Source organism: Enterococcus sp. 3C7_DIV0644 (assembly GCF_002141235.1).
Classification (GTDB): domain Bacteria; phylum Bacillota; class Bacilli; order Lactobacillales; family Enterococcaceae; genus Enterococcus_D; species Enterococcus_D entomosocium.
In genome coordinates this window covers 2,204,084-2,261,754 of record NZ_NGLK01000001.1, presented here as the reverse complement: position 1 = coordinate 2,261,754, position 57,671 = coordinate 2,204,084, and the positions used below count along the sequence as shown (strand labels likewise).

At 43.8% G+C, this 57,671-nt stretch carries 49 protein-coding genes (2 of these 49 running past the window's edge); 5 read left to right on the top strand and 44 right to left on the bottom strand.

What is annotated here, in order from left to right:
• From A5877_RS10725 to A5877_RS10575, 32 genes are all read right to left on the bottom strand, one after another.
• Positions 1 to 1,279, bottom strand: partial view of a helix-turn-helix domain-containing protein gene (locus A5877_RS10725; RefSeq protein WP_005232351.1) — the 5' portion only. It extends 182 nt beyond the left edge of the window; the window shows 1,279 of its 1,461 coding nt (coding positions 1–1,279); it begins with the start codon at positions 1,277 to 1,279; its stop codon lies beyond the left edge, outside the window.
• On the bottom strand, positions 1,257 to 1,748 hold the full coding sequence (locus A5877_RS10720; protein WP_016611451.1) for a hypothetical protein: 492 nt from the start codon (positions 1,746 to 1,748) through the stop codon (positions 1,257 to 1,259). Before A5877_RS10720 ends, A5877_RS10725 begins: the two co-directional genes overlap by 23 nt.
• A 44-nt stretch (positions 1,749 to 1,792) precedes the next feature.
• The gene (locus A5877_RS10715) at positions 1,793 to 2,593 is read right to left on the bottom strand and encodes a class A sortase (protein WP_016611452.1); all 801 of its coding nucleotides are present in this window, start codon (positions 2,591 to 2,593) and stop codon (positions 1,793 to 1,795) included.
• Positions 2,583 to 3,665: a DUF916 and DUF3324 domain-containing protein gene (locus tag A5877_RS10710; RefSeq protein WP_086316818.1), complete on the bottom strand. Its 1,083-nt coding sequence runs from the start codon at positions 3,663 to 3,665 to the stop codon at positions 2,583 to 2,585. The genes A5877_RS10715 and A5877_RS10710 overlap by 11 nt, the downstream gene beginning before the upstream one ends.
• A gap of 67 nt (positions 3,666 to 3,732) precedes the next feature.
• Positions 3,733 to 4,473, bottom strand: coding sequence for a WxL domain-containing protein (locus tag A5877_RS10705; protein WP_005232357.1), 741 nt, complete (start codon positions 4,471 to 4,473; stop codon positions 3,733 to 3,735).
• An 11-nt stretch (positions 4,474 to 4,484) separates the two neighbouring features.
• The gene (locus A5877_RS10700) at positions 4,485 to 5,285 is read right to left on the bottom strand and encodes a WxL domain-containing protein (protein WP_086316817.1); all 801 of its coding nucleotides are present in this window, start codon (positions 5,283 to 5,285) and stop codon (positions 4,485 to 4,487) included.
• Between the two features lie 45 nt (positions 5,286 to 5,330).
• Positions 5,331 to 6,008 carry a WxL domain-containing protein gene (locus A5877_RS10695; RefSeq protein WP_005227183.1) on the bottom strand — a complete coding sequence of 226 codons (678 nt, stop codon included), beginning with the start codon at positions 6,006 to 6,008 and terminating at the stop codon, positions 5,331 to 5,333.
• Positions 5,977 to 6,345, bottom strand: coding sequence for an LPXTG cell wall anchor domain-containing protein (locus A5877_RS10690; protein ID WP_086316816.1), 369 nt, complete (start codon positions 6,343 to 6,345; stop codon positions 5,977 to 5,979). Before A5877_RS10690 ends, A5877_RS10695 begins: the two co-directional genes overlap by 32 nt.
• A gap of 14 nt (positions 6,346 to 6,359) precedes the next feature.
• On the bottom strand, positions 6,360 to 11,243 hold the full coding sequence (locus tag A5877_RS10685; RefSeq protein ID WP_254907471.1) for a hypothetical protein: 4,884 nt from the start codon (positions 11,241 to 11,243) through the stop codon (positions 6,360 to 6,362).
• Between the two features lie 636 nt (positions 11,244 to 11,879).
• The gene (locus tag A5877_RS10680; RefSeq protein ID WP_005227180.1) at positions 11,880 to 12,839 is read right to left on the bottom strand and encodes a LacI family DNA-binding transcriptional regulator; all 960 of its coding nucleotides are present in this window, start codon (positions 12,837 to 12,839) and stop codon (positions 11,880 to 11,882) included.
• A 13-nt stretch (positions 12,840 to 12,852) separates the two neighbouring features.
• Positions 12,853 to 16,143 carry an amylo-alpha-1,6-glucosidase gene (locus A5877_RS10675; protein ID WP_086316815.1) on the bottom strand — a complete coding sequence of 1,097 codons (3,291 nt, stop codon included), beginning with the start codon at positions 16,141 to 16,143 and terminating at the stop codon, positions 12,853 to 12,855.
• A gap of 15 nt (positions 16,144 to 16,158) precedes the next feature.
• The gene (locus tag A5877_RS10670) at positions 16,159 to 18,309 is read right to left on the bottom strand and encodes a glycoside hydrolase family 3 N-terminal domain-containing protein (protein WP_086316814.1); all 2,151 of its coding nucleotides are present in this window, start codon (positions 18,307 to 18,309) and stop codon (positions 16,159 to 16,161) included.
• Positions 18,310 to 18,315: 6 nt separating this feature from the next.
• Entirely contained in the window at positions 18,316 to 19,095 is a 780-nt protein-coding gene (locus A5877_RS10665; RefSeq protein ID WP_005232373.1) for an endonuclease/exonuclease/phosphatase family protein, read from the bottom strand.
• Complete coding sequence (locus A5877_RS10660; RefSeq protein ID WP_086316813.1) at positions 19,092 to 20,006, bottom strand: acetylxylan esterase; 915 nt, start codon at positions 20,004 to 20,006, stop codon at positions 19,092 to 19,094. The genes A5877_RS10665 and A5877_RS10660 overlap by 4 nt, the downstream gene beginning before the upstream one ends.
• Complete coding sequence (locus A5877_RS10655) at positions 19,999 to 20,601, bottom strand: DUF624 domain-containing protein (RefSeq protein ID WP_086316812.1); 603 nt, start codon at positions 20,599 to 20,601, stop codon at positions 19,999 to 20,001. Before A5877_RS10655 ends, A5877_RS10660 begins: the two co-directional genes overlap by 8 nt.
• A 13-nt stretch (positions 20,602 to 20,614) precedes the next feature.
• On the bottom strand, positions 20,615 to 20,758 hold the full coding sequence (locus tag A5877_RS17200) for a hypothetical protein (protein WP_172634707.1): 144 nt from the start codon (positions 20,756 to 20,758) through the stop codon (positions 20,615 to 20,617).
• A gap of 359 nt (positions 20,759 to 21,117) precedes the next feature.
• Positions 21,118 to 22,719: a hypothetical protein gene (locus tag A5877_RS10650; RefSeq protein ID WP_061053659.1), complete on the bottom strand. Its 1,602-nt coding sequence runs from the start codon at positions 22,717 to 22,719 to the stop codon at positions 21,118 to 21,120.
• Positions 22,720 to 22,733: 14 nt separating this feature from the next.
• Positions 22,734 to 23,615, bottom strand: a complete 882-nt coding sequence (locus tag A5877_RS10645; RefSeq protein ID WP_005227173.1) for a carbohydrate ABC transporter permease — start codon at positions 23,613 to 23,615, stop codon at positions 22,734 to 22,736.
• An 11-nt stretch (positions 23,616 to 23,626) separates the two neighbouring features.
• Positions 23,627 to 24,538: a sugar ABC transporter permease gene (locus A5877_RS10640; RefSeq protein ID WP_005232388.1), complete on the bottom strand. Its 912-nt coding sequence runs from the start codon at positions 24,536 to 24,538 to the stop codon at positions 23,627 to 23,629.
• 352 nt (positions 24,539 to 24,890) lie between these two features.
• Entirely contained in the window at positions 24,891 to 25,892 is a 1,002-nt protein-coding gene (gene ruvB, locus A5877_RS10635; RefSeq protein WP_005232402.1) for a Holliday junction branch migration DNA helicase RuvB, read from the bottom strand.
• Between the two features lie 14 nt (positions 25,893 to 25,906).
• Positions 25,907 to 26,497 (bottom strand): Holliday junction branch migration protein RuvA, encoded by a 591-nt coding sequence (gene ruvA, locus A5877_RS10630; RefSeq protein WP_005232405.1) that lies wholly within the window; start codon positions 26,495 to 26,497, stop codon positions 25,907 to 25,909.
• Positions 26,498 to 26,678: 181 nt separating this feature from the next.
• Entirely contained in the window at positions 26,679 to 27,110 is a 432-nt protein-coding gene (msrB, locus tag A5877_RS10625) for a peptide-methionine (R)-S-oxide reductase MsrB (RefSeq protein ID WP_008376288.1), read from the bottom strand.
• 88 nt (positions 27,111 to 27,198) lie between these two features.
• Positions 27,199 to 27,597, bottom strand: a complete 399-nt coding sequence (locus tag A5877_RS10620; RefSeq protein ID WP_086316811.1) for a GFA family protein — start codon at positions 27,595 to 27,597, stop codon at positions 27,199 to 27,201.
• Positions 27,598 to 27,599: 2 nt separating this feature from the next.
• Entirely contained in the window at positions 27,600 to 28,160 is a 561-nt protein-coding gene (locus A5877_RS10615) for a nucleoside triphosphate pyrophosphatase (protein ID WP_086316810.1), read from the bottom strand.
• Entirely contained in the window at positions 28,157 to 30,265 is a 2,109-nt protein-coding gene (gene mutL, locus A5877_RS10610) for a DNA mismatch repair endonuclease MutL (protein ID WP_016619622.1), read from the bottom strand. The genes A5877_RS10615 and mutL overlap by 4 nt, the downstream gene beginning before the upstream one ends.
• A 15-nt stretch (positions 30,266 to 30,280) precedes the next feature.
• Positions 30,281 to 32,833, bottom strand: coding sequence for a DNA mismatch repair protein MutS (gene mutS / locus A5877_RS10605; protein ID WP_008376296.1), 2,553 nt, complete (start codon positions 32,831 to 32,833; stop codon positions 30,281 to 30,283).
• Positions 32,817 to 33,206, bottom strand: a complete 390-nt coding sequence (locus A5877_RS10600; RefSeq protein WP_010748643.1) for a YlbF family regulator — start codon at positions 33,204 to 33,206, stop codon at positions 32,817 to 32,819. The genes mutS and A5877_RS10600 overlap by 17 nt, the downstream gene beginning before the upstream one ends.
• A 7-nt stretch (positions 33,207 to 33,213) precedes the next feature.
• Complete coding sequence (locus A5877_RS10595) at positions 33,214 to 34,011, bottom strand: TIGR00282 family metallophosphoesterase (RefSeq protein ID WP_010748642.1); 798 nt, start codon at positions 34,009 to 34,011, stop codon at positions 33,214 to 33,216.
• Between the two features lie 149 nt (positions 34,012 to 34,160).
• Positions 34,161 to 35,396 carry a peptidase T gene (gene pepT, locus A5877_RS10590; protein WP_086316809.1) on the bottom strand — a complete coding sequence of 412 codons (1,236 nt, stop codon included), beginning with the start codon at positions 35,394 to 35,396 and terminating at the stop codon, positions 34,161 to 34,163.
• A 37-nt stretch (positions 35,397 to 35,433) separates the two neighbouring features.
• Complete coding sequence (locus A5877_RS10585) at positions 35,434 to 35,856, bottom strand: methylglyoxal synthase (protein ID WP_008376307.1); 423 nt, start codon at positions 35,854 to 35,856, stop codon at positions 35,434 to 35,436.
• A 118-nt stretch (positions 35,857 to 35,974) separates the two neighbouring features.
• The gene (locus A5877_RS10580) at positions 35,975 to 36,751 is read right to left on the bottom strand and encodes a Cof-type HAD-IIB family hydrolase (protein WP_086316808.1); all 777 of its coding nucleotides are present in this window, start codon (positions 36,749 to 36,751) and stop codon (positions 35,975 to 35,977) included.
• A gap of 219 nt (positions 36,752 to 36,970) precedes the next feature.
• Positions 36,971 to 37,768: a formate/nitrite transporter family protein gene (locus tag A5877_RS10575; RefSeq protein ID WP_005227159.1), complete on the bottom strand. Its 798-nt coding sequence runs from the start codon at positions 37,766 to 37,768 to the stop codon at positions 36,971 to 36,973.
• Positions 37,769 to 38,136: 368 nt separating this feature from the next.
• Between A5877_RS10575 and rpsD the strand changes: the two genes are divergently transcribed.
• The gene (gene rpsD, locus A5877_RS10570) at positions 38,137 to 38,748 is read left to right on the top strand and encodes a 30S ribosomal protein S4 (protein WP_005227158.1); all 612 of its coding nucleotides are present in this window, start codon (positions 38,137 to 38,139) and stop codon (positions 38,746 to 38,748) included.
• A 149-nt stretch (positions 38,749 to 38,897) separates the two neighbouring features.
• Here rpsD and spx read toward each other — a convergent pair whose 3' ends face one another.
• The 10 genes from spx to A5877_RS10520 all read right to left on the bottom strand — a co-directional run bounded on the left by spx (position 38,898) and on the right by A5877_RS10520 (position 51,096).
• A complete protein-coding gene (spx, locus tag A5877_RS10565; RefSeq protein ID WP_008376310.1) occupies positions 38,898 to 39,347 on the bottom strand; it encodes a transcriptional regulator Spx in 450 nt (149 codons plus the stop codon).
• A gap of 50 nt (positions 39,348 to 39,397) precedes the next feature.
• The gene (locus tag A5877_RS10560; RefSeq protein WP_005227156.1) at positions 39,398 to 39,799 is read right to left on the bottom strand and encodes an Asp23/Gls24 family envelope stress response protein; all 402 of its coding nucleotides are present in this window, start codon (positions 39,797 to 39,799) and stop codon (positions 39,398 to 39,400) included.
• A 286-nt stretch (positions 39,800 to 40,085) separates the two neighbouring features.
• Positions 40,086 to 41,507, bottom strand: a complete 1,422-nt coding sequence (locus tag A5877_RS10555) for a peptidoglycan DD-metalloendopeptidase family protein (protein WP_280517192.1) — start codon at positions 41,505 to 41,507, stop codon at positions 40,086 to 40,088.
• A gap of 222 nt (positions 41,508 to 41,729) precedes the next feature.
• The gene (locus A5877_RS10550; protein ID WP_086316807.1) at positions 41,730 to 44,024 is read right to left on the bottom strand and encodes a glycoside hydrolase family 65 protein; all 2,295 of its coding nucleotides are present in this window, start codon (positions 44,022 to 44,024) and stop codon (positions 41,730 to 41,732) included.
• Between the two features lie 13 nt (positions 44,025 to 44,037).
• Entirely contained in the window at positions 44,038 to 45,051 is a 1,014-nt protein-coding gene (locus tag A5877_RS10545) for a LacI family DNA-binding transcriptional regulator (RefSeq protein WP_086299007.1), read from the bottom strand.
• A gap of 220 nt (positions 45,052 to 45,271) precedes the next feature.
• The gene (locus A5877_RS10540; protein ID WP_086316806.1) at positions 45,272 to 45,919 is read right to left on the bottom strand and encodes a DUF624 domain-containing protein; all 648 of its coding nucleotides are present in this window, start codon (positions 45,917 to 45,919) and stop codon (positions 45,272 to 45,274) included.
• 62 nt (positions 45,920 to 45,981) lie between these two features.
• A complete protein-coding gene (locus A5877_RS10535) occupies positions 45,982 to 47,547 on the bottom strand; it encodes an extracellular solute-binding protein (protein ID WP_086316805.1) in 1,566 nt (521 codons plus the stop codon).
• Positions 47,548 to 47,558: 11 nt separating this feature from the next.
• Positions 47,559 to 48,446 carry a carbohydrate ABC transporter permease gene (locus A5877_RS10530; RefSeq protein ID WP_086299004.1) on the bottom strand — a complete coding sequence of 296 codons (888 nt, stop codon included), beginning with the start codon at positions 48,444 to 48,446 and terminating at the stop codon, positions 47,559 to 47,561.
• 9 nt (positions 48,447 to 48,455) lie between these two features.
• Positions 48,456 to 49,415 carry a sugar ABC transporter permease gene (locus A5877_RS10525; protein ID WP_016611473.1) on the bottom strand — a complete coding sequence of 320 codons (960 nt, stop codon included), beginning with the start codon at positions 49,413 to 49,415 and terminating at the stop codon, positions 48,456 to 48,458.
• 319 nt (positions 49,416 to 49,734) lie between these two features.
• Entirely contained in the window at positions 49,735 to 51,096 is a 1,362-nt protein-coding gene (locus A5877_RS10520; RefSeq protein ID WP_086316804.1) for a citrate/2-methylcitrate synthase, read from the bottom strand.
• A gap of 235 nt (positions 51,097 to 51,331) precedes the next feature.
• Between A5877_RS10520 and acnA the strand changes: the two genes are divergently transcribed.
• The 4 genes from acnA (at position 51,332) to A5877_RS10500 (ending at position 56,875) form a co-directional block, all read left to right on the top strand.
• Positions 51,332 to 54,028 (top strand): aconitate hydratase AcnA, encoded by a 2,697-nt coding sequence (gene acnA / locus A5877_RS10515; protein WP_086316803.1) that lies wholly within the window; start codon positions 51,332 to 51,334, stop codon positions 54,026 to 54,028.
• Complete coding sequence (icd, locus tag A5877_RS10510) at positions 54,021 to 55,271, top strand: NADP-dependent isocitrate dehydrogenase (protein WP_086316802.1); 1,251 nt, start codon at positions 54,021 to 54,023, stop codon at positions 55,269 to 55,271. Before acnA ends, icd begins: the two co-directional genes overlap by 8 nt.
• Before the next feature lie 104 nt (positions 55,272 to 55,375).
• Positions 55,376 to 56,230, top strand: coding sequence for a helix-turn-helix domain-containing protein (locus A5877_RS10505; RefSeq protein ID WP_086316801.1), 855 nt, complete (start codon positions 55,376 to 55,378; stop codon positions 56,228 to 56,230).
• Between the two features lie 105 nt (positions 56,231 to 56,335).
• Positions 56,336 to 56,875, top strand: coding sequence for a biotin transporter BioY (locus tag A5877_RS10500; RefSeq protein WP_061053646.1), 540 nt, complete (start codon positions 56,336 to 56,338; stop codon positions 56,873 to 56,875).
• 91 nt (positions 56,876 to 56,966) lie between these two features.
• Here A5877_RS10500 and A5877_RS10495 read toward each other — a convergent pair whose 3' ends face one another.
• Entirely contained in the window at positions 56,967 to 57,533 is a 567-nt protein-coding gene (locus A5877_RS10495; protein ID WP_086316800.1) for a nucleotidyltransferase family protein, read from the bottom strand.
• A gap of 30 nt (positions 57,534 to 57,563) precedes the next feature.
• Positions 57,564 to 57,671, bottom strand: the 3' end of a protein-coding gene (locus tag A5877_RS10490) for a 3-oxoacyl-ACP reductase (RefSeq protein ID WP_086316799.1). The gene runs 642 nt beyond the window's last position; the window shows 108 of its 750 coding nt (coding positions 643–750); its start codon lies beyond the right edge, outside the window — the gene reads right to left on this strand; the stop codon is at positions 57,564 to 57,566.

Here is a 57,671-nt window from a genome sequence, read left to right as displayed (position 1 = left end):
GCACATTCAAATCGAGAATTTTTTCAATATTCTTTTTGATCATCTGGTTGTAGGAATCACCAAACGAAAAATCAACACAGACATATAAAGGAACCAAAATCTCTTTTAGTGGAATCGTAGAAACTAATAAAATTAGGTATCTAAAAAACAAAAACTCTTTATTGTTCCATAAGATCGGTCGATTACGACTTTCTTCCAGATAGTTGCGGCAAAACGCAGCATATTCAGGATACGTCTCAAGAAAATATGTGACATCCATGTATTGGTATTCATAACGAGAACTAAAAGAAAACGACAAGAGCTGGTAATGAATCGTAGTCGTTTCGGCATGAAGCAGTGCCAACGTGTCCGTGGCTAGCGAAAACTGCTGTTGGACCGCCTGAATAAAATGCTCGTTTAATTGTTGGATATAGGTTTGTTCTTGGTCGATGTAGCTATTATTGTCGATCAGCCAACCCTCAACGATCAAAAAGCGCAAAATATCTCGTGCTTCACGTTCTAGGACTTCTTGATCGTTGATCGTCAAGATCTCCTGCAACCAACGCTTCAAATCTTCAATGATCACTAAATGTTTTGGCAAGACTAAATCGTTTTCCACACTGTTTTGCATGAAATGTCCTTTAGACATCCGCGCCAAAACAATACCTAGATAATGTTTCTTGCGAATCCGCATGCGGGCAGACTGTTCTGGATTCAGCCAAGTACTTTCATTGAATCGATCAAAGGTTTTTTCTTTGTCCAAGATACCTTTTGGGAAAGGGGAATGGTTCAAATAATATTCCTTCATAAAAAAGAGAAAAATAAACTCCCGAATCTCACTTTCTTCACCCACCAGCTGAAACTCTTTCGTCACTTCAATGTCGTATTCTTTCAAGATCAGTTTAAACTGTTTAAATTCTTTATAGACGGGATTATGACTTAGATAGTGATTGGTAGCAAATTCGTATAAAGAAGACAATTGCTCAAAAAAGCATTCTTTCAACATAGAAAATTTTAACGCTTGATCTAGATAATAGGTCAGTAGTGTGTCTGAAGTTGCCAGCCCGGAGGCATTCAGTTTAATGACCGTCCCATCGGTCACGATCTCAAATTCCTCATTCAATCCTAGTTCATAAAAATCAAGATTCAATTCTTGAACGGTCTTATTGATCAGAAATTCCGACATGGTCAATTGGTCCATCAATGTTTCCTTCGTTTCAGAAAGAGCGACTGCGTTTTCCAAATATTGCAGCATCATCAATTTTCGTTTGTCCGCCTTATTCAAAAATGTCACAAACATGCGTTTTCAAGCCTCCGTTATTTTTTTGGCCATAAAGAACGTTTCCTGAAAATAGATAGCATAAGCTGGCAAGATACGAAGGTTTGTCATCCCCGTCACCATCCGTATTATTTCCCGGCAGTGCTAAATCGACAGCCAAACGATCCGACGCAAAAACATCTTCTAACATGACTCGTTGTGCTAAGTGCTTCTGTTTTTCCAAAAAACTGCTCTCTGGAAATGCGGATTGTTCCTGTTCTTTTTTCGGAACAGGTTCCGGTTCAGGAGCCGGCGATTCTTTGGATTCTTCCTTTTCTGCAGGCGGTTCATCTGCTTTTTCCGTACTTCCTTCTGGCGGATCCGTTGGGACGATTTCTTCTGAGGGGTCTAGCGGATTATAGATAGTCGCAAAAACAACTTGTTCTGTGACAAGATCGATCATTCCAATAATCATGCAGGCACCAATGACAAAACCAAATCTGCGTTTCATTTCTTCACCCTCCTTATCAACAGAGCTTCTTTTTGATGCTCTTTCTACGGCGCTGAACGTTTCAACAGTTTGTGAACGCCAAGCAGACATCCACTAATTATAAATAAAATAACAAATAAAAGAAACCAATTTTTTTCAGATTGTTGTTTCCATAACATTTCTTGTTTTTGAGCCAACACTCTTGCGCCTTGTGACGTACTGCCCATGGTCGCTGTGTTTTGCGACTGCCCGGCAGTTGCTTGCTCAACAGGAATCGCTGTCAGCACGTAGCGTTCTTCTGTTCGAGTAGGTGTGGGACAAGTAATCAATGTCAACTTTGGTGTCTGGTCATCTGTTAGAACCGACAAGTCGGATTCATCTACGACTTTTTTATCGATAATAATATACTGCTGGCGTTCCTCGAGGTAGGTTACGGACACTTCCATCCCCACCTGTGCTTCTAGCAATTGACCAAATAACAAACTTTGTCTACCGAGATGATGCCCTAAAACGACAAAATTGTTATTTTTTAACAAACGTTCCGGAAACATCACGACACCGCCTTTCAGCAGCTGCTGATTGGTTATCCCCACCAATAGCGGCTGCTGGAACTCGATCGCTTCAATTGCAACAAAGCCGTACCCGGTGATCGTTGCCGACTGCGGAGCCAATACATCCCCTAGAGCCGGCATTTGAATCGTTTCTTCTTCTGGAATCGTTGTCGGCAGCTGGGTCGCTATCGTCAATTCGCTTGTGCGTAATTGCCAACTGACGATGCTTTCTTTTAAAAAAGGAAGTGCCAACAAGAGGATACCTGCGATGATCAAGCCATCGATCAAGTATTTCTCAAGGTGCTCACGCTTCATCCGTTTCATTTTTTTTCTTTCGTCGGTACCATAAAAGCAGCAGTAAGGCGAGCAGCAGCAAGAGACCGCCGATCAAGAAGTAAAGCCACGTGTAATCTGTTTCGATCGTCACATCTTTCTTATTAAGATCACGAGCAACATCGCCAGTCACTGTGAATTCTTTCTCAAAGGTCCACTTATAAAGATAGCTTTCTTCTTCGTCTTCTTCATTTTCAACTTTGTATTGTCCTTCTTCACTTTTCCCACCATAGGCAACGGAAGTCAACACGTAGGTCCCGGCTTCTAAACGTTGTCCTTCTAATGAGATTGGGTACGAGAAGTTGGAATTAGGTGCCATTTGCATCCGGGAAGTATCCGAAGAATACAAAACATCGCTATCGCCTTTTTTCTTCACTTCATTGATCAGGCGTAATGAATTCAAGTACGATGCTTCAGGATTTTGAAGGGTGACATTGATGGTGTTACGAGAATTGACTTGTCCCGGTCCAACATCTAGTAGTTTCAGATCCGGCGCAACTTCTGCTGTATTTTGACGCAATAAAATCGCAACGACATAGGCATACTCGTTCTTGATGGCTAAGCCTTGGTCTTCTTCACTGTCAGCCGTAGCATTTTCCTCTGTCGTTTCTTTTAAGGTCAAGCCACCTGCGATGACTCCTTCAAAGGATTCCGAAGGCATAGTGATCTTTAAAGGCAAGGTGATTTGGGATTGTTTCGGGATCGTGATCTCTTCCTCCACTTCAATCAAATCAGCCATATCATAAGGCAAGGTTTCGTCCGCTTCGATGTCGTTTTCGCCATATTCCACGACCCCGTTTAGATTCGTAGTAGCAGAAGCGATCACTGGCGCGATGACGACCTCTTGATCGGTGTCATTGCGCAATTGGACTTCTACAGTTTGAACCGCTCCTGGCTCCATTTTCAAGTCAAAATAAGTCTTTTCTTTATCGATTTGATTCTCTGGAATCACTGGATTGACGGCAAAGTTAAATTCAGAAGCGGTTCCTATGGTTGGTACAAAAAAGAAAATACTTGCGAATAGGAGCGCCAAAAGCTGTTTGATTTTTTTCATGATGGATGTCCCTTCTTTCTATGTATTCTCCTTGAACCCTTTCGAGGTTCAAGGAGAAAGCTGGTACTTATGGGTTGGTTGGTGTGTCTGTTAGTAACCAAGTAAATGTGGTGTTGTATTGGCTGGCATATTTCGTCGTTGAGCCTGGAACTTCCAACTCAATGCTATCCATGGCTGCAGCTAAACTATCGCCCCAGCTCATTAAATAGGTCCCTGCCCCTTCGCCATCTTGGGCACTCATCACTAAGGATTGGGCACCATTTGGATTCAATGTGATCGTTGCGCTCACATTTGATGGTTTTGGTGACAATGAAGGAGTTACCACAGTTCCCTTCGTCAAACGAATTTGCGCAGCAGTCAATTCTTGATCTTCCGCTGTTTTGAACTGACCATTTTGGCGAACATTCAATGTCCAACCGCTCTCTGTTCCCCGATTGTCTGTCACTTGGACAAAATTCGGTCCTTCTTGATTATCACCAACTGAATCCACATATTTTTGAGTTTCCGCATGGTAGATCTCTGTTTTTGAGGTGATTTTTTGTGTGCCAAAGTAAAGGCTTGAAGCAAAATCAATCGATAGCGGTCCGTTCGTTCCCGGATTTGGTCCATCTGGGTCCGTTGGATCCACTGGTTTGATTGGATTTTCTGGATCTGGATCCGTTGGGCTGATTGGATTAGTTGGATCCGTATTTGGTTCAAAGGTGATTTGTCCATTTGAGTTGTATTCTGCACTGTCCGCTGCTTGTGCCAGCACTGGTGCTGCTAGGCTTAAGCCTAATACTGAGAGAAATGCTAGTGTTTTTTTCATGTCTATACTCCTTATCCTTCCGTTCCTGGTGTATCTGATAATACCCAAGTCAATGTAGTCGTGTAGCTAACGGCATCTTTTGGGGTGCTGCCTGGTACAGAAAGTGCGACTGCTTTGGTAATATCGGCTTGTACTTCTTGATCATCTTTGTCTATTTCAGTGATCGACTCAACGCTTCCCCAAGCATTGACCCATGTCCCAGCACCTGTTTGATTTGCTGCGGTCATCACCACTGATTCAGCACCGGCTGCATCCAACGTGATCGTTGCTTCTGCCACTGGAGCAGTGACGCCAATCGCATTTGATTTAACGGCAGGGCTTGTTAGGGTGATGACAGAACCAGTCAATTCTTGATTCAACGTCGATTCATTTTTAAATTGTCCATTTTGCTTCACAGACAACCGCCAACCGGCATTACTACCGCGATTATCAGTTACTTGGACATAATTGGCAGTTTTTAATGTAGAAGCTGTGCCATCGTCATTCAAGTACCCTTGTGCTCGTGCATAATAAACTTCGTTTTTATTGGAGATTTTATTGACACCAAAATCTAAGCTAGAGGCATAATCGATCGATAACGGGCCATTTGTTCCAGGATTTGGTCCATCGGGATCGGTTGGATCAACAGGATTGACCGGGTTTTCTGGATCTGGGTTTTCTGGATTGACTGGGTTCGTCGGATCGGCATTTGGAATAAAATCAACCGCCCCATTTGAGGTGTAAGAAGCCGCTTCGGCTGCTGAAACCTCGGTTGCTGCACTCGCTGCTGCCAATACGGCAAGACTTAAAAAGACCCATGCTGTTTTTTTCATTTCTATTTGACACTCCTTTATCTTTTTTACTGAAAATCAGTGATTTTAATTGCTTTCAGGGACATTCTTTAAATTCCAAGTCAATGTCGTCCGATACTCTTTGGCTAATTTTACGGAACTGCCTGGTACGTTTAATTTTACTGCCGTTGACCCTTCCGTTGCATCGTTCCCAAACTTGTAAATCCAAGTTCCCATTCCTTTTCCGACAGGTGCATTGACCAAGGTGATTTCACTATCGGGTACAAAGGTATGACTTGCAGTAACTGTTGGTGCATACTGCATATCGGTGACTGAAGTTGCTGCACCTGAGGCGATCGATAATGAAGCGCCGACTAGCTCTTCGTCATCAGCCGTTTTGAATTGTCCGTTTTGCACAACACTCAATGACCAACCTTCTTGCGTTCCTCGTTTATCTGTTACTTGCACATAGTTTGGTCCAGCAGCGCCAGCTGTGAACTCTTGCAGCTGTGCGTAATAATCTTTTGTTTCAGAAGTAATCAGTTGGTTGCCAAATTGAAAACTTGAAGCAAAATCAATCGATAATGGTCCAGCTGTTCCAGGATTTGGTCCATCTGGATCGGTTGGATCGACGGGATCCACTGGTTTTTCTGGATCGGTCGGATCAACTGGATTGGTTGGATTCGGGTCCGCTTCAAAAGTGATTGCTCCATTTGAAGTGTATTCAGCGGCATTAACGGTTGTTGGTAACAGAGCAGTGCTCATCAATAGAATGCCTGCCGTCAAGAAAAGTTTTTTCATTTTTTGTTCTCCTTTTGATTAAAATGATTCCTGCTGCCAACAAAACGACAAGACCACTGCTTTGATAGCTATTGAAGTGATCTGATCCTGTTGCCGGCAGAATATTGTTGCCTTTTTGATTAATTTGTTTGTTCCCTGGCTGTTCTTTTACGGGCTCTTCTGGCTCCTCAACTGGTTCTTCATAGACGCCGAAAAAGGAAGTAATGCCATTGCTGTCATAAGCACCTGCTTCGGCTGCTGAAACGAGCTGAGGAAATATTAATAGACAGCCAGCAATAATACCGATCATGATTTTTTTCATTTGTTTTCCTGCCTTTATGGGTTGCCAGGTGCCGAAACCAGCTGCCAGCTCAAGGTTCCTTGATAGTCCCCAACTTTTTGCTGTTCGACTGGAACGGTAAGCTTGATTCCTTCATTCTGACTTTCGCCCCAGTGCTGATTCACGACGTATGTGCCATTTTCTGTCAATTCCGTTTCCTCGATAATCATTTCCCCACTGGTTATCATCTGTTCTTGACCGTTTGTCACAAAGCGGAAGACATCGGTTAATTGATCTGTCCCATCCGTTAATGGCTGTTGCTCTTTGACCGTCAAGCGCCATGGACTCCGTTCGGACCCTCTCGTATCTTTCACCGCTAGCTCGCCTGTGATCGTTGGCCAATAATCTTGTGTTTCTGTGGCAACTTTCTGCTGCCCAAAATCAAAGTCTGTTGGCACACTGCTTAAAATAAGCTCGCCGGCAACTGCGACATTGACGACTTTTTCTGCCCGTTGACTGCCTGCTTCATAATGGTAGGCCGTTGATACATTTTTCAACAGCTCATCTTCCGTTGCTTGCTGGATCGCGGCAAAAGCTTGCGGATCGACAGTCGGTGGTATATTTGCCCGATTATCTGCAAAAATCGTGGTTGCTTGGGTATAGTCTGCCAAAGCGGCTTCATCTGTCAGCGCCGTTGCTTCTGGTAAGGTCAAACGGACATCTTTTGCATAGACGGCAAATTGCCGATCAGCAGAAATGACACTTTCATTTTTGACCACCACCAGATTAACGGTGGTTTCCGCCTGATTCTGATCGTTTTCCCCTACTGAAAAAGTGATCGCTTGTTTGCGGTAGACCGCTGTTTCTAACGGTTCTTGAATCGCAGCTAAGACCTCATCTGTCAGCGTATCCTTAAAGAAAGGACGCCCGCTGGCTTCGAGATAAGTCACGGCTTGTTCTTTGCTCAGCGATTGTGCCTCTTGTTCTGTAATGATCACATTGCGGGCTTGGACTTCCGCCTTATTTGAGTAGCGGACACTGATATCGTAACTATACTCCCCATCAGGACTCGTCCAATCAACTGGTTCTGAATCTGGTTGTTCTGTCAACTGCTGATCCGTGCTATCCAGCTTGCTGGATTTGATTTGACCGGCATAGACCCATGAACCGGACGTTTGGGTTTCTGGTGTAAACGTCAATGTTGGCAATTCCGTTACCGTGTAGGGAATCAATAAACGCCCTTTTTGCACCTGTGTCCCCGCCTGCTCAGTTCCCCATGCTTGCAAGGTCAGCGGCGTATTGTTCTCTTTGACTGCCGTTACATTGTGACTAATGGCGCCAATCCCGTTAGCGACTCCCGGTGTTTCGACTTCGTAGTTAATGATCGAACCTGGTATCGCAATACCGTACCCGTTGGCTGCATTGGTCACATCGTTGTCCCCGATGAAGGTTTTCCCAGTCGCTTTTTCGATCCCGCTGAAGTTGATTGGCGTGATCGCTGCAGCATTAGCAGCAGTTGGATTTATAGTCAGTACTTGATAGGCACTAACCGCTCCAAACCACGTCCCTTGACTGTTGACTCGAGAACCTGCATCATTGGTCGTCGTTTTCAGCCACGTTAAATGATCTTTGTCCGTATCTGGTGTTGCGAAATCTGAAAGATTGATTCGCCCCGTTCCCGGCGGTGACTCAATCGTCCCTTTGTCTTCCACCGTTAACTTCGCGCCTGAAATCAAATTCGTTGCAGAAGAAATACCGATACCGGCATCCTTGGAAAGATGGATGTCACCGAACTGATGATAGGTCGTTGCGTGATTCGCAGCAGTGGCTGAACGGCCATTTTTGATGTCTCCCCCATTGGCCATTAGCTTGATGCCGTTTGTCACATTCAATTCGGTAAAGTTGACGATTCCCAGACCCGTCACAGCGATTGGATCAGTTTGATAAGAAGCTGTCCCATCGACATTTTCACCAAAGCTCATCTTCACTTGATTGCTGCTGTTGGCTACGATCGTGTTCGTAAAGTTGTCTGACGCATTTCCGCCTGAAATCCCATTGATACTTTTGGCTCCTTGAACCCGCATCTCGACATCTCTTAAAATTCGATTTGAAGAAATGTTTGAATAATTTGTTGTATACAAGTTACCGATACTTGATCCTTCAGCTTGTATATTAATATTGATTTTACCGCTTCTTGTGTTGGCGGCCGTTGAACCACCATCGCCATAGATCGTTGCACCATTCAGTGCATCTGACCCCGGCTTTGTGTATATGTTCAATGTAATCGTATTGGTACTATCAGTCCCAACGATGTTGGTACTGTTAAACGGATTTCCACCTGAGATATTCGTTCCTGAAGGAAGCTTAAATTCCCCTTCATAATCCCTTAGGTCGATTGTTAATTGTGCATCCCCTAGCAGCGAACCTGCATTCGTGATTCCCCCAGAAAAAGCACTTGGACCTGTCCGAGGTGTTCCAGAAAAATCTCCGCCGTAAATTCGATTATCAGAATTTCCATTGATCGTGTGTCCCGAAAAATATCCATATGATGCACCCATTGAGGCATTGATGATACCATCATGAACAGTGACTGAAACGTCCCCTGTAATTTTGGCATCCCCCCAACCGCCGCCACTAAGAAACCAGTCGACTTGACCGTAATTTACTTCAGCATGTGAATTACCGAATACACGTTTACCGGTATATCCTGCACCTTCCAAAGTATCAACGATCCCGCCATTCAAGATGTTTGCCGTGTTTCCCTCGATGATTCCTGAAAAACCACCACCATAGGTCCAACGAGCGACTACATTGTTTAAGACTGTTTTTGTATCCCCATAAATATAAAGGTTGGTTGCTTGCACACCATTGGTACCGCCTCCGCCTACGATATCAAACGTTCCGACACCATTTGCTCGTGAATTCAAGCTATTTGAATAGGCGATACCATCTTTATAAGATCGTCCCCCATAACTGTAGACGAATCCAGGTCCGCCGACCGTGCGAGAATCATTTAATACGCCGACTTCGACAGTTGTGCTGCCGTCAATAAAGCCACCATACCCAGCTGCCCGCGTATACGATAAGTTGTCTCCTCCATAGCTGACACAGCCTTCTAGGATTTTCGTCGTAATATCACCGTATACTTTAAAGCGAGCAGTGGTTTCAGCGTAAGCCCGGCGATCAGTTGGTGTCATCGCGTCATACACACTATCGGATCCAGTTTGCAGACTGGTAACACTTACGTCCATTCCTGCTCCGCCATCGACACGATTGAACGACCCTTGATTGTAGTCACCTGCTTTAATCGTATTTTCAATACTCCCAGTAATCGTTCCATTGGTTCGATTGGCACCAATAAAATAGGCTGCTCCTGTAGAATAGGCGCTAGTGTCTACTTGGTTCGTAATCGCTGTTTGCTCTCGTGTCTGTCCAATATTTCCTTCTCTGGAACCACCATAATAATTCAATCCTGTACCGGTCCAACCACCCACTCCTGTGAGAGTATTGTGGACTGTTCCACCAATGTTCCCGTATTGAACACCGCCATAATAGGTTCCTAAACGGAAATTGGTGTTCGTTGTTTGAAAGACTGTTGCGACATTACCGGTAACATTGGCTGTATTTGAAGTAGTGGTTCCGACACCGCCCCCATAATAATTGGTCAGTGTGCCATTTAGTCGATTGATCGTGACACTGGTATTCCCATCAATCGTACCGATATTGGCACCTCCTGCAATCGTACTGATGCCGCCCACCGTATTATTTACGACAACCGCTGTATTCCCAGTCAATGTACCACCGCTTTGATTCCCACCATAGATGTTCCAAGTTCCAGAGCCTGTCGCATTTACAGTGATCGTCGGATTTCCAGTAAGGTCGCCATTGTTGCTTCCTCCATAAATAGAAAGGCCATTGCCGGTGGAACCACCGTTCAAGGAAAGACTATGCCCATTCATGTACATTCTCGTCCCCGTATAGTTGAGGTTTCGAATCACTACATCAGAACCGAAGTAGATGTCCGTACCAAAAGGAACGGTTCGACTACCCGAAGTCAACGTTGTTGCATCTGTGATGGGATCATCACTATGCCCTGTGATGATTAAGCGGCTTATTTTTCCTTGTAGTGCATAAAAAGTCATATTTGTATTATCCACTGTATCTGGAATCGTTTTTGAAGTCAGATTTGTTGGCAAAGACGGTAAAGCTGAGCCAGAGCCAACATACAAAGCAAATTCTTGGCCATTGCCGTTTTGATACATATCGAACAACGCTTGACGAATCCCTTCAGCACTATTGGTGTATTCTGCATATGCTGAATCATCTCCAGCTGGACTTGGTACAGCGATCACTTTCGTTTTATCGGCTTCTGCAATGATCTCTTTAATCGATTGTTCTGCCAACGAGATGTCCGCCGCTCTTGCCTTAACAGTCGGTTTAAAAACAGCAGTCAAGGTTTGATTCTCCGTGAGAATCAATTCGGTCAGCGCTTGACTTGTATAGACCGTACCGTCTAACGCCCATCCTTCAAAATTCCTATCATCTTCAAAAGCCGGCAGTTCACTTTCTTTTAATGCTTCCCCTTTATTTTTGCTGATCTGGATGCGAGTTTTTCCAGTAGCAAATACATGCTCCTTGTCTGTCAGAAAGGTCACCTGTACTTCTTCTACAGCTTCCGATGAAACTTCTGTTTCAGCTGAAGCTGTGTCAGTGGCTCCTGTAGACGAATCTGTCGAAGCAGGTTCGCTAGATGCTTGCACGTCAGTTTCGTTCGTCTCTTCCAGACTGTCGATCGATGAAACGACAGGGTCAGAAGAAGACATACTTTGTTCTTCACTTGTTTTTGTAACACTTTCGGCTTGTGCCACTACCATTGCATATGAAAAACACGGACCTGATGTTAGTAGAAAAACAAGTAAAGTTGTTAAAAACCGTTTCACTTTATCCCTCCTATCTTAAAAAAATAAACGTATCGCGCAGTGCACGCCCTGTGTTACAACTCTTAGTTTAGCGAGTTGACGAAAGAGAATTATAATTCTTTTTTTCTTCCATTCAAAATTATGATTATAATTGTTTTTTCATAATTCCAATTTTTGTAACTTCCACATCTTACAGCTATTAACTACTCATCAATTAAAAAAAAGCTCAAATTATCAAGATGAATTACCGACTCTTTTCAAAAAAATGCTTTTCTCTTTCATAAATCATACAAAAAACGAGGGATAAATCAACACCATAAATTAAATTAAGATGAGAAAAATAAATAGAAAGTTAAAATATTTGACAAAAACTAATGTTCCAAAGGTCTTTTATATAAGCCAAAAATAGTAAGTTAAAAGAACGCTTCCCGTCTTCTCTCCGTAGTTAATGATAATGTTATAATCAAAAAATGAATAAAAAACGTTATTTAAAAATTCCAGCACACATAAAATAACAAAATAAAAAATATTATTTTTTTTATAAATCACTGATTTAGATAAAAAAAGGAGTGTTATCGTTTGAAATAACGCAAAAAAAGCCTCAAACAGCGTACCTTGTTCGAGGCTTTTTCAACTATTTTTCCTTTAATTGATCAATTAAATAAATGATCCACCATCCACAAAAGTGGTATAAATATGCTCGTCCGCCACTGGTTCCCCTTGGATCGATTGTACGATTTTCTCAGCTGCAACCATCCCCCATCGATGTTTCGAATAGGAGATCGTCGCTAAGCGCGGCTGCACAAAAGCGCCTAATTCCGTGTTATCAAACCCGATGATGCGGATCTCTTTTCCGATGCGATAGTCGGTCTCGCGGACATATTTGTAGACACCGATCGCCATTTCATCATTGAAGGCAAAGATATCAATGGGAAACTGGGGATCATTTGCTAAGAGCTGTTTTGCCGCTCGATAACCAGAAGGTTCCGTGAAGTCACCAGGAATGACTTCATAAGGAATACCAAAGCGCGTCAATTCTTTCGTACTGGCTTCCAAGCGCTCCCGACTGTCGTAGCCTTTTTCTGGCCCTGCTAAGAGGAAGACTTTTTGGCTTTGTCCAGCGATCAAGCGATCGATCGCCAGCGCCGCCCCTCCTTTATTGTCTAACAAGACTTGATGGATATTTTCATGAGACAAGACACGGTCTAACACGACGATTTGATGCCCTCGTTGGGCGTATTGCTCGATTTCCTTTGCTGGAAACGTCCAATCCAAAATGATGGCACCGTCCACCATCCGCTCAGGAATAAACAAGTGTGATTTCTTGCCGCTGCAGACGATCATTTCATAGCCGAAAAGTTCCAGCCCTTTCTTGATGCCATCTAGCAATTCCCCATAAAAACTTCCGGCATAATCGGCGAGATAAACACCGATGATGTTGGTTTGTCTGCGTTTCAGTGTGCGAGCAGCCATGTTCGGAACATAGTTCAATTCGTTTGCGATCGCTTGAATCCGCGCACGGGTTTCCTCGGTCACTTTTGGACTGCCATTCAATGCATACGAAACGGTGGATATGGAGACACCCGCTTTTTGGGCAATATCTTTGATTCCTACCATGGCTTCTCCTTTCTTAACGATAGATATCGATCGTATTGGTTCGGTTTTCGTTTAATTTGGCGCAAAGCGCTGCTTTCTTCAGGACAAACGCACCTTGGCGGTAGCGATTTTCCGCAAACTCAGTGGACATTTCTTCGCCGTTGATCAATATTTTCGGCGTACTTGACGAATGATAGACGATTTCGACCGGCCGATCATAGAGTCGATACGTCAGTGTCAATCCTGCTAATTCCGCTGGCAAGACGGGATCAAGTTCAACGTGATCAACAAAGGTCCGAATGCCTAACACATTGCTGATCAACTGATTCATATAGATCCCCGGTCCACTAGAATAGATGCGCCAGCCGCCTTTGACGCCGACTGTTGCCTCCTTAAGTTTACCAAAATTTTCTTGGGCTTCAACCCTTGTTTTGAAATCGCCATCAGAACTACTGAAATACGCATTTGCTTGACGGATTTCCGCATTTTCGACCCGTTGAGCGATTTGGATCGGATTAATGACCCCAAGTGCTTGCCAAGTCTCTTCTTCTCGACCTAATTTCGCCATGGCCTCTGTAAAGCGGATGTGGGCGTGAACGTACTGCAAACCGATTTCTCGTCCAAAATTGGCTGCTTGTTCTGCCCGCTTGAAGTTGGTGCTGACACCCCCCTCATAAGTCGCTGGACGATTCATCAAGCGCACCCCATCTGGAAATTGCAAATGCTCCTTGATGATCGCCACATGATGCTCGGCTTGTTCGGGAGATAACAGCTCACCGATCATGCTTTGCTGCATCGGCAGCAAGCGGTATTGGATACCGGTTTTCTTGTCAGTCGGATGGACCATCAGTTCCACGTGCTCGCTATCTTCCATATAGACAAATCCTGGCAAAGTCCCATCAGCTAACATGTATTTTTCAAAGTCACGTTTGATTCCCGCAGACAGTTCCGTTAAATGTTTGGCATACTCTGGGTCAACTGACTGCAACTGGCTGGCTAATTTTTTCAATACTTCATAGGTCAAGGCAACGGTCCAACTGCTGGCCATTTGTTTCTTCAACTTGCTGTTATTCGGCTGCAAGGTGTCATCCCAATCGCCATCACCATAACAAGACAGGTACGTTCCTTCCAAGAAGTTCGCTTCGATATACGCCACTTCTTTTTTCAAATGATCAAACAAAGAAGCTTTGGTCTTGGTTTTCAAGAAGGTCGCGCGATCCGTATAAGGCAGTTCTTTTTCCAAAATCGCGAAGTCTTTGGTTTTTTCGAGATAGTCACTAACGACTTTCATTGGCCAGACGATCACATCTCCGTGGCTCTCATCAGCTTTTTGTTTCTCATAGCGATCAAACATAAACCATTGTGGCCAGTTGCCGTCATCTGCAAATTGATTTTCAAACAAATGCTCGATGATGGATGCCACCATCTCAGGACGATTAAGGGCTAAGAAATACTCAGTCGGTCCTTGGGAAACGTCTCGAGTCCCCCAAGCAGCACCACCGTACTGTTCAAGGCCATGAGGAGACAAGTAATGAACAAGCATATTGTGGGTGTACCAACGTGCCAAGTGATTGAAGGATACGACGTCCGCCTGCGAATGTTTCAATTCAAACTGATTCAACAAATCATCGACAAAGGCCGTATAGGCAGTGTCTTCTTGCTGGCGATCTAACGTTTCGGAAACAAAGGGTTCACCAGTCAGTGTGCCTTGGATCACGAAGGAAACCGTCGCCTGTTCTGCAAAGGTCAATACGGTCGTGCTATCGTCGGCTGCCACATTGAAAATCGTTTCATCGGTCAGTTCAAAAGGTTGAGCCGCATGGAGATAATACGTCAATTCTGGATAAGTTTCCGCAATCGGTGAATCCGCTGTTCCTTTGATGGTGAGCAATTGTTGATCTTGCGAAATGGTAGCAGTCGGTACAGCTTCATCGATCCCCATCACAAATTGATTAGTGATGGCCCAGGTGTAGGCACGACCTTGTTCACTAGTGATGGTCGTTGCAATCGTGCGTCCATTTGCTTTCGTGAAAGTCGTTACTTGAATGACATCATCTGCTGTTTTGTAGTACCACGTCGCCGAATTCAAGCCCATTTCAAAGACAGATGGCATCGTTAAAATCCGCCATTGATCGCCGTCTTTCAAATAGATCCGCTGACCGGAACGTTTGAAAAGATTCAATGAGTTGCGGCTATTGCTCAACAATTTGTTCATGTTCGTATTGCCTAATACGATTTGGGAGTTAAACATCCCCGTCATGTAAACGGTCGTGCTCAAAATGGGTTGATCGACGATCAGATCTTGTCCGCTCATCAAAATATGTCCATGGGAGCGTTCCATCTGTCCTTCCTTTTCCTTCAACACGACATGGTGATAGTCAGGGGTAAAAAAGGAATACAGCTGTTCGTCAACGATTTCCACTGCTTCTTGCTGAGGAAATCGCTCGTTGATTTCTTCTGTGGTAAATGTCAGCCCTGTGAGCGGTTGATCAAAGTTTTTTCGTGGCTGCGCCGTTGCTTGCAACGAGTCGAAGGACAAGGCTTGATACGTTTCTTTCAACGTTTCAAGTGCAAACTGCGGTTCATTGACTGCCGTCGCTTGATTGGCTTTGACCGCTGCGTAAAAAACGATTTCCGTCGGTGTCTCACTTACCGACAACCATTGCGTTTGCAGTGCCGTATAAGCAAATTCGTATTGATATACTTCATTGGCTAATGTTTCTTGGCTAAGTGCAGCTGGTTGATTCGTTGCTTTATAGCTGCGACCGAAAAATTGATAGCCATCCGTCGAGAAGCCTTTTAAGGCTTGGAAGCTGCCTTGTTCCACCAGTGGAAATTGACCATTTTGTGGTTGATTTTGACGCGAAGAAAGCACGATGTGATCCTTATCATGGCTAACATGATGGTCGATATATTGCGAAACATAGGCTTCATTGGATTGAACAGCCCCTTTGGCGGCATTGCCAAGATCTTGTCCGTAAACCAGTTCCGCTTCCCCAGAACCACTCAATTGAACCCGCCAGAACCAGCAATCTTGGGCCAATTGGAAATCAACTTGGTAATCGATGGACTGGTACGTCCCAGTCCAAGTCAGCTGTTTGTCTGAGTAAGCAAAGGCACTGTCAGCATTTGAGCCGATCAAGGGAATAAAGTGCCATCCCCCCGCCTCACGCAGTCGTAGATAGATTTGATTCAAACTACCATCTAGCGCATTTCCGTTCAACTGATTGATCATCACACCGTGACTTTGAATCTCATATAAATCACCGTTTGGTAAAAACGTCACGGTCGTATTTTCATTATTCATCACTATTTTTTTCGTCATAGAAACCTTCCTATCTTACCTAACTAATTGCAGGGTTGTTTGTTGGGTGTCTCGGCTGTTCCCACCAATCATGATGTGGAATTTCCCTGGATCACTGCTTGCTTGTTGGTTGCTGTGAACATAGCGCAGCAGTTCTTCCGTGATCTCAAATTGAACGGTGGCTGATTCGCCAGCTTCTAGCCAAATTTTCTTAAAGCCTTTCAGTTCTTTCACTGGGCGAACCACTTCACCGACTAAATCGCGAATGTAGCATTGGACCGTTTCCCAGACCGCTGCTGTTCCTTGGTTCGTAACAGTGATGGATGCCGTGACTGTTTGATCTTTGGTCATGGTCGGCTGATCCAACGTCACCGTAGAATACGCAACTGGGCTATAGCTCAAGCCGAAGCCAAATGGATATTTGGCATAATTGGAGACATCCAAATATTTTGAGACATATTTTTCATCCGGTGCACTTTCATATGGACGACCGGTATTGTCAACGTTGTAATACACAGGGACTTGTCCAACGGTTTCCGGGAATGACATACTCAAGCGGCCGCTTGGATTGTATTCTCCCCACAAGATCTGAGCAAGTGCGTTTCCGCCTTCGGTTCCAGGGAACCAAGCCTCGACGATCGCTTTGGCTGCATCAACCCCTTGCAAGTCAAGAGGACGACCGTTATAAAGGGTTACGATCAATTGCTCGTTGTATTCTTTCAAGGTTTCAACCAAGGACAATTGGGCTTGCGGCAAGCGAATGTCGCTGCGACTGGCAGCTTCACCGCTCATCCATTCTTGCTCTCCTAGCGCTAAGACAACTTTATCCGCTTCTTTCACTAATTCGATCGCTTCTTGGATCGCTGCTTCAGACGGCGCAAAATAATCAAAGGGCTCTTGACCGATCAACAGATCCGCACCCAAGGATTGAGCACCCGCCACTAACGTCACCACTTCTTCTTGTTTCCCTTGCCAAGACCAAGCACCTAATAGATCACGGGAGTGAGCACCCGGGCCCACAATCGCCACTTTTTCGGTTTTCTGCAACGGCAGGACACCTTCATTTTTCAACAACACCATTGATTTCTTTGCGATATCTCTGGCGATCTCTCGGTGTTCTTGAGACAGAACAGTGGCTGCTTCAGCGGCTTCATCAGCACCGCGGTATGGATTTTCAAATAGACCTAGTTCATTTTTCAAGGTCAAGATTCTTAGCACGGCTTCATCGACTAAGGCTTCCTCAACAGTGCCTTCTGCGATCAGCTCTTTCAAGTTATCAGTGTAGCAAGTCGTCATCATCTCGATATCGACCCCAGCTTTGATGGCTAATTCAGCGGCGTGTTTTTCATCTTCCGCTGCGCCATGGGCGATCACTTCTTTGATTGCTGCCCAGTCAGAGATCACAACGCCTTCAAACCCGAATTCTTCTCGCAAAACATCGCGGAAAAGCCAGCGATTGGCTGTTGCTGGAATACCGTCCACCGTATTGAAGGAGGTCATCACCAGTTTGGCACCGGCATCAAGGGCCGCTTTATAGCCCGGTAAATAACTTTCTCGCAGTTGGCGTTCTGACATATTGACCGTGTTGTAATCGCGACCGCCGATAGCCGCACCGTAAGCCGCAAAATGTTTGACACACGCAGCCACGCGGTTGAAATCTGTTCGCAGATCATCCCCTTGATAGCCTTTGACAAAGGCTTCAGCGAAGCGACTGTTCAAGTATGGATCTTCCCCCGTCGATTCCATGACACGGCCCCAACGTGGGTCTCTTACTAAGTCCACCATCGGTGAAAAGGTCACATGCAAGCCAGAAACAGCTGCTTCTTTGGCAGATACTTCCGCCATCTTCTCCGCTGCTGCCAAATCCCATGAACTACCTAATCCTAATGGAATCGGAAAAATCGTCCGAAAGCCGTGAATGATGTCCGCCATCAATATCGTTGGGATATTCAAGCGGTTATTTTCGATATACTCTTTTTGGACGCGGATCGCTTCTTTTGCACCAGAAACACCTAGCGTTGTTCCCGCATTGTTGATGTTCTCTTGTGTCAGTCCTAAGTCGCCCATTGGGCCGGTTTTCTCTTCTGCTTTATCTGAATAAAAAGCCGCTGCCAGTTGCAGCAACTGATCGATTTTTTCATCTAAGGTCATTTCTGAAAGTAGTTCGGTTAATTTCTGCTGTTCCATTTTTATTCATCCTTTGCTTTCTTCAAATTGGACTTCTGCTTCTAAAGGAAAATGATCGGAGGGAAAACGACGATCACAAGAATCCGTTAGACAGGCGGTTTTGACCACCGTGAAGCCTTTCGTATAGATATAATCAATTTCTTCTAGTTCTTGCCATGGTAACGTATAAATAAAATTTTGATAGGAGCCTTTTGGCCCGTGATGGGGCTTCTGTCCATGTTCTTTGGCATTTTGAAAATGTTGCTCTAAGTACCGATGCACCCGCTCGGTTGGCTCCGCATTCAAGTCGCCCATCAGCAATACAGGATAGCGTTCGATTTGATCTGCCAGCTGCTCAAAGATCACTTTCATCCCTTCAAAACGAGCCATTTCTGAAATATTATCTAAATGGGTCGTGATGACAAGAAACGGCGGATTCTTTTTTTCCTGTAAGACTGCCCAAACACATAAGCGTGAATACGCAGCTTCTGGATGAATACTTGGTTCAGTCGGTGTCAATGACAACCAAAACGAACCTGAAGCTAATAACTCGAAAGCCTCTTTTTGATAATACAGTCCAATGCCTTCGCCTAAGCCATCACCATCTCGTTCAGCAGTGACGGAAGCATACTGCGCTAACTTTGCTAAATCTGCAAATTGGCTGGGACGAGCTTCTTGGATCGCCAGAACATCCCAGTCGTAGTAATCGATCAAGGAGCAAACCGCCTCCGATCGATAGTGCCATTGCCATTCTTGGTCATAGTCGGTATCGACTCGTAGATTGTAGGTTGCTACTTTCATCTTCATTCATTTCCTTTGAGTAATTTTTTGATTTGCTGCATTTCACGACGGATTTGTTTCGCTTCGCCGCCGCCATGCCCTTTATTTAAGTAAATACGCAATTCTTTCGGTCCAGGAATCTTTTTATAGGAAACGAAGAAATCTTCCATGGGACAGATCGGATCAGCACTGCCGACCGATGTATAAACAGGACCAGTTATCTGATGAGCAAAATACTTCAAATCAAAATAACTCATGACTTGATAGATCGTTTCCCGCATTTCTGGAAATTGTTCGATATACTCTTGAATCACCTGGTAACTTCCTGTTTTTTGTTCGATCCGATGGACAAGATTGGAGTGGCTTGGCACATCGGCAAACGTCGCAAAAATCGGGACGTTCGTTAATGCGTTGACCAATAAGGCGATGCCGCCTCCTTGCGAGCCGCCTCTTAAAATAATCCGCTGCGGATCGATTTCCGGTATCTGTTGAAGGACTTCTAGTGTGCGCAAACTATCTGCGACCAATCGCTTCATATAAAAATCTTCTTTTTTCAAGATGCCGCGTCCAAAAGGTGCTTCATGCTGCGTGGTTTCATAGGGAACCTGATCTTGCGTGCGTCCCCCTTGTCCACGATTGTCGATGACAAGACAGCCGCAGCCGATCAGTAACCAATGAGCGAATTGGAACGGTTCTTGCACATGATTCATATAGCCTAAAAAATCAATCACGATTGGACAATCTGCCGCTTGTTCTGGCAGCAGCAGATGCCCATAGATCGTTTCATTACCAAGACTTTGAAAAGAAATCGTAAAACAATCGATCCCTTTTAGCAAAGGTGTTTGTTTGGTTCTTTCAAAGGCTAGCGGAAGGGCGTCAAGTTCTTGTTGGACCGAAGCCCAAAAACAGGATCGATCAGTTGCGGTCGATTCAGTCATTTGCCTCTCCCCCCTTCGCTAATACTTTATTGAAAAACAACACCTGTACAAAGGCTGAGCCTGAAATGCCTAAACAAACAAATAAGAATAGGTTTACTTTGCTGCACAATACAAAAACAATGATTGGGATCACCAGTAAAATGATCGCATTCGCCGTACTGCTAAGAACCGCATACGCCGTTTCTTTCGCTGTTTCTTGCAATGATTGCGCAAACAAGCTGTACAAGAGAACGAACACGACGAGATACAGCGCAGCCAAGCTGACGAGAATCACGGCTAAAACGCCAAAGTAAGGTGTAAGCATCATCAAGGAATAGATCAAACCGGCAAAGACTGCGACATACGCCATAACAAGACCTTCTAAGAAGAGACCACGTTTGAGGTTTCTTAAGAATGCTTGCTTGTATCGTTGCCAAATCGGGACATCTCGTTCCTTGTACAATTGATCGATCGTCTGATACAGCGCGATCAATGCTGGCCCTGCGAGAATCAGCGTCATTGCTGGAATCATAAAGAGAAAACTAACAATGATCATATCTGCTAGAAAAGCAAAGACCCGATAGTACCATCCTTCATAAGAAAATAGTCGATTCATTATGATCCTCCAATCAAAACTTGCTGATTTGTGCTGCGGGTGCTGCGTAAACCTGTTTCTTGCCTTCTTGTGATTTTGGGTCGTTTCTCAACGTACGGGTTTCTGGGTTGCAGGTCTCACTGCGTGAGCCAATCGCAGTGCTTCTTTGTATGGACACTACGCTCCCTGCAGTCGCCTAGTACTTTTCATCATCTGCTCGTCTCCGCTTTCGCTTCGCCTACAGTTGCACTAAGTAAAACACACTAAGTGCAGCTTGCATGTCTCACTACGTGAGCCAATCGCAGTGATTCTTTGTGCGGTCACTACGCTCCTTACAGTCGCCTAGTACTTTTCATCATCTGCTCTGTCTCACTACGTGAGCCAGTCGCAGTGATTCTTTGTATGGACACTACGCTCCCTGCGGTCGCCTAGTACTTTGAAACATCAGATTTTGCGCAAAGTGCGCGCAAAACCTGTGTTTCAAAGCAAAGGAGAGGAAAGGTCTTTTTTTTGGCTTCCTTTCCTCTCCTATGGGGGTTATTTTAGTCGTTCGCGGTTTTCGGCCATTTTTTCAGTTTTAATGTCTTTGATTGCATCCCAGTTGTTTGAATCTAAGAAGCCTTCAAAGTCGGTTAGTGTGCTGTCAAATGTTCCTTCATCTTTTGAACGAATCAATGAGATGATCGTACTGTTGATTTTGGTTTTGATTGCTGTGTTTGAACGCGCTTCAGCAGTTCCGGCATCTGGATCCGTATTTTCGATCACAAAGTGTGGATACAATTTGCCTTCGCCCCATTCTTGCATTTGGGTCAACGCATTTTCGGTTTTGACTTTCAGTGCATTGACACGGTCGTTGTTAAAGTAGTTGAAACGGCTGATACCATATTTTTTGTTGTAGCCTTCGTTGTCGGTTTGTTCCATTTCTTTGATTTCTGGCAAGTAATCGATTTTGCCTTCATCGTTGTATTCATACGTCACGCCTTCAACACCGAATTTTGTCAAAATTTGTCCTGGTTCATCGATCAAGTACGTGAAGAGTTGGGTTACTTTTGCTGGATCCGCCGCATCTTTTGTGATGTAGTTGATCAACCAGCCAGAGATTCCTGTTTGGTTCAAGGTTGCTTCACGACCAGAAGTGCTGGCAGGTCCGTCGATTGCGATGTACCGCGTGTCAGAGTTTTTCATGAATTCAGTGAAGTTCCCACCTTGTCCGCTCGTTCCTGCGACTAAGATCGTTGCATAGTCCCCTTGTTTTACTTTTTCATCATAGGTTGGACCGTCATCGGTAAAGCTGTCATCACTGATGTTGCCGTCACGATACACTTGATTAAAGGTTTTCAACCATGAGATATATTCTTCATCTAAGTTACGATCGTAGAAAGCACCATCTTCATCTTCTAACGGAACACCTAAGAAGTCTTGCAATTTATCTAAGAATGGTCCTGCTGTTTCGCCGATCGTTGTGAAGCCCATTGGTGTCAAATCAGGGAATTTCTCGCTGATTTCTTTCATGACTTTCACATAGTTTTCTGGAGTCGAAACATCTGGTTTGCCCAATGCTTCATAGACATCTTCACGGATCACAAAGTTATCGTTGACGGGAATATTGCCGCTTTCGTAGTCCGCTGCTGTGTTGGAATAGTTTGGATAGCCATAAGTTTTGCCATCATCTAAAGCAAACCATTTGAAGGTATCTTCGGTCACGACATTCATCAAATACGGATCGTATTGTTCCGCTAAATCGTTTAATGAGTATGCCCAGCTATCAGCTTTTGTGGCTGCTTGACTGGTTTTATCCATCAACGTCACGATATCAGGCATATCACCACTTGAAATCAAAGCATTTAATTTCGAATCATCACCTGAAATAAATTCAATATCAATGTTCAAATCTTTTTTGATTTGGGCTGTCGTCACATCTTCACCAAATGGCAAAGCTGTCCAGTCTGAATTGATGTACCATGTGATCTTGGTTGGTTCTTCTTTGGTATCGAGTTTCCATGCTGGTGTCTTTTCATCTAACTCATACCGATCTTTGATAGAAAAATCCGAACTGCTGGCATTGTCTGAGCTGCCGCCACATGCTGCTAAGCTAAGTAATGCTGATGCTGCCAATAAACCGCCTACTACTTTTTTCATGTCTATCCCTCTTTCTATTCTTTTACTGCACCGGCCATCATACCGCCGATAAAGTGTTTTTGAAGCAATGGATATATAATTAAAATTGGCACTGTCGTGATGACGATCGTAGCCAACTGAACCCCACGGGTCGTTGCTTGGACGATAAAGTCGGTACTACCGCTTTCAGTCATCGTACTCAAGTTGGATTGGACGATGATTTCATAAATCTTCATTTGCAGCGGATAAAGATACTCTTTTGTGATATACAGTTTTGTTGTCATAAAATCGTTCCATTGGCCAACCCCGTTGAACAAGATGATGGTTGCCAATGCCGGTTTCGTTAATGGTAAGAAGATTTTATAAAAGATTTGGAATTCACTTGCACCGTCGATCTTCGCCGATTCTTCGAGTGAAGGCGGAATCTCACGGAAAAAGTTCATTAAAATCACGACATCATAATAGCTGAACAAAGCTGGAATAATGTAGACCCAGAAAGAATCCAGTAATCCTAGCGAGCGAATCAGCAAGTACGTTGGAATCATCCCACCACTGAAGTACATGGTGATGACCCCCATCGTTGTATAAATGTTGCGGCCAACCAAGCGTGATTTACTCAATCCGTAAGCCACGATCGCACAAAACAAGGTATGGGTTGCAGCCCCAAGAACCGTTTTTAACACTGAGATCAAGAAGGCACGGGGGATACTTGCGTCGGAAAAAACTTTCCGATAGTTTTCCCAGGTAAAGCCTTTGGGCCATAACACGAGGCCGTTGCCCGCTAATCCAGAACTAGAAGACACGGAGGAAACCAAGATATTCCAAATCGGTACAATGATCATTAACGAGAATAAAATCAAGATCACGGTATTGAAGAAGTAAAACCACGTGTTTTCTTTTGCTTTTCTTTTGATCATGTTTTTTCCTCCTATAAGATAACTGAATTGCCGTTGTTCAACTTGCGGGTCACTCGATCCGTGATCACCAATAAGATGACGGAAATGACCGCGATCCCCAAGCCGACAGCAGTTGCATAAGAGAAATCACCTTGCGTCAACCCCATTTTATAAACAAAGGAGTTGATAACTTCTGAACGGTTTTGGTTCTGTGAATTCATCAAAACTAATGTTTGATCTAGGTTTGACCCTAAGATACCGCTCACATTCAGAATCAAGTTTAAGGAGATGATCGGTGTCAGTAATGGCAATGTGATCGAACGAATCTGTCTTAGCTTGCTGGCACCATCGATTCGTGCGGCTTCATAAAACGTTGGATCGATCCGCGACATACCTGCCAAGTAAAGAATCGTTCCCCAGCCGACTTCTTTCCATAGATCAGAAAGGACCGCGATCCACCAATATTTGCTTGGATCCAATAGATGATTGACCCCTTTGTCCATCAATCCTACGGACATCAACACTTGGTTGATAAAGCCGTTCGTTGACAGCCAAGAGATCATCATCCCACCTAGCACGATCCATGAGAAAAAATGGGGAATGTATGAAACCGTTTGAATAAATTTCTTCAAGCGGCCATCTTGCATTTCAAAAATCATAATGGCTAACACAATCGGGATCGCAAAACCTAATCCTAATTTCAATAAGCTGATGGCTAACGTATTTCTAACTGCTTCCCAGAAAAAACTGTCATTCATAATGATACGGAAATTCTCTAACCCAACCCATGGTGCTGATGAAATCGTGTCAATCACCGTATAGTTTTTGAAAGCGATTATAATTCCGTAGATCGGAATATAATTAAATACGATCATAAATGCCACGCCGGGAAAAACCATCCAGTGAAGCTGCCGTTGACTATAAAACTTTTGCAGTTTACTCATACACAAAATCTCCTTCTTTCTATCCTCGCAACACTACGTATATCTCCACACTTCGGTGAAACGTTTCTACAAAAAGATTATATCCGCTGCCATTCGAAAATGCAAGCCTTTCCAATTATTTTTTTCAGCATTTCTTTTTTCACAAATTCCGTTGGGTTTCTCACAAATTAAAAAGCTTTTACATCAGCTTTTTCAAAAGAAATCCTTTTTCCAAACATTTCCTTTTAATCAAATTTCACAAATATTGCATTTATTCAACATCGATTGATTCTCAGAAATCATTAAAAAATAAAAAGAAACGTTTCACCAAAAGCACAAAAAAGCAGCAATCATCGTTGATTGCTGCTTCGTTCTATTCACTTCTTTGGGGATAGCCAAAATGGTCATACGCTAACGGTGTTGCGATCCGCCCACGCGAGGTGCGTTTCAAAAATCCTTTTTGGATCAAAAACGGTTCGTACATATCTTCCACTGTTTCGGTTTCTTCCCCGATATTGACAGCGATCGTACTTAATCCCACCGGGCCGCCTTGATACAATTCGATCATCGTGCGGATCAATTTCTGATCGATATAATCCAAGCCAGCATGATCGACTGCCAAAAGCGCCAATGCCTGGTCAGCAACGGTGCGATCGATCAATCCATCTGCTTGCACTTGCGCATAATCGCGAACTCGTTTAAGCAAACGGTTGGCGATCCGTGGAGTGCCTCGAGATCGGCGGGCGATTTCGATCGCCCCTTCTTCCACGATATCCGTTTCAAAAATCGACGCAGTCCGCTGCACGATCTCTTTTAAATCATGGTCTTCATAATATTGCATATGAGAAATGATTCCGAAGCGATCCCGTAGTGGCGCCGAGAGCATCCCCGCCCGCGTCGTTGCGCCGACTAAGGTAAATGGCGGAAGCGGAAAATGAACCGGATGAGCCGTTGTTCCTTGCCCCACCATGATATCCACATAAAAATCTTCCATTGCCGAATAAAGCATTTCTTCGGCGACACGAGGCAAGCGATGGATCTCATCGATAAACAGAACATCCCCCGGCTGCAGCTCATTCAAGATTGCAATCAAGTCCCCCGGTTTTTCGACCGCAGGACCGCTGGTCGTCTTGATTTGCACCTGCATCTCGTTGGCGATCACCATTGCCATCGTCGTTTTCCCTAAGCCTGGCGGACCATATAAGAGGACATGATCCAACGCTTCTTCTCGATTTTTCGCCGCTTGGATATAAATCGAAAGCTCCTGCTTGACTTTGTCTTGTCCGATATATTGGGCAAGGGTTTGCGGACGCAAGGATTTTTCGATGATCTCTTCTTGTTCAGTACTTTCTGGCGAAACAATTCGTTCATCCATCGTCTACTTGCTCCTTACTTTTTCATCATCAATCGGAGAGCTTCCCGCAAGTACTCATCCGTCGATTTTGTCGTATTCGCCGCTAATTGTTTTTCGGCTTTCTTGACTTCTTTTTCGCTATAACCCAATGCTTTCAAGGCTTCCATCGCTTCATCTAAAGCAGTCGTTGCCACGCTTAGAGGAACGATCGCTTCTTCTCCAACCAGTTCAGCCACTTTGCCTTTCAAGTCTAGGATCATTTGCTGCGCCGTCTTTTTACCGACACCTGGGAACTTAGTCAAATAGTTGACGTCCCCATTTTCGACTGCCGTGATCAACCCTGTATGGTCTTCATTGGCCATGATTGCTAACGCACTCTTTGGTCCAATACCTGAGACACTGATCAATTTTAAAAACAACTGCTTGCCTTCGATCGTGGCAAAGCCGTAGAGACTATGAGCATCTTCACGAATCACTTGGTGCAGATAGATTTTTACTTCTTGGTTCAACTTGCCGCTAAATGAATACGGATTGCCAAAAGCGATCTGATAGCCGATGCCATGGGTCTCAACGACGATATACGCCGGAAAGATATCCGTTACTTTCCCTATGATATATTCGTACATGTGCTTTCCTTTCTGTACATATGTTCCCTTTATTGTAGCACAGACGAGAAGGCAAAAAAAGGACTGTGAACGAAGGAAAAGGCTTAGCAGGAAACAAACGGAGGAAAAACCGTTGTTCCAGTCGCATTTTTTCAAACGAGACATGCTGCTGCATCTTTTTTTCGCACACAGTTCCTAATACTTACTCAACGAGTGATTTGAATTCGCCATAGCCTTTTTCATCCATTTCTGCTAAAGGGATGAACTTCAATGCTGCCGAATTGATACAATAGCGCAAACCGCCTTTGTCCTGAGGACCGTCTGAAAAAACATGTCCTAAATGAGAGTCAGCTTCTTTGCTGCGGACTTCTACCCGATGCATACCATGAGAAAAATCGGCTTTTTCTTGAATATCTTGGCGACTGATCGGTTTTGAAAAGGAAGGCCAGCCACAACCGGCGTCATATTTATCAGTAGAAGCAAACAATGGTTCTCCGTTGACGATATCAACATAGATCCCTTTTTCATAAAAATCATCATACTCGCCAGTAAAGGGGCGTTCAGTTGCATTTTCTTGGGTCACCGCATATTCGATCGGTGACAATTTTTCTTTTAATTCTTTTTTATCTGTCATTTTTTCACCTGCTTTTCCTCTAGACTCATCCTGTATGCTCTATCATGCCTTTTTTCTTAGCGAATGTAAAATGACTTGCTCAAATTATTTAAGGGTTTTGCAGCTTTTCCCAACGAGTCGTTGGTTCCGCAAAATGGTAAAACTGCGGTTGGTCTTTTGTATAGATTTCTTCGGTTAAGACAGCTTCTGGCAAGTTGCCAAATAACCCGGCCGCAAAAAAATAGGTGTGTGCTTCTTTGAGGTAAAAGAACAGGCTCGAGCCGCATTGACTGCAAAATCCTCGCTGTGCCCACTCAGAAGAATCGTAACGTCGCAGCCACTTCGCTCCTTGAAGAGCTATCTGGTCCTCAGCGCATGGCGCAAGAGCAAACATCGGTCCGCCGTGAAATTTCTGGCAGAGACTACAATGACAAACCGTAATTTCTTTCGCAACTCCCGTCAAGTTGATCGTGACTTTGCCGCAAAGACAACTACCAGAAACATCCATCCTTATTCCTCCTCCGTAAACTCTTGCAACAACTGATAGACCGTAGCGACAGGAAACCCTACGATCGTATAAAAATCGCCGTTTATCGATGAGACAAATATTTTGGCCGCCCCTTGGATCCCATAGGCGCCCGCTTTGTCTTGGTACTCATCTAAGACAAGATACTTATCGATCTCTTGATCCGTCAAAGGACGAAACACAACTTCCGTCGAAACCACTGCTTCGCGTTGCTGTTTGCCTTTTTGCAAAACGACGGCGGTATGCACCCAATGGGTACGTCCGCTCATTTTTCGCAACATCGCCCGAGCATCTTTACGGTCGACTGGCTTTCCTAAGATTTCTTCACCCACCACGACCGTCGTATCGCTCGCGATCACCAGATCTTCAGGATAGGTTTGCGCAATAGCCGCCGCTTTTTCTGCTGCCATCCGTTGGACATAAGGGATCGCAGCTTCGTTTGGTCGGACCGACTCGTCGATATCTGCTGGTATGACCGCAAATTCCGAGACTAACTCTGCTAATAATTCTTTGCGCCGCGGCGACTGTGAAGCCAAAATAATCATTCCATGCCACTCCTTGCTCGATGAGGATCTTGAATCCGTTTGAACATCCGCTCCATGTCGCTGTTGGTGAAATGGATCAGCACCGGACGACCATGGGGACAGTTGAAGGGATTCTCGCATTTCGCTAAATCTTGCAACAAGATCCTAGCTTGTGCTTCATTCAAATAGTGATTGGCTTTGATGGATCGTTTGCAGCTCATCATGATCGCGGTTGCTTCACGAAACTTTTTGACACTGACACTTCCTGTCGTCAATAACATATCGATCATCTCGCGGATGATGGCTTCTTCTTCACCGCTAGGGTACCACGTCGGGTGCGCCCGGACGATGAAACTATTGGTCCCAAAAGATTCCAGATGGATCCCGACTTCTGCCAGCTTGTCGCTTTGTTCTTGTAATTGCAGTGCATCGCTGTTGGGATAATCCAAAACGATCGGCACTAACAACTCTTGCAGGTCATTGGTCACTTCGCCGATTTTTTCGCGGTAATACTCATATTTGATTCGTTCCTGTGCCGCATGCTGGTCGACGATATAGAGCCCCGCCTCGCTTTGGGCAAACAAATAGGTCCCATGCATCTGCCCAAAATAATCCAGTTGGGGAAAACGCTCCTTCGCTGGTTCTTCTTCCAGCAACCGTTCGACCGTTTTCAGGTAGTTGCGGTCATCCCCATGCATTTCAGGGTGCAGAGTCGCTTGACTTTGCAGATCTTGCGCCGTAAGCTCTGGTGTCTCATCTGGGAGAAAGGCTGGCGCTTCTGGCAGCGGCGCTTTTGTTTCCATCTGGTCTTCCACAAATGGTTTTCGGACAGGCTTATTTGGCAGCGTCTCTTCCAAACTGCGAAAGGTTTCCTCAGTTTCTTCCAACAGGTTTTCGCTAGATTCCTGTCGCATTTCTGGAAGTTTTCCACCTTCCTCCACAGGTTTTTCCACAGAGTTATCCACAGTCTGTTGATAAGTACTGCCCTGAACCTCAAATTTCCCGGTTTCGCGATTATAAGACAACCCAGAAGTCGAATTTCCTGCTGACTCCAGTTCCAAGCCAAGCTGCTGGGCTTTTGGCTGATCGGCAACTTTTTTCTTAAACCGCAGATTATCAGCGGCGTTAGGAATCAAATTGATTTCCCGCAGCGCCTCATTGATGGCTTTACTGATTAGCTTGGTCAGTTCTTCTTCTTTTGACAAGCGAACTTCTTGCTTAGTCGGATGAACGTTGACATCGACTAATAAGGGGTCCATTTTGATTTCAAGGACAGCTAATGGAAAACGACCGACCATCAATTTTGATCCGTAACCAGCAACGATCGCTTTATTCAAAGCGAAGTTGCGAATATAACGACCATTGATGATCGTGGATAAATAGTTGCGGCTGGCTCGGGTAACTTCTGGCAGTGACACAAAGCCAGTGACTTTAAAGTCGAGATCCTCAGTATCGATTGCAATCATTTTTTTGGCCGTTTCCACTCCGTAGATCCCGGCGATGGTTTGTTTTAACTGCCCACTTCCAGTGGTGCTCAACATCTTATTGCCTTCATGAACGAGGCGAAAAGCCACTTCTGGATGGCTCAGGGCGATCCGATTGACGATATCGCCGATGTTCGCAAGTTCCGTTTGCAGCGTCTTGACATATTTCAAACGTGCCGGTGTATTGTAAAAGAGGTTTTCGACAGTGATCTTGGTTCCTTGTCGCAAGTTGGCAGGCAGATGCTCTTCAACAGCGCCGCCTTTTAAGCGCACAAAGGAGCCTTGTTGGGCACCTTTGACTGCCGTTTCAATCGAGAGGATCGAAACCGAAGCGATACTAGGCAAAGCTTCCCCGCGAAACCCGAGGGTACGTATTCGAAACAAGTCATCTCGATTGTGGATTTTACTGGTGGCGTGGCGTTTAAAGGCAGTCAAGACATCCTCTTCTGCAATTCCTTCGCCATTATCGATGACTTGGATTTTACGCAAGCCTGCTTCTTCAATAAAAATATCGATTTGGGTACTGCCGGCATCCACGGCATTTTCAACTAATTCTTTGACGACAGAAGCCGGTCGCTCAACAACTTCTCCTGCCGCGATTTGGTTCGCCAGACGTTCGGATAGCTCTTGGATCTTTCCCATCTGCTGACCTTCTTTCTAAATTCGTTTTTGCAGCTCGTACAATGTATTCAGAGCATCCATCGGGGTCATTTCCAACAGATTCAATTTCTTCAATTGATCGATGACGCCGATTTCTTCCGTAGATACTTCACTAAACAACGACAACTGCTGACTTTCTTCGACGACTGGTTTTGGCTGTACCGTCGGTTCATGTTCTTCCAGCGCTTTCAGGATCGTCGCTGCGCGCTGTAAGAGTGCACTTGGCAGTCCAGCGATTTTGGCTACATGGATCCCATAGCTTTTATCTGCGGGTCCTTCCATCATCTTATGCAAAAAGACAACTTCGCCTTCTTTTTCAACGGCACCGACATGGACATTGCGTAAGTGTGCCAATTCCTCATCTAAAACCGTCAGCTCATGATAATGGGTAGAGAAAAGTGTTTTGGCATGAACTTCTTTGTGGATATATTCAATGATGGCTTGTGCCAATGCCATCCCATCATAGGTCGCAGTCCCGCGCCCTAACTCATCAAACAAAATCAAGCTGTTAGGCGTTGCATGACGCAGCGCTTGGTTGGCTTCCATCATCTCTACCATAAACGTACTTTGACCGGCGATCAGGTCATCGCTGGCACCGATGCGAGTAAAGATCCGATCAAAAATCGGCATCTCTGCAGATTGTGCCGGTACGAAACAGCCGATCTGCGCCATAATGACTAGCAAGGCAAACTGCCGCATGTACGTACTTTTCCCAGACATATTTGGTCCTGTGATCAACAGGATCTCTGTTTCTTCATCCATCACGATACTATTTGGAATGTACTCTTGGTGACCAAGGACTTTTTCCACTACAGGATGACGGCCATCGATGATCGATACTGCTCGTTTTTTCGCTACTGTCGGCCGCACGTATTGGTAGCGTTCCGAAACCGTGGCGAAACTTTGTAAGACATCGACCGCACTGACGGCTTTGGCTAACTTTTGTAGACGTGTGATACTCTTTTTCACTTCTTCACGAACGTCAAGAAAGAGGCGATATTCCAAATCCACCGATTTTTCTTCGGCTTCTAAAATCAAAGTCTCCAGTTTTTTCAACTCGGGTGAAATAAAGCGTTCCGCATTGGCTAAGGTTTGCTTGCGCTCGTAGCGAGAGGTATCTAAATTCACTAGATTGGCTTTCGTGATCTCAATGTAATAGCCAAAGACGCGGTTGAACCCAACTTTCAGGTTTTTGACTCCCGTCGCTTGGCGTTCGTTGGCTTCTAATTCCGCCAGCCATTGCTTGCCGTTACGCATCGCTGTACGATATTCATCTAATTGTTGATGGAACCCGTCTTTGATGATGTTGCCTTCCGTGATCTGTAACGGGGCATCTTCATCGATCGCAGCTTCGATCAGTGCAACCAAATCATCTAGGGGCGTTAATTCCAGCAGCAAGTCATTCCACTCGCCACGGTTGATGCCTTGCAGCAATTGCGCGATCAAAGGCACTTGCTCCAAAGAAGATTTCAACTGCAGCAAATCGCGGCCATTGACATTTCCGAAGGCGACCCGTCCGACTAAGCGTTCCATGTCATAGACTTTCGTCAGCGCTTCTTGCAGATCTGCTCGCTCAAAGAAACTGTCCAGTAACGATTGGACCATTTCTTGGCGGGCAGTGATTTTCTTTGGCTGGATCAAGGGACGGTCCAACCATTGCTTTAACAAACGGCCACCCATTGCGGTTTTTGTCTCGTCCAGCAACCACAAAAGAGTCCCTTGTTTTTTGCCAGTTCGAATCGACTGCGTCAATTCTAAGTTGAATTTGGAATAATGATCCATTTTCAAGGCATGATCGGGCTGATATTCCACGGCTTGTTGAATATGCGCTAAACTGCGTTTTTGGGTGATCGCCAAATAACTTAGCAACTTCCCTGTGACTACTTTTTCTAACCCTTGGGAGAGAGGTTCCGTTAAAAATTGAAATTCGGCATTTTCTTCCAACGTTTCTTGCTTAGAAAACACGACATTCAAGCGATTGGTCAGCATCGTTTGCAATGATTCAGGAATCTCGCTGCACAAAACGACTTCTTTCGTTTGCAGAGCGGCGGCCTCATTGACGACGGCTTCTTCATCTTCCAATTGCGCTGCTTTTAATTCACCGGTACTTAGATCGACATAGGCAAAGCCAAAACGCTCCCCTTGCTGCAAAACAGCTGTCAAAAAGTTGTTTTCTTTGGCGGATAGGCCTTTACTGTCCATCACCGTTCCCGGCGTGATCAGTTGAACGACTTCGCGTTTGACCATTCCTTTGGTGGTTTTTGGGTCTTCCACTTGCTCACAAATCGCTACTTTGTAGCCTTGTTCGATCAAGGTGTCGATGTAATTGCTGGCGGCGTGGTAAGGCACCCCACACATAGGGATCGGTTCCTCCGCATTTTTGTTGCGGCTGGTTAACGTCAGTTCTAAAATTTGTGCTGCCTTGACAGCATCCTCATTAAATAATTCATAGAAATCCCCTAAACGATAGAATAAAAAAGCATCTTGGTACTGAGCCTTGATGCTTAAATACTGTTCCATCATCGGGGTATTTTTAGTTTTTTGAGGCATTGGTTTCATCCTCCTCGATGGCTTTATTCATTTTCTTTTGGATCTCCGTCGTGACATATTGCAGCAATTCATCTGCTTGCAGTAACGCTTGGCGATAAGCAACCACTAAAGGATGCTGCTCGTATTCGTTTGTCAATGACGCATAACGCTGCTCGGCAGCTTTTTTTGCTTCGGGTTTCTCATAATGCTCAAATTGAACGATCTCTTTTTGCGCTTGCTTCAGCGCTTCTTCCAGCTCCAATAGCCCTTGGTTTTGCAAGGCTCGTGCTTGAATTTCTTGAAATTCTTGAACGATCGGATGATCAGACAAGAGCCTTTGCAAAGCAGCCAGCTCTTGGGCAACGTGTGGTTCCTTGGCTAATTGCTCTTCCATGCTTCTCCTATTCTGTAAACGGGCGATCTTCACTGATTTGGATCGGACGGATCGATTTTGCTTTACCAGTGGCTTCATCAATCTCAAGCAAGCAAGCCGACAAAATACTGCGGCCTTTTTCAATCACTTCAAACCGTTGCGGCAACGCCGTCAAAAATTTTTCAATGACTGGTTCGCGTTTCATCCCCAAGATCCCATCATAAGGACCAGTCATGCCGACATCTGACAAATAAGCTGTTCCTTGGGGCAAAATCCGCGCATCATTGGTCTGGACGTGGGTATGCGTGCCGACGACTGCCGAAACACGGCCATCCAAATACCAGCCCATCGCTTGTTTTTCGCTGGTGGTCTCCCCATGAAAATCCACAAAGATAAATGGTGTGCGTTTGCGGGCAATCGCAACCAGTTCATCCATTTTGCGAAACGGATCATCAAGGTCTACCATGAATGAGCGAGCTTGCATGTTGATTACCGCTAATTCAATGGTGTTGACTTTCACAAATACCATGCCGACGCCCGGTGTTCCCTCTGGAAAATTGGCTGGACGAATCATTTTCTTCGCATCGCCAATAAATTCAAAAATGTCACGGTTGTCCCATGTATGATTGCCTAGTGTCACGACATCGACACCATCTTGCAAAAATTTCTTATAGATTTTACCAGTGATCCCACGACCCGCCGCCGCATTCTCGCCGTTTGCGATCGTCACCTGTGGCCGATACGCCTTTTTTAATTTTGGAAGGTACTCCGTGATCGTTTCTCTTCCTAATGAACCAACTACATCTCCAATGAATAATACCCGCACACATTTTTCCTCTTCTCTTTTAGCTTCTTTTCTATTATAAGGGTTTTGGTCCAGAAAAAAAAGGTTCTTTCACTTGCTGTTCTTCCTTGCAGCAAAACAAAAAAACACGCTAGACTTTTTCGCTTTAGTCTAGCGTGTTGCCGCGTTCTCTAGGAAACGGTAGTGTCTTCTTTCCCGACATGTTCCACGATCGCCACGATCAAATCACGGGCTTTTTCCATCGCTTCCACGGTAATAAATTCATACTGGCCATGGAAGTTTTCACCGCCGACAAATAAGTTCGGTGTTGGAATGCCTTTATAGGTGATTTTCGAGCCATCGGTCCCGCCACGAAACGGCGCTTCGATCGGTGTCACACCAATCGCTTGCATCCCTGCTCGGGCAGCTTCGATACTGCGGGGATCTTTCTTGATCAAATCCCCCATATTGTAATATTGGTCATACAGCGTATAGGTGATGCGTTCTTGCCCATAGGCTGTGTTCAATTCGTCAATGATCCCCACGATGTTAGCTTTTCGCTGTTCAAAAAGCATATGATCGTGATCACGAATGATATAAGAAACTTCTGCTCGACCAATATGTCCCGTCAAATTGTGCAGTAGGTAAAAACCTTCATACCCGCGGGTGCGTTCAGGAACTTCCTCTGCTGGTAAGGCATCGTCGATTTGATGCGCGATTTTCAAGGCGTTGACCAAACGACCGTAAGCAGTTCCAGGATGCACACTCGTACCATCAATCGTTATATCAATACGAGCAGCATTAAAGGTTTCATATTCCATATGCCCCACACGACCACTGTCCATCGTGTAAGCAAATGCCACTGGAAAATCCGCCGCATCAAAGCGATCAGCGCCAGTCCCGATCTCTTCGTCAGGCCCAAAAGCGACCCAGACATCGCCACGCTTATGCGCATCCATCGTTTGTAAGATCCGCAGCGCATCAATGATCTCTGCGATACCAGCTTTATCATCTGCACCCAGCAGGGTCGTTCCATCCGTTGTGATCAACGTTTCGCCGACATAGTCTTTGAGATTAGGAAATTCAGCAGTTGTCATATAAATGGCTTTTTCTTTATTTAAACAAACATCCTTGCCATCGTAATTTTCATGGATCTGCGGCTGAATATTTTCAGCTTCGAAATCTGCCGTGTCTACATGGGCAATAAAGCCAATCGCCGTTTTTTCAGGATTACCAGATAGACGACCGATCACAAAACTATTCTTTTCATAGTAAGCAACATCCGCTACCCCCATCTCGATCAACTGATCTTTCAATAAAAGAGCCAACTCAACTTGTCCCGGCGTCGTTGGGATGGTCTGACTCATCGCATCTGAGCGAGTATTCATTTTTGCATAGGTCAAAAAATCCTTTAAGATTGCTTTCAATTCTGCACGTCCTTTTTCTTCAATTCTTCTACTATCTTTATAACGACAAGGGACGATTGTCCGTTTCGTGGATCACTTGTCGAAAATCAGCAAAGCCGGCTGCTAACCCCCGCAACAAGATTTCTGCCGTTCCCATATTGGTAGCTAAAGGAATCTCGTACACATCCGACAAGCGAATCAATGCCGTTACATCTGGTTCATGGGGTTGTGCGGCTAAAGGATCGCGCAAAAAGATCACCATATCCAAGTCATCTTGCGAAATCATGGCGCCAATTTGCTGATCTCCTCCCAGCGGCCCTGATTTGTAGCGGTGGACAGGCAACTGGGTTGCTTCTTCGATCCTCTTCCCCGTAGTTCCTGTTGCGAAAAGTTCATGCTGCGCTAAAATTTCTCGATAGGCAGTCACTAATTTTACCATTACATCTTTTTTTCGATCATGAGCAATCAATGCGATTTTCATTTGCTGCATTCCCCCTTTTTTCTATTGTACCAATTTATTTTCTTTGCGACCGAGAAAAAACAAAAAAACATAGCACAGATGCCGTAAACCGACTGTGCTATGTCTAAAGGATTCCTTTTTAAATCAGTTGTAATTCTTTCAAGGCTAACCAGATGCCATCTTCATCATTGCTAGCGGCCACCATATCTGCGACTTGTTGGATCTCAGGGACCGCATTGCCCATTGCCACACCGACACCTGCGGCAGTCAGCATTTCACGATCATTTTGGCCATCACCAAAACAGATCACATCTTCTTGCGCTATCCCTAATTGTTCCGCGACGCACAGGATCGTTGCTGCTTTGGAGCCTTCTTTTGGAACGACATCCACACTGTTTTCATGCCAACGCACAAAACGCAGTTTGCTGTATTTCTCGTCAAAGAAATGCTCATACTCTTTTCCGTAAAAAGCCAATGCTTGATAGACTTCTTTTTCTTCGGGAAAATCCATGTCCAACTCAGGAAGTTGGGCACCAAAAGAATGCATCGCTGCTTCCATTTTAGCAATATCCAAAGAAGACGCTCGTTTCGCTGTATCCATCCCGACAAATGCCGTGTCGATCCCAAGCTCTTGGGCTTCTGCCACGAAAGCAGCCAATTGCGTTTCATCGAGTAAGTTTTTATACACCTGCTGATGCGAAAGAAAAGCAGCTGCGCCATTACATAAAATGTAATTATCAAAGGACAACGAACGAATAATATCTTGAGCGTGGAAACGACTGCGTCCAGTGGCAACGGTCACGAAATGGCCAGCATCTCGTAAAAGATCAAGGGCTTTTAGCGTACTGTCTAGTGGCTGTTTGTTCGAGTCAAGCAAGGTTCCATCAATATCAAAGGCAAAGAATTTCCGATTCATAAAAGGTTAAGGCTCGCTTTCTATTAAGAAGTAACTAAGATTTTGGTCTTGGTTGCGGTCATTTTTACAAAAAACAGCAAGAAAAACCGTACATACTTATTCTTAACATAAATAGGCGCTGATTTCAACGCTCCGTTAAGGGATGATGGCTTCTTCCTGGAGAAATGTTAGAGAAAAGAAAAAAAAAGAAGCATCGCTGCTTCTTTTGGTAGGTTCTAATTAGTCGACATAGGTCGATTTTGAGTTGTTCAACCATGCATAGCCCAGCCCCATGACCAAGCCACCGCCGATATAGTTACCGATAAAGGCAAAAACTAAATTATGGATCACACTGCCGACAGTCATACCTGCCAAGTGTCCGCCTGAAGCCCAGAAAGCTAAGGTAAACGCTGGGAAGTTAGCAATAACGTGTTCGAATCCTAAGAAAGCAAAGATGAAGATGATGAAAATGATTGCTGCAACTTTTCCGGCATCGTCTTTCATCCGCATGCTTACTAGCACAGCTGTGTTTACAACGATATTGGCGAACATCGCTTCTACTAAAATTTGGATGGTCGATTTTTCTAATTTCGCAGTGATCGAGGTCAGCATAAAGTTGTCTGCGGTCAGCCCTTGAAAAGGACCTGTCAGTGCAACGATTGAGCCGAAGATCACCCCGCCGATCAAGTTGAACAAGACACACGTAAGCAAAATTTTCAATGCCAAAGGAATACTTAGACGTTTACGGTAAACCCCAACAGTCATATACAACATATTTGATGTTCCTAATTCTGCGTTCATATAAAGAATCATGACTAAAGACCAGCTAAACATAAATGCATATAGAATTTTCCCTAACCCGTGAACCATCGATTCACCTTTCATAGCGATCGCAAAAGCAATAGCTGTTCCGAGGGTCAAGAATAAACAAGCCATCATCGCACGTACAGCGTAACGCAAATAACTACTCTTGATCAGATCGATTTTCTTTTCTATGGAAGAATCGATCTTCTCAAATAATGGGGATACTGGATTCATTTTTTCTACTCCTTTTATGAATAATTTCACTTCGTTATCATTTGCACAATACTTTCATATTCTAATGACGAAAAGCTGTTTTGTAAAGAGATATTTGAAAATATAAGTAATTAATGAAAAATTTCAAGATTTGTTTTCATCAAATCCAAAGCCAGCTCCATCTTGACTTTTGCCCCTAGTTTGTCGTATACTATTCCTTGTGTAAAATAATGCAGCAGGAAAATAACAGCTCGTCACCAGTTCGTTGCCCCTCGGGTGCAATTGCGTAACCGCGGCTGCAAAGGTGAAGATTGAAGAACGAACTGCACGAATGTGAGTTTTTCAACGGATTATTTTACTCCAAACTATTTTATTGGAGGAACTAAATTATGTCTCGTTATACAGGACCATCATGGAAAATTTCTCGTCGTTTAGGAATTTCTTTATCAGAAACTGGAAAAGAATTGGCACGTCGCCCTTACGCTCCAGGACAACACGGACCAAACAGCCGTGGCAAAAAATCAGAATACGGCATGCAATTAACTGAAAAACAAAAATTGCGTCATATGTATGGCATGAACGAACGTCAATTCCGTACATTGTTTATCAAAGCAAGCAAAATCAAAGAAGGTAAACACGGTGTTAACTTCATGATCTTGCTAGAACAACGTTTAGATAACGTTGTTTACCGTCTAGGTTTAGCAACTACTCGTCGTCAAGCACGTCAATTAGTAAACCACGGTCACGTTTTAGTTGATGGCAAACGCGTTGATATCCCTTCATACCACGTTGAAGTTGGACAAGTCATCAGCGTTCGTGAAAAATCACAAAACATCTCAACAATCAAAGAAGCAGTTGAAGCAACAGCTGGCCGCGCGTCATTTGTAAGCTTTGATAGCGAAAAATTAGAAGGTTCATTAACTCGTTTACCTGAGCGTGATGAATTGTCTGCAGAAGTTGACGAAGCACTAGTCGTTGAATTCTACAACCAAAAACTTTAAGATTTCAACCGACACGATTCCTTTTTGGAATCGTGTTTTTTTGTGGAATCAACGGATTTACTGATCCTCTTAAGAAGACCCTTGAAAAAATACCAAAAAAACCGACAATGATACATCGCTGTATTCATTTGCCGGTTTTGTTCCTATTATTAGATAAAGTTCGCAACAGATTCGCCTTCTTCTTGCTTTTGGCGATAATTAAACATGAGCAGCTCTGTTTGGCGTCGTTTGAAAATGATCTTTCGTAAGTTTCGTGGCACGAATTTACGAATGTCTTCTTCATTGTACCCCACTTGGAGCTTGTTCTCATCTAAGATAATTGGCCGTTTCAATAAGTTCGGGTATTGTTCGATCAATGAAAGTAGCTCTTCTAGCTTCAACTCTTCTAAATCGATGTCTAACTTTTGGTACACTTTCGAACGAGTAGATATAATGTCTTCCGTTCCATTTTTTGTTAAAGAAAGAATCTCCATTAGTTCATCACTATTTAATGGATCGCTAAAAATGTTTCTCTCTTTAAATGGCAGTTCATTTTCGGTCAACCATGCACGGGCTTTACGACATGACGTACAGCTGGGTGTTGTATATAGTGATATCATTTGTTTATTCTTCCTTTCTCTTTGATGTACTTCGATTTTTTGCGTGGTGCTCAACCTTCGATTTGATCGATCGTTTCCTGTTTGACGATATCGGCGATTCGAATATTGATCTCTTTAACTTTTAAAGAAGTCAAGCGGCTAATTTCTTCTAAGACCACTTCTTGGACTTGCGCAAAGAGTTTGGGGATATCTTTGCCGTAAGCCACGATTACTTCCAAATCAACTGCAACCTCTTCTTTGCCAACTTCCACATCGATGCCAGAAGCGACTTGCGGCTGTTCTTCAAGGTTTTCGGTCATATCTGAAAGAAATCTGCCATTTACACTAATCAAGCCATCAATTGACTGCAAAGCGACACCAACAATTGTTTCAATGACTTTCTCTTCAAAGGACAGTGGACTTGCTTGCGCTGCTTCATTAGACACATTCGTTGTTTGCTGATCGTCAGTCATTTTTCACACTCCTTGGTTAAATAAGAAAGGATACTAGAGACATCGCAAAGTCGCATACACGACCTTGTCTAAAGTGGACATTCCTCTTGGGAATTTTTTTCCCTACCTTTCTAGCATAAATTCTTTTTGTTTTTTTTACAAAGAAAAACACTTGTTTTCGGAATAAATTTATCGTGCAAGATAAAATGAATGCGCTAAAAAAATCTCAAAGCATAATTTTCCTGAAATGATTCGTTTTTCTTGACAAAAAAAAGAAAGCAGCTACACTGCTCTCTTTTATTCTTTGTTATTTTGATAAGGCATCTAATGGATCAATCAGTTGATGCCGGGCTAAACTAGGTGAAAGACTAACTTCAAAATGCAAGTGAGGACCTGTACTGTTCCCCGTACTTCCCATGGAAGCAATCACTTCGCCTTGTTCGACCGTTTGACCGACTTCCACTAAATTGCGATGATTGTGCGCATACAATGTCGTCAGCCCATCTTTGTGCTCGATAGCAACATAATTCCCCCATGAAGAATGATACTCTGAGCGGATCACCGTTCCTGAAAGACTAGCCATGATCGGCGTTCCTTGCGGGGCGGCGAAGTCCACTCCACGATGAAACCCATTGCCTCGCGGACCAAAGACAGAAGAGACAACTGGATTGCTGACAGGATAGATCATCTGTTCGCTGCCTGTCGGTAATTCTGGTTTCTCTTTGTCATAACTCGTCAGAGCATATGCTTCGATCAGCGCATTTAGCTTCTCATTGTATTGTGTATCTGATGCATAACGCCCGGTCAGATATTCCGTGGCATCTTCATAAGACTCCGTTTCTGATTTCCAAACACCTTTATAAAAATTCGGATTGTGGTCCAATCCTTCTTTCAACAATTTCGCATAATCTTTCAAAGAAGATTCGATACTGTCATATTGGCGAAACGTGGCATGAACTGTGTATAAATTACCGGAACCATCGTCTTCTTGCGTTTGGAAGGAAATTCCATTCCCTTCATAAAGTCCCTTAATACCAAATAGGTTATAAAAAGGCTCCTGGCTCAGACGACTTCTTCCGCTACCAGACTCTAAAATCGCTTGTGCAATCATGACCGATGCGTAAAGATCTTCTTCTTGTCCAACTTTACGAGCATCTTCTCCAATCTCCATAATAAAGTCCCACGTTTCTTTGACTGGCGTGACTTCAAATTTTGCTGGCTCATCTTCTTGCGGCGGCGTTACCGTCAACTCTGGTACGTTCGGTACTTCTTTGATGTCAGGCGAAGGCTGGCTTGGTGTTGATTCTTGCTCTGGATTTGGTGTTGTCTCTGGTTCTGGGTTTGGTGCTGGCTCTTCTGGTTCTGGCGCCGGCTCAGGTGTTGGTTCTGGCTCTGGATTCGGCTCTGGATCAGGATTTGGTGCCGGTTCTTCTGGTGTTGGTTCTGGCGTCGGGGTTGGTTCCGGTTCTGGCAATGGTTCTGGTGTTGGCTGTTCAGGAACAGGTGTTGACTCTCCTGGAACTACTTCGCCGTTTTCTCCTGGTACCGTTGCGGCATCTTCAGGGACCAAGCCCATTGTTGGCCCGTTCACTCCCGGAACCGTTGACTCAGCTGTATTTTGACCAGCAGTAGACTCGCTCGTTAAAACAGCCGCAGCCGCTGATACTGGCAGCAATGTTGAAAATTGACTGGTAATAATGGCAATTGCCATCCATTTCTTTATTTTCATTCGTGAACTTTCCTCCTTTATTCCTCCCTCTATCATACAAAAAATGCAAGAAACTTTGTAATCAATTTTTGCATTCCTATATGAAAAAGGAGAAATACTTGATATTTTGCTACTCTTTCCTATCTTTAATTACGCACAAAAAGTTCCTCTTGCTTGCAAAAAAACAAAAAACAACGGTGCTTTTCTTCACCGTTGTTTTTATGCGAATGAGGGCTAAGAAATTCAGACGCTTCTTTTCGTTGATCGCTCAATGACGATGGGGTTTTGAGTAAGCGTCAGTTTCTTTTGATAAACTTGTAGTTGAATAGCTCTACCCTTTATTAGCGAAATTTTGATTGACTGATGGGTGACTGACACGTCAATCAAACATTGGTTATACGTAATTTTGAATGTATATTTTTTCCAGTCAACTGGAATTGTGGGGGCTAGTTTTATTCCTTCCCTATCAGTTCTCACGCCACCAAATCCATAGACAATATTCATCCAAGCTGCAGCAATCGAAGTCATATGCAATCCTTCACGAGTATTACGATTGAAATTATCCAGATCCATTCTAGTGGCAAATTCAAAAAAATGATATGCTTCATTTTCCATTCCCAATTCTGCCGCCAAAATAGAATGGATCGAAGGTGACAGCGAGGATTCGTGAATCGTCCTTGGTTCATAGTAATCATAGTTGATTTGCTTTTCCGCTTTCGGAAAAGATTGGTTATACAAGAAAAGAAACATTAAGACATCTGGTTGTTTGATCATATTGTTACGATAGATGCGATCATAGGACCAATGATCATAAAGCGGGAACTCTTCGATGGGAATCGAGCGGATATCCACATGAGGTAATTTGAAAAAACCATCATGTTGTTCAAACAAACCATACTCCGTTTTTAAAATAAGCATTTCTTTGCTACAAATTTGCCAGTAGCCAATCTCCTTTTCACTCAAACCATGCGCTGATAGAAGTGTACTATATCTAGTTTCATTACTCGTTTTCAATTTTTTCAATACCTCTACAGTATAATCGAATGTTCTTTTCGCCATATAATTTGTATACGTATTGTGGTTTACCATCATCTGAAATTCATCTGGTCCCATCACCCCAAAAAAGCCAAATTCACCTTCTGGAGACCAATCACCTCTAGAAGCCAAAAAGCGTGAAATTTCAATCAACATTTCGATCCCATGTCCATACAAAAATTCAGTATCTTTTGCTACCTGCATGTAGTGCCAGATGCCATATGCAACAGCGGTGCTTGGCTGAAACTGAAGGCTTGCATGCTGCCAAAGATCGCTGGCTTCGTTCCCATTCAATGTAGCGATAGGGTAACAAGCTCCTTGGCAATCAAGCTGGCGTGCTCGTTTTTTGGCTTCCGGCAAAGTATGATAGCGAAATTCTAATAAATTTTTTGCTGCATCAAGATTTGTCAATAAGTAAAAAGGCAGGCAGGAAGTTTCCGTATCCCAAAAAGCATGTCCACCGTATGCTTCACCAGTGAGCCCTTTCGCACCAATATTATGACTAGGATCTTGACCATGGTATGTTTGATGCAACTGAAAGATGCAGTAGCGAATCCCTTGTTGATTACTTGGATCACCATCGATTTGGATGTCTTCCTTAGCCCAAACGTTTTGCCAATAGGTGCGACTCTTTCGTTGCATCTCATCAAAGGAAAGACTTTTTTCCAGATCGGTGAGACAATGTTGTTTTAGTTGATTTAAATCAAGTCCGGTTTTATCGGCAATATTTACCGCATTTCGGTTTACTTGAAAGTTCATCCCTTCTTCTAGTTTAACGTTAAACTTACGGCCGATAAATTTATCCCTTTCCACAAGTTGCGTGTCGAGGGATTCAGTGGCGGATAAAGAAAAACCCGCATAAATGGTTTGCTTGGTGCTTCTTGTTTCTGCTGCTAAAAACGCATGCCTATTTGAAGATTCTTTTTCTCGTTCCACCCAAAAATTTTGACCTTCAGATAGATGGCTCGTGGCAAAGTCAATCCCCATCAAAATTGAGATGGATGGACTACCTTCAATGACTTTTAACGAGATCTGCTGATACCCTAATGATACCGTTTCTCTATCTAGTGAACGTACAAAAGTCACCTTTAATTTGATATCCTTCTCAGGTTTCCAATAAAAACTACGAGTCAAGATACCTGTTCTAAGATCAAGTCGTCGTTGAAAAGATTCGATATCTGAATAAGCTAAATCTAGTAACACCTCACCACACCAAATTCTGGTATATAGCCAATCGACCGCATTGACCATAAAATGACTCCTCGAAATGATCCCCTTATACTTTACGCGGTTTTCCTTTGGGCTATTTTCGTAGATTCCATTGAAGTAGCTACCTAGCAATCGTTCTCCCGAATATCCTTCTTCAAAATAACCTCGGATGCCCATATATTCATTTGCCAAAGAAAAGATCGATTCGGACACTTCACTTCGTTCTTTATCAAACCCTTCTTCTGAAACACTCCACGGATCAACCGTATAGTATCTATCTGCAATTTTCCCCATAACACGTTCCTTTCTAGTATGTTGTTTTTCTTACAATCAATTTCCCATTGAGTAATGTGATTTGCGGTTCATTCGAATGGTTATCAATGATATTGACCAAGGTAGTCATGGCTGCTTCCCCTTTTTTAATCTGATCTAATCTGATCGTAGTTAATGGAGGATCATTTAAAGCTGCATAACGGATATCATCAAAACTGATGATCGACAGTTTCTTTTCATAAAAAATAGCTTCTTGTTTTAATTTATGAATAAACTTGATCGCTAAGTAGTCTGCTGTAACGAGCACTGCTTGAAACTTGTCTATGCTGCTGATCATTGTTGCTTGTTGTTCTTCTGTATACTCTAATCCCTCATCAAGCTTTATACCAAAATCCTGCAAAGCCTGATGATAGCCTAGATACCTTTGTTGAATAACCGATGTCTTTGATTGATCAAATTCATAGGACAAAAAGCCGATCTTAGTCAGACCCTTTTCAAGTAAAAAGGCAGTCGCTTCATATGCCGCTTTTTGATCATTCGTATTAATAAAAAAACTATTCGGATAGTCCGTGATTCGATTGAACACTTCATCCTCTAGATGCGTATCAATGAAAACGATTGGGACCTGGACAATCCGATTGACTTCTTCAAATAATTCTTGACTAAATCCTACTGCAATAAACCCATCAAATTTCCAATTTTTCTGTAATTCTCCAATATCATCTGTTTTGGTCACGCTATGGACGAGTGTAAAAAAGCTGTGCTCTTTTGTCACTCGCTGTATGCCATCTAGAACTTCTGTCACAAAAGGGTCCGCAAAGTCCAAATTTTTTTGATCTGAAAAATACAGTACCCCAATTAAGCGAGAAGAAGATTTGACTAACGCTCGTGCATTCATATTTGGTGAATAATTATATTTTTTTATGATCCCTTCGATCATTTCTATCTTATCTTGGGACACACGGTGCGCTTTTTTATTTATAACATTCGAGACTGTCGTCACACTGACCCCTGCTTCTTCTGCAATTTTTTTAATTGTAATCCTCATGCGCTTTGTCCTTTCGATAGTACTTGTTTTTCCTTATTATACCGCATTGTCGAGAAGCATCAATCAAAGGATAGCCAACAAGAATGGGTACCCTTTATTAGAACAATGACAATTTAAGAAAGTGGACTCTTTCCTCCTTGAGTTCTTCTTACGCTCTCTATTTTGTAGGACAAAGGGGCAACAGCACATGGATCAAGGTCTCTAGCTAACTACGAACTCATCAAATTTCTTGGGGTTCAGCGATGGTTCGCTCAGTCTTTTGATACATTTTTTTTAAGAGTAGATTATTGATCAATGAAGTCATGGCGAACCCACCAAACGTATAAACGTAAATAGCAGTCAACAATCTTTCGGGACTACTCAAGCTAAAATACATCATCATACTATTAAAGAGCAACAGCAAACCCGCTTGCTTCCCATTTTGAATCGCTATCAGCAAACAGTTCTTGATACTACGCCACACACCATCTTCATATCTACCAATATAAGAAAATAGCATGACAAACAATAATAAGAGACAGACGATGAAAGGGAATAAAATGGCTAAGCCAATCACCCTAAAGACTATAGCTTGAAGGGTAAACAAATAGAAATTGAGTGAAAAGATCGTTGTAAAAAAAAGAATACCTACCCAAATAATTGTTGCTTCAAAAAAATCCCTTTTTATCGTAGAAAAGTAGTGTCGCACAAGCCCTTCTTCTTGCCCCGCCAGTATTTTTTGCCAACAAGTGTTCATGGCTGTCAAAGAGACGCCGATTGTAAGGATCGGCAGACTAGTAAGAAGAAATAAGCCGTTAAGCAAGCATATATCGGTAATCCTTGTTAATCCTTTCATCAATGGCGTATCAAATCGAAACAAAGTTTTCATGTATACTCCTTTCACCTAGAATAGGAAGGCTGAAGCAGTATTTCTACTTCAGCCCGCACGATCTAATTTATAATTGCTGAGTATCGATCAAAGGCATCGTTTTGGATTCCCATAAACTCTTCGATCCCCATTGCGTTCAATTGTTCCAGATAGCTCTCCCATTCTTCTTCAATTCCGCCTTCTACTACCCATTTGGCAGCCATTTGGGAAGCATAAGAACTAATATCTACATAAAGTGCTGACAACCGAGCCAATTCTTCTTGCGAGTAAATCACATTCGGAAATGCAGGTTGGACGTATTGATTGATTTCACTATCAAGAATCAATTTCAATCCATCCCCTTGTGTTTCATCAATCGTCACACGCTCATTAAATTGATCATCCACATATTTTGGTCCAAAATCGCGCAATGAATTGATCCAAGCCCATTCATCCGCTGATTTCCCATCCTGTGGTGGTAAAACTGTATACTGGTCCCCGTTTTTCTCAACCCCAACACCAAATGAGCCATAAAAGGTTTGAATACTTGCATCATCTGTATAGAATTGATCAGCCCACTTTAAGAGCTCAGCAGGATTTTCACAACTCGTTGTTATCATAAACTCATTCCGACCGTAGTTATAATGATCTGGATCGGATATGACATAGCGTTGTCCATCTGGTCCTTTCAATGGTGGTAGTGCAACATACTCCTCAGCATGTAAGCCAAACGTTGCATCCGCCGTCCAGCCAGCAGCCACCCCTACAAGAGCGGTATCTTTATTCATTCGTTTCGCATCACTCATGGATGTATCTTGGGTAAACAATTCTGGATCAATTAACCCAGCTTGATACGCCTCACTCATCCAAGCAATGCCATCACGATAGGTTTCTTCCATGCGTAAGTAGATTGGTTTTCCATCCTTCATTGACATTTCGTACGTATTGTCAGCTCCAAGCCGATTGTTAAACGGTAAAATGAATGAGAAGGTTTCACTAAAGTTTCCGACACCATAAGGAATCTCATCTGTTGCATCTCCATTTCCATTGGCGTCCTCTTCTTTAAAAGCTGTTAAGACATCAATAAAGTCTTCATAGGTATCAGGCATCTCCAAGCCAAGATTATCAAGCCATGTTTGATTGATAAATAGTTGGTTCGCAATGAGCGGACGCATTGGTAATTTTTTCGGCAAGCTATAGATATGCCCGTCTGGTGATGTAATCATTGCTTTAATTTTCGGATCTTCCGACATGATACGAGTAAGATTAGGCATGTTTTCTGCAATCAAGTCTTCTAATGGAATAAACACATCTTGGTTTTGTGCTATTTCTGCATCATTAAAGGTGATTGACCCTAAAAAGGCATCAGGCAAATCGCCCCCAGCCATCAATACAGACTTTCTCTCACCCCAATCTGCTGAAAGATGAATATCCCATTCGATTTGAATCCCCGCTTTTTCTTCTGCATCTTCTAAAAAGCCTTTTGTAAAATCATCTCCCCAGTCTGACCAGCGAACAGTGGTGATTTTAAATTGATTCGTGTCACTTCCTTGCTCCCCTACCGCCCCTTCATTTCCACAGCCAGTCATCATCCCTAAAATTCCTAAAGAACAAAACAAATACCTCCATTTAAACTGTTTCATCATCATTCCTCCATTTTTTATTCTTTCAACGCGCCGATCATGACACCTTGATTAAAATACTTTTGTAAAAACGGGTATAACATCATAATTGGTGCTGTAGATACGACAATTGCTGCATATTTCATCATGTCTGCCGTTGCTCTTAGCTCAGATGCAAGTTCTCCGGTTGCTTGTGTTTGTAGTAATTGATTACTTATTAGTAACCGTCTAAGTATCAATTGCAATGGTTGTAGATTGTCATTGGTCAAATAAATCAATGCATTGAACCATGAATTCCAAATACCAACTGCTGTCCATAAACCGATAACAGCCAATATCGCTTTTGAAAGTGGCAGTACCATACTAAAGAAATAGCGGATCGTTCCACAACCATCAATTTGAGCTGCTTCCCATAAACCAGCAGGAATACTATTGTTGAAGAATGTTCTAGCTACGATGATATTGTAACTAGATACTGCAAAAGGAATGACCATTACCCAAAACGTATCTAAGAGGCCAACATTCTTGATCGTTAAGTAAATCGGGATCAAGCCGCCCGAAACGAACATGGGAATAATAAACAATAAAGCCAGCCATTTCCTACCGTGCAAATCTTTTCTAGATAAGGCATAACCAGCGGGGATATTAACGAACAATGCGACAGCGGTTCCTACTATGGTATATAAAATGGTATTCAAGTAGCCTCGCCAGAATAAGGTCTGCTCGAATAAGCGGATATACCCATCTAATCGCCATTCATTTGGCCACAACCAAACATTCCCATTCCCGACATCCGCTGGATCACTAAAGGAAGCAATGATCACAAACCAAAGCGGATAAATGATTAGAAGGATCAACAAAATGGCTACCCCATAAACAAAGAAATCGAATATCCTTTCAGAACCAGTTTTCTTACTTTTTTTCATAATCTCCTCCTAAAACAACCCAGTTTTCGTCAAGCGTCTCGACAATGCATTCACTAATATCAATATGATTATATTGATCACTGTATTAAATAAGCCGATAGCAGTTGAATAACTATATTGAAAGTTTATTAACCCTACTTTATAAACATATGTGGAGATAATTTCGCTTCCTGCTAAATTCAAAGCATTTTGCAACAGCAACACTTTTTCAAACCCAACACTCAATAAACTGCCCGCTCTTAATATAAGCAAGATCATTGCGGTGGGAAGAATCAGTGGTAAATCAATGTACTTGATTTTTTGCAGTCTTGTGGCACCATCCATAGTCGCAGCCTCGTAGTAAGTGGGATCGATCGCTGATAAGGCCGCTAAATAAATAATGCTGTCCCATCCAACATGTTGCCAGACATCACTCCAAACATATACGCTTGCAAAACTTCCTGGCTGAGAAAGCAAAGAAGGCAATTCTATGCCAACAAGCCGCATGAGGTTGACAATCAAACCATTGGTAGGTGATAGAAACAAGATCAACATCCCGCACATAACCATTGTAGAAATGAAGTGAGGTAAATAGGTGGTGACTTGGAAAAACTTCTTGAATTTTTCTACACGAATTTGATTGCAGAGAATTGCTAATGCAATTGGCAATGGAAAGCCGACAATCATACTGTAGAGGGAAATAGTTAGTGTATTTCTAAGGGTTACTCCAAATTGAAACGAATTAAAAAATTGAGAAAAATGCTTAAAACCAACCCATGGACTTCCAAAAATACCCAGTGACGGAGTGTAATCTTTAAATGCAATTACTAAACCATACATTGGAATATAGGTGAATATGACTAATAAAATCAAAGCTGGAGCTAATAAGACGTACAAAGAAAGACTATTTTTCATTTTATTCTTGTGAAAATTTGCGTTGCTTTTTTTTTGCACATGTAACCCTCCTACAAAGAAAATCATTCTTTTCATTTTTTGTTTTACGGTAGAGATAGGAAAAAAGTAACTACTCCTCCAAATAGCCTTTCGTCTACTATAGAACGAATGTTAAACAATCATTGGCCACGTATCCTGATTGTTTTTTTACTTAGAAGTCAATCAATTTTTTTGTCTGTCTCTTGAAGGTTTAACGTTAAACTATAAGACAAAGTTTAACGTTAAACTTATTTCTTGTCAACGCTTTCATTAATAAAAAACAACAAACTTCTTCTGAGTAATTGGATGGTCTTATAAGCACTAGGATTTTGAACAAAACAAAAACAGCAGCGAGCTTCCTCCCTGCTGTTTTGATCTATCTTGACTCTATATCGATATATTCCCGATCATTTGACACTTCTTTGTAGGCGGGACGCATGATTTTTTGTGCGTTGACCAGCTCTTCGATCCGATGGGCGGACCAGCCGACGATCCGCGCGATAGCAAACATTGGTGTATACAGTTCTTCTGGCAGATCCAACATGTTATAAACAAACCCGCTGAAAAAGTCGATATTGGCACTGACTCCTTTGTAGATTTTGCGCTTTTCATTGATGACTTGAGGAGCAATACGTTCGACCATCGTATACAATTGATATTCTTGCCAAGCTTCTGATCCTTTTTCTTGGGCCAATTTTGCCACATAATTTTTAAAAATCGCCGCACGGGGATCGTTGTCGCTGTATACCGCGTGGCCCATGCCATAAATCAATCCTTTACGGTCAAACGCTTCTTTATCTAAGACTGCTTCCAAATAGCTGCGGATCGCCTGTTCATCGGTAATATCAGCAACGTTGCGCTTCAAATCTCCCATCATTTCTGTCACTTTGATATTAGCACCACCGTGTTTAGGCCCTTTCAAAGAACCTAGCGCTGCAGCAATCGTTGAATAGGTATCCGTCCCACTGGAGGTAACGACTCGTGTCGTAAAGGTCGAATTATTCCCGCCGCCATGTTCCATATGCAAAACAAGTGCCATATCCAATGTTTGGGCTTCTTGGAAGCTATATTCTTTCGTTGGACGCAGCATAGTCAAAATCGTTTCAGCTGTACTCAACTCTTCGGTCGGGCGGTGGATGTACATGCTCTCCCCTTGATTGTAATGATTGTAGGCATGATAGCCGTAGATTGCCAAGAGTGGAAAGACACTGATCAGCATCAGACTTTGTTCCAACACATTTTCAATACTGATGTCATCTGCTTGCAGATCATAACTTGCCAGTGTCAAGATACTGCGAGATAAACTATTCATGATATCAGAAGAAGGTGCTTTCATAATGACGTCACGAACAAAATTGGTCGGCAAAGTACGTTTTTCTGCTAATAGGCAATGAAATGCCGCAAGTTCTGTTTTGTTTGGCAGTTCGCCGAAAAGTAATAAATATGCAATTTCTTCAAAGCCAAAACGTTTTTCATTGACGAACCCTGATACTAACTCATTGATGTCAATTCCGCGATAACGCAGCTCGCCACAAGCTTCAACTGGCTTGCCGGCAATGATTTTTTCTGGATAAATGGTGGAGATCGTCGTAAGACCTGCTAAGACCCCCGTGCCATTTAAATCCCTCAGTCCACGCTTTACATCATATTCTGAATAAAGATTCATATCTATCAAATTGTATTTCTGACATTGCGATGCAAGATAGGACAATTTCTCTTTCTTTTCTAATCTTTCCACGGTGATGTTACCTCCAATCTTTCTACAAACTATCGACTACAATGTTATTTAACCGTATACAAACATCGTTAAAATAGTCATCCTATAAAATCGTTGCTTTTTAACAAACTTTCACACATTATAGCACGATGTTTAGAAAATGAAATATTTTTCATAAATTTAATTGATTTTTTAAATTATCAACGTATAATTATTCCTAATAAGTACGATTATCTTCGTAAAAAGGAGGATTCTTATGAAGTGGCAAACTCAACTCACCGTCAATGACACCCAATACACGTATATTGACTTAGCGAAAATCACCCAAGACTTAGGGGCTGATTTATCTCGCTTGCCCTACTCCATTCGAGTTTTATTGGAAAGTGTTGCTCGTCATCAAGACGAGGAAATTACAGAGGATTATTTACCATTTTTAGCGAATTGGCAGGCAGAAAGCCCTACCGGTGTCGTGCCATTCAAACCAGAGCGGGTCGTCTTGCAAGACTTTACTGGGGTGCCTGCAGTCGTTGATCTGGCTGCCATGCGGGATGCGATGGTCGCTTTAGGCGGTGCCGCAGAAGACATCAATCCTGAGATCCCCGTCACACTCGTCGTCGACCACTCTGTGCAAGTCGATCAAGCCGGTACGCCTGGGGCGATCGCTTTTAATACGGAGCGGGAATTTGAACGCAACGCAGAACGCTATCAATTCTTGAAATGGGCACAAGGTTCTTTCGACAATTTCGAAGTCGTTCCGCCTGAAACAGGGATCATTCATCAAGTCAACATCGAATCATTGTCTGATGTGATCTTGCAAAAAACACACGAAGACCAACATCTGCTGTTTCCTGATACATTGCAAGGAACCGATTCTCACACCACGATGATCAACGGTTTGGGGGTCCTCGGTTGGGGGGTTGGCGGTATTGAAGCGGAAGCTGCGATTCTTGGCGAACCTTCTTTCTTTCCTACACCTGAAGTCATCGGGGTGAAATTTATCAACGAGATGCCTGCAGGTACCACAGCTACCGATTTAGCACTAAAAGTAACCGAAGTGCTGCGGATCGAAAAAGTGGTTGGAAAATTTGTCGAATACTTTGGCCCGGGCTATGGTCATTTGAGCTTAGCCGATCGGGCGACATTAGCGAACATGGCCCCTGAATATGGTGCCACTTGCGGTTTTTGTCCGATCGATCAAGAGACCTTGAACTACTTGGCAACGACCGGGCGCTCCAGCGAGCTGATCGAACTCGTTACCGCTTACGCCAAAGCCAACCATTTCTTTTATGATGAAACGACCGTGCCGACCTATACTAAGGCGATCACCATTGATCTAGCAGAAGTTCAGCCGGCATTAGCGGGCCCCAAACGCCCGCAAGATCGAATTTTGCTTCCAGCAGTCCGTCAGGATTTTGAACAATCAGTCACGGCAGCCGTTGGTCCCAAGGGCTTTGGACTTTCGGAGGATGAATGGCAAAAAGAAGCCAGCGTTACTTGGCCAGATGCTGCAGCAGACAAATTAGAGACCGGCGATATCGTTTTGGCGGCGATCACTAGCTGTACGAATACTAGCAATCCTTTCGTCATGCTCTCTGCAGGCTTATTGGCCAAAAAAGCCATTGAAAAAGGTTTGACCGTCCCTCGTACGGTCAAAACCTCCCTTGCACCTGGCTCCCAGATCGTGACCACCTATTTGCAAAACAGTGGTTTGCTGCCGTATTTAGAGCAACTCGGCTTTTATTTAGTGGGCTACGGTTGTACCACCTGTATCGGAAATTCCGGTCCTTTAGAAGCGCCGGTCGCTGAAGCAATTGAGGCGGAAAATCTACTGGTGGCGTCGGTTCTGTCAGGCAATCGGAATTTTGAAGGAAGAATCCATCCACAGATCAAAGCCAACTATTTGGCTTCGCCGCCGTTAGTTGTTGCCTATGCGATCGCTGGCAGCATTCGCAAAGATCTTACAAAAAAACCATTAGCTATCGTCAATGACGAGCCGGTGTATTTGTCTGATATTTGGCCTAGCAATGAAGAAGTCAATGCTTACGTTCAAGAATACGTCGGACCAGAAGCATTTCGCGCTGCCTATGAGCATCTTTTTGATGCCAATGAACGCTGGAATGCGATCGAAACCACCACGAGCGCATGTTATGAATGGGAGGAACAATCTACTTACATTGCTCATCCACCCTACTTTGAAACATTGACCAAAGAATTGCCTAAACCAGATGTCTTAGCCGATCTGAAAGTCTTGGCAAAATTGGGCGATTCCGTCACCACTGACCATATTTCTCCTGCCGGCAGCATCAGTATGGATTCAGCAGCCGGAAAATTTTTACAAGAAAAAGAAGTTCCATATCGTGAATTCAATTCCTTTGGTTCGCGGCGCGGCAATCATCAGATTATGATGCGGGGGACTTTCGGCAACATCCGTCTGCAAAACCAACTGGTTCCTGGCAGTACTGGCAGTGTCACGCATTATTTTCCAACTGGGGAAACCTTGTCGATATTTGACGCCGCTACGAATTACCAAAAAGCCGGCCAAAGCTGTATCATTTTAGCTGGTAAAGATTATGGCATGGGTTCTTCTCGCGACTGGGCCGCCAAAGGGACACAATTGTTAGGCGTTAAAGTCGTCTTAGCAGAAAGCTTCGAACGGATCCATCGCAGCAACTTGGTCATGATGGGGATCATTCCTCTTGAATATCTGGCTGGTGAAAGTGCCACCTCTTTTGCTTTAGATGGCAGCGAAACATTCTCGATCGCTTTGCCAGAAGAGCCAGCGGTCAAGCAGCTGGTCGAAGTCACCGCTCAACGGACCGACGGAGGGGCTGTCTCCTTTATGACCCGTCTACGCTTTGATGCCCCGGCAGATATTCGCTATTGGAAGCATCAAGGAATTTTGCCAATGGTCATTCGAAAAAAAGCGGAATTAGGAGGAGCTGCCCATGTCTAACCAAACAACCCATGAAGCAACGACGATCACCATTCCTTACATTGCAGGAGACGGCATCGGTGCCGAGATTTGGCAGGCTGCGCAACCTGTGATTGATGCAGCTGTGAATAAAGCTTATGACAATCAGCGCCACATCGAGTGGCTGGAAGTTTTCGCTGGAGAAGCCGCCTTTGAACAGACAGGGGAATGGCTGCCGCAAGCAACCATCGATACGATCAAAGCCCAACAATACGCCTTGAAAGGACCGTTGACTACCCCGATTGGCGAGGGCTTTCGCTCCTTGAATGTCACCTTACGGCAGACCCTGGATCTTTATGCCTGTGTCAGACCTGTTCGCTATTTTACAGGGGTCCCTTCGCCTTTAAAACAGCCAGAAAAAACCGATATGGTGATCTTTCGAGAAAATACTGAAGATGTTTATGCTGGCATCGAATTTGCCAAAGACGACGACGCAACACAGCGTTTGATCCAGACACTGCAAGCAGACTTTGCCGTCAAGGCGATTCGTTTTCCTAAAACTTCCGCTATTGGCATCAAGCCGATCTCTTTAGAAGGCAGTCAGCGCTTGATCGCTGCTGCCATTGAGTATGCGATTACTCAAAAGCGGCCCACGGTGACACTGGTGCATAAAGGCAATATCATGAAATTTACAGAAGGCGGATTTAAAAACTGGGGCTATCAGCTTGCAGAAACCACGTACGCCGACCAGTGTTTTACAATGAATCAATACAACAAAATCAAAGCAGAAAATGGTTCAAAGGCAGCCGAAGCCGCCCTTGCCTCGGCAAAAACGGCTGGAAAGATCGTTGTTAACGATGTGATCGCCGACAACTTTTTACAGCAGATCCTTTTGTATCCAGAAAAATTCGATGTCATTGCCACTTGTAATTTGAACGGCGACTACATCTCTGATGCACTCGCTGCACAAGTTGGCGGCATCGGGATCGCCCCCGGCGCCAATATCAACTACGATACTGGGGCAGCCATCTTTGAAGCTACCCACGGAACGGCACCGGATATCGCAGGACTTGGCAAAGCCAATCCCTGTTCACTTCTGCTATCGGCGTGCATGCTATTAGAACATTTGAACTGGCCGGAAGCTGCTGCAATACTGACGCAAGCCATTGAACAAGCCTTGCAAAGTCAGCACGTCACTGCCGACTTCGCACAGTTGATGCCCGAAGCCGTCTGTTTAACGACACAAGCGTTTGGTGAACACCTCCTTCAGCTGATCCATTCGTAAACTCAAGCTGTGATTGAGTCGGCATTTGCCTGCTCAATCACAGCTTGATTGCGTTTTCACCTTTTGAGAAACTATACTTAGAGCATGAAAGGGGGAATTCATTTATGAGTGAATTCAACATGAGAAAAATTGGTCAGCAGATCGCTACCAAACGCAAAGAAAAAAATCTGACCCAAAGCAACTTGGCAGACCAATTACTTGTCAGCTATCAAGCGGTCAGTAATTGGGAGCGGGGCAACTCACTGCCGGACATTGAAAAATTGCCGCAGCTAGCGGCGATTTTAGGCCTATCGATCGATGAGCTGTTAGGGAAGCCAGCAGCTGCGGTTCAACATTATCAAGCAGGAACCGCGCAGCCAAAAGAAATCGCCGAACTAGCTCCGCTGATCAAACCGCAAGAACTATCGGCACTGATTCAAGAAGAACCGTTTCAAGAATCTTCTTTAGACCTAGACTTATTGCCTAGACTAGCACCTCATTTGAATAGTGCTGACTTGCAGCACTTGCTTAATGGCGTCGAAAATATCCCAGAAGATGTCATGGAAGAACTCTTGCCGTTTTTGAAAAAGCCCCAAATAGAAGAGCTCCTTAAAGGCAACCACTATTCCATGGCTTTTTGGGAAGAGGCGGCGCCCTTTTTAACCCCCAACTTTTTGGCGGGAGAAATCAAAGGCTGGCTTGAAACCCCTGACTTTCGCTTTTCTGAGATTGAAGAACTGCTTCCCTTTTTACCTGCACCGTATCTGGATGAACTCCTGCTGACGGCCCTGGAACAGCCAAACGTTACCGCATCAGAACGCTTGTCTTATGATGAAATCGAAGAACTGCTGCCGTTTCTGACAGAAGCAACGATCTGCCGTCTCGTTCAAGCACTGCCCTTCTCAACAGATGAATTGGAAGAAATCGCCCCTTTCCTCTCCTCAAAGAACTTACTTGTCCTATTAAAAAAAGGACACTAAAAAAACAAGATTCTTCTTTACTTTTGGTAAACCACCGCTTATAATTTCGTTAACCAAATAAATCTTTTTTAGGTTAACGAAATTATTACTAGAGAGAAGGATTCGATGAAATTATCATTACGTGAACAAATCCATGCCGCATTATTTGCGATCATTATTGCTGGTCTTTCCCAATTGACGATTCCGTTCGGTTTGATCCCATTGACAGGACAAACCTTTGCGATTGGACTGGCGGTGACTTTCCTCGGCACGCGAACAGGAACGATGGCGATCATCATCTACTTGCTGTTAGGATTGATCGGTTTGCCCGTTTTCGCTGGTTTTTCCAGCGGTATCGGTGTTTTGTTAGGACCAACCGGAGGCTATTTAGTCGGCTTCCTCTTTAACGGATTGCTTACTGGATTGGTCGTAGAAAAAACGGCGTTTCGCTACACAGGAGCAGTGATTGGCAATATTGTCGGTGCGCTGGCAACTTTGTTGTTTGGTACATTATGGCTGAAATGGAGCACTGGCATGGCATGGCCGGCTGCTTTTAACGGTGGTTTTGTTTTGTTTATTATCCCCGGGATCATCAAAGCCGTTGCCGCAGCTTATCTAGGTATCTTTTTAAGAAACCGCTTGGCGCAACGACTGGCTTTGCGTTAATAAAAAACACTCGCGTCATATGCAGCGATTCCCATCAGTTAGCTTTTTCGTCTAACTTTTGGAAATCGCCACATCACGCGAGTGTTCTTTTTTAGTTGTCGATCTCTTCAATCAACAACTGCGGCCAAACTTTCTGCCACTGCTTCATCGCTTGGCGTTGTCGGTAAACCGCAAGGTACTGGTCATTTTGGGCGAAATGCGGTGTTGGACGCACCCGAAAACTGCAAACATCCTGCCAACCGAAAGGCGCCATCAATTCAATCTCGCCTTGTTTCATTCGTGCCGCCACCGCTGTACAACGCTCTGGAAACTTCGTTAAAGCATCGAAGGTACTTGTATAAGTGGGTTCCTCGGCAAAGTTGTGCTGGTGCATCAATGCTTGATTTCGAACCTCCCAAGGAAATTCGGGAAACGAACGGCGCAGTTGCGCTTCGATCGCTGCTGTTTCTTCTACGCTTACAGTCGGATCATAAAACACGACATCAATATCGGTTATCGGCACCTCCGCTATTTTTCCGCTGAGAAAACCCCATAAATAATTCCGCAGGTACCCGGCACACAGCCAGCAATCCGGCAGCTGTAACGCTTCAATGATCGTAAGCAGTTGTCGACATTCACGATTTTTTGCAAACAAGTTCTGGATCGCTTGTTCCTTCATTGGCGTCCTCCTCTAATGGGCTCAGGCTAGTTATTTCAAGGTCCAACCACCGTCGATGGGCACGATCGCCCCCTGCAAGTAACTAGCTTGCGGGTTGGCAAGAAAAAGGGTCAGCGCTGCAACTTCTTCTGGTTGCGC

What these genes read in the sequence shown, in the direction of transcription:
- spx (WP_008376310.1), bottom strand. Translation starts at nt 39,347, where the DNA reads ATGATATCACTATATACAACACCCAGCTGTACGTCATGTCGTAAAGCC.
- A5877_RS10560 (WP_005227156.1), bottom strand. Translation starts at nt 39,799, where the DNA reads ATGACTGACGATCAGCAAACAACGAATGTGTCTAATGAAGCAGCGCAA.
- A5877_RS10700 (WP_086316817.1), bottom strand. Translation starts at nt 5,285, where the DNA reads ATGAAAAAAACAGCATGGGTCTTTTTAAGTCTTGCCGTATTGGCAGCA.
- A5877_RS10585 (WP_008376307.1), bottom strand. Translation starts at nt 35,856, where the DNA reads ATGAAAATCGCATTGATTGCTCATGATCGAAAAAAAGATGTAATGGTA.
- A5877_RS10705 (WP_005232357.1), bottom strand. Translation starts at nt 4,473, where the DNA reads ATGAAAAAAACACTAGCATTTCTCTCAGTATTAGGCTTAAGCCTAGCA.
- msrB (WP_008376288.1), bottom strand. Translation starts at nt 27,110, where the DNA reads ATGACAGATAAAAAAGAATTAAAAGAAAAATTGTCACCGATCGAATAT.
- A5877_RS10645 (WP_005227173.1), bottom strand. Translation starts at nt 23,615, where the DNA reads ATGATCAAAAGAAAAGCAAAAGAAAACACGTGGTTTTACTTCTTCAAT.
- A5877_RS10640 (WP_005232388.1), bottom strand. Translation starts at nt 24,538, where the DNA reads ATGAGTAAACTGCAAAAGTTTTATAGTCAACGGCAGCTTCACTGGATG.
- ruvA (WP_005232405.1), bottom strand. Translation starts at nt 26,497, where the DNA reads ATGTACGAATATATCATAGGGAAAGTAACGGATATCTTTCCGGCGTAT.
- A5877_RS10545 (WP_086299007.1), bottom strand. Translation starts at nt 45,051, where the DNA reads ATGAGGATTACAATTAAAAAAATTGCAGAAGAAGCAGGGGTCAGTGTG.
- A5877_RS10655 (WP_086316812.1), bottom strand. Translation starts at nt 20,601, where the DNA reads ATGAATCGACTATTTTCTTATGAAGGATGGTACTATCGGGTCTTTGCT.
- A5877_RS10550 (WP_086316807.1), bottom strand. Translation starts at nt 44,024, where the DNA reads ATGGGGAAAATTGCAGATAGATACTATACGGTTGATCCGTGGAGTGTT.
- mutL (WP_016619622.1), bottom strand. Translation starts at nt 30,265, where the DNA reads ATGGGAAAGATCCAAGAGCTATCCGAACGTCTGGCGAACCAAATCGCG.
- A5877_RS10690 (WP_086316816.1), bottom strand. Translation starts at nt 6,345, where the DNA reads ATGAAAAAAATCATGATCGGTATTATTGCTGGCTGTCTATTAATATTT.
- A5877_RS10715 (WP_016611452.1), bottom strand. Translation starts at nt 2,593, where the DNA reads ATGAAGCGTGAGCACCTTGAGAAATACTTGATCGATGGCTTGATCATC.
- A5877_RS10615 (WP_086316810.1), bottom strand. Translation starts at nt 28,160, where the DNA reads ATGATTATTTTGGCTTCACAGTCGCCGCGGCGCAAAGAATTATTAGCA.
- A5877_RS10580 (WP_086316808.1), bottom strand. Translation starts at nt 36,751, where the DNA reads ATGAATCGGAAATTCTTTGCCTTTGATATTGATGGAACCTTGCTTGAC.
- A5877_RS10620 (WP_086316811.1), bottom strand. Translation starts at nt 27,597, where the DNA reads ATGGATGTTTCTGGTAGTTGTCTTTGCGGCAAAGTCACGATCAACTTG.
- A5877_RS10670 (WP_086316814.1), bottom strand. Translation starts at nt 18,309, where the DNA reads ATGGAACAGCAGAAATTAACCGAACTACTTTCAGAAATGACCTTAGAT.
- A5877_RS10500 (WP_061053646.1), top strand. Translation starts at nt 56,336, where the DNA reads ATGAAATTATCATTACGTGAACAAATCCATGCCGCATTATTTGCGATC.
- A5877_RS10665 (WP_005232373.1), bottom strand. Translation starts at nt 19,095, where the DNA reads ATGAAGATGAAAGTAGCAACCTACAATCTACGAGTCGATACCGACTAT.
- A5877_RS10680 (WP_005227180.1), bottom strand. Translation starts at nt 12,839, where the DNA reads ATGGTAGGAATCAAAGATATTGCCCAAAAAGCGGGTGTCTCCATATCC.
- A5877_RS10675 (WP_086316815.1), bottom strand. Translation starts at nt 16,143, where the DNA reads ATGACGAAAAAAATAGTGATGAATAATGAAAATACGACCGTGACGTTT.
- rpsD (WP_005227158.1), top strand. Translation starts at nt 38,137, where the DNA reads ATGTCTCGTTATACAGGACCATCATGGAAAATTTCTCGTCGTTTAGGA.
- A5877_RS10600 (WP_010748643.1), bottom strand. Translation starts at nt 33,206, where the DNA reads ATGGAAGAGCAATTAGCCAAGGAACCACACGTTGCCCAAGAGCTGGCT.
- A5877_RS10575 (WP_005227159.1), bottom strand. Translation starts at nt 37,768, where the DNA reads ATGAATCCAGTATCCCCATTATTTGAGAAGATCGATTCTTCCATAGAA.
- A5877_RS10695 (WP_005227183.1), bottom strand. Translation starts at nt 6,008, where the DNA reads ATGAGCACTGCTCTGTTACCAACAACCGTTAATGCCGCTGAATACACT.
- acnA (WP_086316803.1), top strand. Translation starts at nt 51,332, where the DNA reads ATGAAGTGGCAAACTCAACTCACCGTCAATGACACCCAATACACGTAT.
- A5877_RS10720 (WP_016611451.1), bottom strand. Translation starts at nt 1,748, where the DNA reads ATGAAACGCAGATTTGGTTTTGTCATTGGTGCCTGCATGATTATTGGA.
- A5877_RS10495 (WP_086316800.1), bottom strand. Translation starts at nt 57,533, where the DNA reads ATGAAGGAACAAGCGATCCAGAACTTGTTTGCAAAAAATCGTGAATGT.
- ruvB (WP_005232402.1), bottom strand. Translation starts at nt 25,892, where the DNA reads ATGGATGAACGAATTGTTTCGCCAGAAAGTACTGAACAAGAAGAGATC.
- A5877_RS10650 (WP_061053659.1), bottom strand. Translation starts at nt 22,719, where the DNA reads ATGAAAAAAGTAGTAGGCGGTTTATTGGCAGCATCAGCATTACTTAGC.
- A5877_RS10540 (WP_086316806.1), bottom strand. Translation starts at nt 45,919, where the DNA reads ATGAAAACTTTGTTTCGATTTGATACGCCATTGATGAAAGGATTAACA.
- mutS (WP_008376296.1), bottom strand. Translation starts at nt 32,833, where the DNA reads ATGCCTCAAAAAACTAAAAATACCCCGATGATGGAACAGTATTTAAGC.
- A5877_RS10525 (WP_016611473.1), bottom strand. Translation starts at nt 49,415, where the DNA reads ATGAAAAGAATGATTTTCTTTGTAGGAGGGTTACATGTGCAAAAAAAA.
- A5877_RS10660 (WP_086316813.1), bottom strand. Translation starts at nt 20,006, where the DNA reads ATGACTGAATCGACCGCAACTGATCGATCCTGTTTTTGGGCTTCGGTC.
- icd (WP_086316802.1), top strand. Translation starts at nt 54,021, where the DNA reads ATGTCTAACCAAACAACCCATGAAGCAACGACGATCACCATTCCTTAC.
- A5877_RS10535 (WP_086316805.1), bottom strand. Translation starts at nt 47,547, where the DNA reads ATGATGATGAAACAGTTTAAATGGAGGTATTTGTTTTGTTCTTTAGGA.
- A5877_RS10505 (WP_086316801.1), top strand. Translation starts at nt 55,376, where the DNA reads ATGAGTGAATTCAACATGAGAAAAATTGGTCAGCAGATCGCTACCAAA.
- A5877_RS10710 (WP_086316818.1), bottom strand. Translation starts at nt 3,665, where the DNA reads ATGAAAAAAATCAAACAGCTTTTGGCGCTCCTATTCGCAAGTATTTTC.
- A5877_RS10530 (WP_086299004.1), bottom strand. Translation starts at nt 48,446, where the DNA reads ATGAAAAAAAGTAAGAAAACTGGTTCTGAAAGGATATTCGATTTCTTT.
- A5877_RS10555 (WP_280517192.1), bottom strand. Translation starts at nt 41,507, where the DNA reads ATGAAAATAAAGAAATGGATGGCAATTGCCATTATTACCAGTCAATTT.